Source organism: Cognatilysobacter xinjiangensis, assembly GCF_014651995.1.
Lineage (GTDB): Bacteria > Pseudomonadota > Gammaproteobacteria > Xanthomonadales > Xanthomonadaceae > Cognatilysobacter > Cognatilysobacter xinjiangensis.
This window is the reverse complement of the sequence record NZ_BMXY01000004.1, coordinates 56,384-112,382: the sequence shown is the minus strand read 5'-3', so window position 1 is coordinate 112,382 and position 55,999 is coordinate 56,384. Positions and strand designations below refer to the sequence as shown.

Annotated in this window: 51 protein-coding genes, 1 tRNA gene and 1 pseudogene (2 of these 53 cut by a window edge); 22 read left to right on the top strand and 31 right to left on the bottom strand. The window is 71.4% G+C overall.

Annotated features, from left to right (window positions below):
• Positions 1-695, top strand: partial view of a dimethyl sulfoxide reductase anchor subunit family protein gene (locus IE066_RS12930; RefSeq protein WP_189450591.1) — the 3' portion only. The gene continues 262 nt to the left of window position 1, outside the view; the window shows 695 of its 957 coding nt (coding positions 263-957); the start codon falls outside the window, past its left edge; it ends in the stop codon at positions 693-695.
• A 53-nt stretch (positions 696-748) separates the two neighbouring features.
• On the opposite strand, the gene hemC is transcribed toward IE066_RS12930, so the two are convergent.
• The 11 genes from hemC to IE066_RS12875 all read right to left on the bottom strand — a co-directional run bounded on the left by hemC (position 749) and on the right by IE066_RS12875 (position 11,699).
• Entirely contained in the window at positions 749-1,684 is a 936-nt protein-coding gene (gene hemC / locus IE066_RS12925) for a hydroxymethylbilane synthase (RefSeq protein ID WP_189450887.1), read from the bottom strand.
• 91 nt (positions 1,685-1,775) lie between these two features.
• The gene (locus IE066_RS12920) at positions 1,776-2,069 is read right to left on the bottom strand and encodes a hypothetical protein (RefSeq protein WP_189450589.1); all 294 of its coding nucleotides are present in this window, start codon (positions 2,067-2,069) and stop codon (positions 1,776-1,778) included.
• Positions 2,066-2,788 (bottom strand): LytR/AlgR family response regulator transcription factor, encoded by a 723-nt coding sequence (locus IE066_RS12915; protein ID WP_189450884.1) that lies wholly within the window; start codon positions 2,786-2,788, stop codon positions 2,066-2,068. The genes IE066_RS12920 and IE066_RS12915 overlap by 4 nt, the downstream gene beginning before the upstream one ends.
• A gap of 74 nt (positions 2,789-2,862) precedes the next feature.
• Positions 2,863-3,549: an alpha/beta hydrolase gene (locus IE066_RS12910; protein WP_189450882.1), complete on the bottom strand. Its 687-nt coding sequence runs from the start codon at positions 3,547-3,549 to the stop codon at positions 2,863-2,865.
• A 46-nt stretch (positions 3,550-3,595) separates the two neighbouring features.
• Complete coding sequence (locus IE066_RS12905; RefSeq protein WP_189450587.1) at positions 3,596-3,949, bottom strand: four-helix bundle copper-binding protein; 354 nt, start codon at positions 3,947-3,949, stop codon at positions 3,596-3,598.
• Positions 3,950-4,041: 92 nt separating this feature from the next.
• Positions 4,042-5,481, bottom strand: a complete 1,440-nt coding sequence (locus IE066_RS12900; protein ID WP_229790812.1) for an efflux transporter outer membrane subunit — start codon at positions 5,479-5,481, stop codon at positions 4,042-4,044.
• On the bottom strand, positions 5,478-6,212 hold the full coding sequence (locus tag IE066_RS12895) for an SDR family oxidoreductase (RefSeq protein ID WP_189450583.1): 735 nt from the start codon (positions 6,210-6,212) through the stop codon (positions 5,478-5,480). Before IE066_RS12895 ends, IE066_RS12900 begins: the two co-directional genes overlap by 4 nt.
• 18 nt (positions 6,213-6,230) lie before the next feature.
• The gene (locus IE066_RS12890; RefSeq protein ID WP_189450581.1) at positions 6,231-9,395 is read right to left on the bottom strand and encodes an efflux RND transporter permease subunit; all 3,165 of its coding nucleotides are present in this window, start codon (positions 9,393-9,395) and stop codon (positions 6,231-6,233) included.
• A 92-nt stretch (positions 9,396-9,487) separates the two neighbouring features.
• A complete protein-coding gene (locus IE066_RS12885; RefSeq protein ID WP_189450579.1) occupies positions 9,488-10,660 on the bottom strand; it encodes an efflux RND transporter periplasmic adaptor subunit in 1,173 nt (390 codons plus the stop codon).
• Complete coding sequence (locus IE066_RS12880; protein ID WP_189450577.1) at positions 10,657-11,445, bottom strand: SDR family NAD(P)-dependent oxidoreductase; 789 nt, start codon at positions 11,443-11,445, stop codon at positions 10,657-10,659. The genes IE066_RS12885 and IE066_RS12880 overlap by 4 nt, the downstream gene beginning before the upstream one ends.
• Positions 11,442-11,699 (bottom strand): hypothetical protein, encoded by a 258-nt coding sequence (locus IE066_RS12875; RefSeq protein ID WP_189450575.1) that lies wholly within the window; start codon positions 11,697-11,699, stop codon positions 11,442-11,444. The genes IE066_RS12880 and IE066_RS12875 overlap by 4 nt, the downstream gene beginning before the upstream one ends.
• Positions 11,700-11,849: 150 nt before the next feature.
• On the opposite strand from IE066_RS12875, the gene IE066_RS12870 reads away from it, so the two are divergent.
• Complete coding sequence (locus tag IE066_RS12870) at positions 11,850-12,875, top strand: LysR family transcriptional regulator (protein ID WP_189450573.1); 1,026 nt, start codon at positions 11,850-11,852, stop codon at positions 12,873-12,875.
• Positions 12,876-12,891: 16 nt separating this feature from the next.
• On the opposite strand, the gene IE066_RS12865 is transcribed toward IE066_RS12870, so the two are convergent.
• The 3 genes from IE066_RS12865 to dtd all read right to left on the bottom strand — a co-directional run bounded on the left by IE066_RS12865 (position 12,892) and on the right by dtd (position 15,435).
• A tRNA-Ile gene (locus IE066_RS12865) sits at positions 12,892-12,964 on the bottom strand.
• 82 nt (positions 12,965-13,046) lie between these two features.
• Complete coding sequence (gene rpoD / locus IE066_RS12860; RefSeq protein WP_189450571.1) at positions 13,047-14,900, bottom strand: RNA polymerase sigma factor RpoD; 1,854 nt, start codon at positions 14,898-14,900, stop codon at positions 13,047-13,049.
• Between the two features lie 97 nt (positions 14,901-14,997).
• Complete coding sequence (gene dtd / locus IE066_RS12855; RefSeq protein WP_189450568.1) at positions 14,998-15,435, bottom strand: D-aminoacyl-tRNA deacylase; 438 nt, start codon at positions 15,433-15,435, stop codon at positions 14,998-15,000.
• Positions 15,436-15,517: 82 nt separating this feature from the next.
• Between dtd and IE066_RS12850 the strand changes: the two genes are divergently transcribed.
• A complete protein-coding gene (locus tag IE066_RS12850; protein ID WP_189450566.1) occupies positions 15,518-16,438 on the top strand; it encodes a lauroyl acyltransferase in 921 nt (306 codons plus the stop codon).
• On the opposite strand, the gene IE066_RS12845 is transcribed toward IE066_RS12850, so the two are convergent.
• A complete protein-coding gene (locus tag IE066_RS12845; RefSeq protein WP_189450564.1) occupies positions 16,432-17,556 on the bottom strand; it encodes a glycosyltransferase in 1,125 nt (374 codons plus the stop codon). The two genes, IE066_RS12850 and IE066_RS12845, sit on opposite strands and share 7 nt — an antisense overlap.
• 82 nt (positions 17,557-17,638) lie before the next feature.
• Between IE066_RS12845 and IE066_RS12840 the strand changes: the two genes are divergently transcribed.
• Complete coding sequence (locus IE066_RS12840) at positions 17,639-18,403, top strand: glycosyltransferase family 2 protein (protein WP_229790823.1); 765 nt, start codon at positions 17,639-17,641, stop codon at positions 18,401-18,403.
• On the opposite strand, the gene IE066_RS12835 is transcribed toward IE066_RS12840, so the two are convergent.
• From IE066_RS12835 to def, 4 genes are all read right to left on the bottom strand, one after another.
• Entirely contained in the window at positions 18,363-20,072 is a 1,710-nt protein-coding gene (locus tag IE066_RS12835; protein ID WP_189450560.1) for an ArnT family glycosyltransferase, read from the bottom strand. The genes IE066_RS12840 and IE066_RS12835 overlap by 41 nt on opposite strands.
• 186 nt (positions 20,073-20,258) lie before the next feature.
• The gene (gene rsmB, locus IE066_RS12830) at positions 20,259-21,575 is read right to left on the bottom strand and encodes a 16S rRNA (cytosine(967)-C(5))-methyltransferase RsmB (protein WP_189450558.1); all 1,317 of its coding nucleotides are present in this window, start codon (positions 21,573-21,575) and stop codon (positions 20,259-20,261) included.
• A 3-nt stretch (positions 21,576-21,578) separates the two neighbouring features.
• On the bottom strand, positions 21,579-22,499 hold the full coding sequence (gene fmt, locus IE066_RS12825) for a methionyl-tRNA formyltransferase (RefSeq protein WP_189450556.1): 921 nt from the start codon (positions 22,497-22,499) through the stop codon (positions 21,579-21,581).
• Positions 22,500-22,603: 104 nt separating this feature from the next.
• Positions 22,604-23,110: a peptide deformylase gene (def, locus tag IE066_RS12820; RefSeq protein WP_189450554.1), complete on the bottom strand. Its 507-nt coding sequence runs from the start codon at positions 23,108-23,110 to the stop codon at positions 22,604-22,606.
• A 210-nt stretch (positions 23,111-23,320) separates the two neighbouring features.
• On the opposite strand from def, the gene IE066_RS12815 reads away from it, so the two are divergent.
• From IE066_RS12815 to IE066_RS12770, 10 genes are all read left to right on the top strand, one after another.
• Entirely contained in the window at positions 23,321-24,460 is a 1,140-nt protein-coding gene (locus IE066_RS12815) for a LysM peptidoglycan-binding domain-containing protein (RefSeq protein WP_189450880.1), read from the top strand.
• A gap of 75 nt (positions 24,461-24,535) precedes the next feature.
• Complete coding sequence (gene dprA / locus IE066_RS12810; protein WP_189450551.1) at positions 24,536-25,657, top strand: DNA-processing protein DprA; 1,122 nt, start codon at positions 24,536-24,538, stop codon at positions 25,655-25,657.
• Between the two features lie 70 nt (positions 25,658-25,727).
• Positions 25,728-26,216 carry a Smg family protein gene (locus tag IE066_RS12805; RefSeq protein WP_189450549.1) on the top strand — a complete coding sequence of 163 codons (489 nt, stop codon included), beginning with the start codon at positions 25,728-25,730 and terminating at the stop codon, positions 26,214-26,216.
• A 42-nt stretch (positions 26,217-26,258) separates the two neighbouring features.
• Positions 26,259-26,987 (top strand): GYF domain-containing protein, encoded by a 729-nt coding sequence (locus tag IE066_RS14965; RefSeq protein ID WP_189450547.1) that lies wholly within the window; start codon positions 26,259-26,261, stop codon positions 26,985-26,987.
• A gap of 4 nt (positions 26,988-26,991) precedes the next feature.
• A complete protein-coding gene (locus tag IE066_RS12795; RefSeq protein ID WP_189450545.1) occupies positions 26,992-27,930 on the top strand; it encodes an RDD family protein in 939 nt (312 codons plus the stop codon).
• A gap of 182 nt (positions 27,931-28,112) precedes the next feature.
• Positions 28,113-30,623: a DNA topoisomerase I gene (locus IE066_RS12790; protein ID WP_189450543.1), complete on the top strand. Its 2,511-nt coding sequence runs from the start codon at positions 28,113-28,115 to the stop codon at positions 30,621-30,623.
• A 10-nt stretch (positions 30,624-30,633) separates the two neighbouring features.
• Positions 30,634-31,239, top strand: a complete 606-nt coding sequence (locus tag IE066_RS12785; protein WP_189450540.1) for a DUF1294 domain-containing protein — start codon at positions 30,634-30,636, stop codon at positions 31,237-31,239.
• Positions 31,239-31,799, top strand: coding sequence for an L-threonylcarbamoyladenylate synthase type 1 TsaC (gene tsaC, locus IE066_RS12780; RefSeq protein WP_189450878.1), 561 nt, complete (start codon positions 31,239-31,241; stop codon positions 31,797-31,799). Before IE066_RS12785 ends, tsaC begins: the two co-directional genes overlap by 1 nt.
• Before the next feature lie 64 nt (positions 31,800-31,863).
• The gene (locus IE066_RS12775; RefSeq protein ID WP_189450538.1) at positions 31,864-32,577 is read left to right on the top strand and encodes a DUF4124 domain-containing protein; all 714 of its coding nucleotides are present in this window, start codon (positions 31,864-31,866) and stop codon (positions 32,575-32,577) included.
• Positions 32,574-33,212: a DUF4124 domain-containing protein gene (locus IE066_RS12770; protein WP_189450536.1), complete on the top strand. Its 639-nt coding sequence runs from the start codon at positions 32,574-32,576 to the stop codon at positions 33,210-33,212. Before IE066_RS12775 ends, IE066_RS12770 begins: the two co-directional genes overlap by 4 nt.
• A gap of 118 nt (positions 33,213-33,330) precedes the next feature.
• On the opposite strand, the gene IE066_RS12765 is transcribed toward IE066_RS12770, so the two are convergent.
• A complete protein-coding gene (locus IE066_RS12765) occupies positions 33,331-35,445 on the bottom strand; it encodes a transglycosylase domain-containing protein (protein WP_189450535.1) in 2,115 nt (704 codons plus the stop codon).
• A 257-nt stretch (positions 35,446-35,702) separates the two neighbouring features.
• On the opposite strand from IE066_RS12765, the gene IE066_RS12760 reads away from it, so the two are divergent.
• Entirely contained in the window at positions 35,703-35,990 is a 288-nt protein-coding gene (locus IE066_RS12760; protein ID WP_189450534.1) for a KGG domain-containing protein, read from the top strand.
• Positions 35,991-36,067: 77 nt separating this feature from the next.
• On the opposite strand, the gene IE066_RS12755 is transcribed toward IE066_RS12760, so the two are convergent.
• Entirely contained in the window at positions 36,068-36,847 is a 780-nt protein-coding gene (locus tag IE066_RS12755) for an SDR family oxidoreductase (RefSeq protein ID WP_189450532.1), read from the bottom strand.
• 66 nt (positions 36,848-36,913) lie between these two features.
• Between IE066_RS12755 and IE066_RS12750 the strand changes: the two genes are divergently transcribed.
• Positions 36,914-37,141 (top strand): hypothetical protein, encoded by a 228-nt coding sequence (locus tag IE066_RS12750; RefSeq protein WP_189450530.1) that lies wholly within the window; start codon positions 36,914-36,916, stop codon positions 37,139-37,141.
• A gap of 3 nt (positions 37,142-37,144) precedes the next feature.
• On the opposite strand, the gene IE066_RS12745 is transcribed toward IE066_RS12750, so the two are convergent.
• The 4 genes from IE066_RS12745 to IE066_RS12730 form a co-directional block, all read right to left on the bottom strand.
• On the bottom strand, positions 37,145-37,555 hold the full coding sequence (locus IE066_RS12745) for a response regulator (protein WP_189450528.1): 411 nt from the start codon (positions 37,553-37,555) through the stop codon (positions 37,145-37,147).
• Positions 37,556-37,678: 123 nt separating this feature from the next.
• Entirely contained in the window at positions 37,679-40,687 is a 3,009-nt protein-coding gene (locus tag IE066_RS12740; RefSeq protein WP_189450526.1) for an ATP-binding protein, read from the bottom strand.
• Between the two features lie 118 nt (positions 40,688-40,805).
• On the bottom strand, positions 40,806-42,695 hold the full coding sequence (sppA, locus tag IE066_RS12735; RefSeq protein WP_189450524.1) for a signal peptide peptidase SppA: 1,890 nt from the start codon (positions 42,693-42,695) through the stop codon (positions 40,806-40,808).
• 81 nt (positions 42,696-42,776) lie between these two features.
• Positions 42,777-44,195 (bottom strand): MATE family efflux transporter, encoded by a 1,419-nt coding sequence (locus IE066_RS12730; RefSeq protein ID WP_189450522.1) that lies wholly within the window; start codon positions 44,193-44,195, stop codon positions 42,777-42,779.
• Positions 44,196-44,283: 88 nt separating this feature from the next.
• Between IE066_RS12730 and IE066_RS15010 the strand changes: the two are divergent.
• Both IE066_RS15010 and IE066_RS12720 read left to right on the top strand, forming a co-directional pair.
• Positions 44,284-44,578: pseudogene (locus IE066_RS15010) on the top strand (DUF3667 domain-containing protein); the annotation flags it as partial.
• A gap of 1,066 nt (positions 44,579-45,644) precedes the next feature.
• Positions 45,645-45,953 carry a DUF4286 family protein gene (locus IE066_RS12720; protein ID WP_189450518.1) on the top strand — a complete coding sequence of 103 codons (309 nt, stop codon included), beginning with the start codon at positions 45,645-45,647 and terminating at the stop codon, positions 45,951-45,953.
• 1 nt (position 45,954) lies between these two features.
• On the opposite strand, the gene IE066_RS12715 is transcribed toward IE066_RS12720, so the two are convergent.
• Both IE066_RS12715 and IE066_RS12710 read right to left on the bottom strand, forming a co-directional pair.
• Entirely contained in the window at positions 45,955-46,587 is a 633-nt protein-coding gene (locus tag IE066_RS12715; protein ID WP_189450516.1) for a DUF3106 domain-containing protein, read from the bottom strand.
• On the bottom strand, positions 46,577-47,482 hold the full coding sequence (locus tag IE066_RS12710; protein WP_189450514.1) for a hypothetical protein: 906 nt from the start codon (positions 47,480-47,482) through the stop codon (positions 46,577-46,579). The genes IE066_RS12715 and IE066_RS12710 overlap by 11 nt, the downstream gene beginning before the upstream one ends.
• Before the next feature lie 442 nt (positions 47,483-47,924).
• Here IE066_RS12710 and IE066_RS12705 point away from each other — a divergent pair, with 442 nt between their 5' ends.
• From IE066_RS12705 to tal, 4 genes are all read left to right on the top strand, one after another.
• Positions 47,925-50,135, top strand: a complete 2,211-nt coding sequence (locus tag IE066_RS12705; protein ID WP_189450512.1) for a primosomal protein N' — start codon at positions 47,925-47,927, stop codon at positions 50,133-50,135.
• A gap of 370 nt (positions 50,136-50,505) precedes the next feature.
• Positions 50,506-51,339, top strand: coding sequence for a hypothetical protein (locus IE066_RS12700; RefSeq protein ID WP_189450510.1), 834 nt, complete (start codon positions 50,506-50,508; stop codon positions 51,337-51,339).
• Positions 51,340-51,371: 32 nt separating this feature from the next.
• Entirely contained in the window at positions 51,372-53,378 is a 2,007-nt protein-coding gene (locus tag IE066_RS12695) for an XVIPCD domain-containing protein (protein WP_229790811.1), read from the top strand.
• A gap of 56 nt (positions 53,379-53,434) precedes the next feature.
• Positions 53,435-54,385 (top strand): transaldolase, encoded by a 951-nt coding sequence (tal, locus tag IE066_RS12690; RefSeq protein ID WP_189450508.1) that lies wholly within the window; start codon positions 53,435-53,437, stop codon positions 54,383-54,385.
• Positions 54,386-54,427: 42 nt separating this feature from the next.
• Here the strand turns inward: tal and IE066_RS12685 are convergent, their stop codons facing one another.
• From IE066_RS12685 to rpoH, 4 genes are all read right to left on the bottom strand, one after another.
• Positions 54,428-54,886 carry a metallophosphoesterase family protein gene (locus IE066_RS12685; protein WP_189450505.1) on the bottom strand — a complete coding sequence of 153 codons (459 nt, stop codon included), beginning with the start codon at positions 54,884-54,886 and terminating at the stop codon, positions 54,428-54,430.
• On the bottom strand, positions 54,886-55,479 hold the full coding sequence (locus IE066_RS12680) for an RNA 2'-phosphotransferase (RefSeq protein WP_189450503.1): 594 nt from the start codon (positions 55,477-55,479) through the stop codon (positions 54,886-54,888). The genes IE066_RS12685 and IE066_RS12680 overlap by 1 nt, the downstream gene beginning before the upstream one ends.
• Positions 55,479-55,802 (bottom strand): hypothetical protein, encoded by a 324-nt coding sequence (locus IE066_RS12675; RefSeq protein WP_189450501.1) that lies wholly within the window; start codon positions 55,800-55,802, stop codon positions 55,479-55,481. Before IE066_RS12675 ends, IE066_RS12680 begins: the two co-directional genes overlap by 1 nt.
• Before the next feature lie 143 nt (positions 55,803-55,945).
• Positions 55,946-55,999, bottom strand: the 3' end of a protein-coding gene (gene rpoH, locus IE066_RS12670) for an RNA polymerase sigma factor RpoH (protein WP_189450499.1). Its footprint extends 834 nt past the window's final position; the window shows 54 of its 888 coding nt (coding positions 835-888); its start codon lies beyond the right edge, outside the window — the gene reads right to left on this strand; the stop codon is at positions 55,946-55,948.

The following is a 55,999-nucleotide window of genomic DNA, read 5'->3' as shown; positions in this document are numbered from 1 at the left end:
TCGTGCCGGCGGCCCTGCTCGCGCTCGTGCTGCTACCGCGCTTCGTCGCGCTGGACGTTGGGCCGCTGGCCTCGCCGGGCACGGCGCTGCCGATTGCCATCGGCGCATCGGTGCTCCTGACGCTCGGCGCGCTGGCCACGGTGTACTGCACGGCGATGATCTACGCGTCGCTGAAGCCGATTCCGGCGTGGACGCATCGCAGCGTGCCCGCGGTGTACCTGCTGTTCTCGCTCGCCTCCGGCGGCGTCGCCTTCCTCGCGCTGCGCGCGCTGTTCGGTGCGACGCCGTCGCGCATGACGCTGCTGTTCGCGATCGTCGGCCTCGGCGCGCTCGCGCTGCTCAAGGCGCGCTACTGGTCGTCGATCGATACGACGCCGCTGCCGGTCACCCGCGGCGACGCGGTCGGCCTTTCGGCGCGGGAGGTCCGGGTGTTCGAGCGCCCGCACACCGAAGGCAATTTCGTGACCCGCGAGATGGTGTTCGTGCTCGCGCGCAAGCACGGCGCTCGACTGCGCGCGATCGCGCTCAGCGCGTTCGCGACACTGCCCGCGCTGGTGCTGGCGGCGACGGCATTCTTTCCATCCGCAGCCGCCCCCCTGCTGGGCGTCGCCACGCTGTCGGTGCTGCTGGGCGCGTTCGTGGAGCGCTGGCTGTTCTTCGCCGAAGCGCGCCACCTGGTGTCGCAGTACTACTGAGCGGCGACGCTACGGAACGCCCTCGGCGGCGGAGCGCCGCGCGGCCGCGCAGCTCAGGAAACGAACGGCCCGGTGTCGGGATCGGCGGAACCGGCGATGAGCTCGCCCGCGCCCAGTTCGAGCAGTTCGCGGGCGACGCCCTCGCCCAGCGTGCCGGGTCGATCGATCGGGCCTTCGGCGTCGGCACGCACCAGGCGACCGTCACGCGCGGAACCGACCAGTCCCTGAAGCCGCAGGCGTGCGCCGTCGAGCGTCGCGAACGCGGCCACCGGCACGTGGCAGCTGCCGTGCAGCGCACGGTTCATCGCTCGCTCGGCCTCCACGCGGGTGCGCGTTGCGCCGTCGTCGAGCGCGGCGAACAGCGCCTGCGTGGCCGCATCGTCGCTGCGGCATTCCACGGCGATCGCGCCCTGCGCCGGTGCGGGCAGCCAGTCGGGCGCGTCGAGACGCGCGCGGATGCGCGCGTCGAAGCCCAGGCGCTGCAGGCCGGCGCAGGCCAGCACGATGGCGTCGTAGTCGCCGGCGTCGAGCCGCGCCAGACGCGTGTTGACGTTGCCGCGCAGGTCGCGCAGCACGAGGTCGGGCCGGCGCGCGCGCAGTTGCGCCTGCCGGCGCAGCGAGGAGGTGCCGACGACGGCGCCCTGCGGCAGGTCGTCGATGCCGTCGAAGCGGTTGCTGACGAAGGCATCGGCATGATCGGCGCGCGCGAGGATGGCCGGCAGCGCGAAGCCCGGCTCCAGTTCCATCGGCACGTCCTTGAGCGAATGCACCGCGCAGTCGGCCTCGCCGCGCAGCATCGCGAGCTCGAGTTCCTTGAGGAACAGGCCCTTGCCGCCGATCGCCGCCAGCGAGCGGTCGAGCACCTCGTCGCCGCGCGTGCTCATCGGCACCAGTTCGACGACGAGGCCGGGATGCGCCGCGCGCAGGCGGTCGGCGACGTGTTCGGTCTGCCACAGCGCGAGCGGGCTCTTGCGGGTGGCGATGCGCAGGACGCCGGGCGTCGCGGAGAGATGGATATTGGTCACCCGCGCATTGTCGCGGATCGCGGCGCGCGGCCCAACCGGCCCTATGGAGGCGGCGTCAGAGCGCCCGTTGCCGGATGGCCGCGAGCACGGCGCCGAGCGCGCCCAGCAGGAGCGCACCGCCGAGCACGTGGCCCCGCACGGCGCCCATGAGCGCACCGAGCGCCATGCCTGCAAGGCCGGCGATACCCACCATCAGCCACGTCGACGCGGTGCGGTCGCCACGGGCGCGACCGGTCTCGATGTCCTGCCGTGCGAGGTGCATCGCCATCACCGTTGCCGCGGCCGCTTCGGCGGAGGTGGCGTCCAGCCGGGGACGGTAGGCGGGCGCCTCCGGTCCGACCTCGGTCACAGGTGCGCGAGGCGCTCGCGCAGGCTGGAGACGCAGCGACGGCTGACTTCCAGCGGTTGGCGGCCGTGGCGCAGCACCGCCTGCACATGGCCGTCGGGGCAGCGCTTGAGTTCGACCAGCTCGTGGCGCGCCACCAGGCAGTTGCGGTGGATGCGCACGAAGCGGTCGCCGAATTCGATTTCCAGCGAGCGCAGCGACTCCTCGATGAGGTCCTCGCCGCGCGCGTGGTGCACGACGACGTACTTCTCCTCGGCCTGCAGGTAGTGGATGTCGTCGATGGGGATCAGCCGCAGCGAGCCGCGCAGGCGTGCGCACAGGTGCGTGCGCTTGCGGCCGTCGCCATTGGACGCGGCGCGCGCGGCGGCGAGCCGGCGCACGCGCTCGAGCGCGGACGCGAGCCGCTCGGGCCGCACCGGCTTGACCAGGTAATCCAGCGCCTCGGCCTCGAACGCGGACACCGCGTGCGCGTCGTAGGCGGTGCAGAAGATGACGGCCGGGCGCGGCTCGCCGGCGGCGAGATGGCGCGCCGTCTCGAGCCCGTCCATGCCCGGCATCGAGATGTCGAGCAGGACGAGGTCCGGATGGTGCTCGGCGCAGGCCTGCAGCGCCTGGGCGCCATCGGACGCCGTCGCGACCACGCGCACGCCGGGCTGCTCCTCGAGCAGCGCGCGCAGGCGGTCGCGAGCCAGCGGCTCGTCGTCGGCGACCACTACATTCAGCGTATCCACGTTCCCCTCCGCCGATACCCCCCCGAACCGATATTAGCGTTCCCGGAGGCCCGTGGAAGGGGGCGTCAGCGTTTTTCGGGATCGGCCTGCAGGCGGGCCTCGAACCAGGCCCGCAGCGCGTCGATTTCCTCCAGGCAGACCTGGTGCTGCATCGGGTAGGCGTGGAAATCGACCGTGAAGCCCAGTTCGCGCAGCCGCCGCGCGGCGTCCTCGCCCGCGGCGTACGGCACGACAGGGTCCTGGCGGCCGTGGGCGACGAATACCGGCTGGCGTCGTGCGGCCTCGGGCGTGTCGCCCAGGCGCGCCAGCGCGTCGGTGCCCAGCGGCAGGTAGGTCGACAGCGCGACGAGGCCCGCGAGTGGCTCGCGGCGGCGCAGGCCGGCGGCCAGCGTGACCGCGCCGCCCTGCGAGAAGCCGGCGAGGATGATCCGCGACGCCGGCACGCCGCGCTCGATCTCGCGCGCGATCAGCGCTTCCACGCGCGCCACCGACTCGTCGACGCCCTTCGAATCCGCGCGCCCGGCGAGGTCGAAGCTGACGATGTCGTACCAGGAGCGCATGCGCATGCCACCGTTGATGGTCACCGGCTGCACGGGCGCGTGCGGAAACACGAAGCGGATCGCCGGCCAGTGCGGGCGCACCAGCTCGGGCACGAGCGGGGCGAAGTCGTTACCGTCGGCGCCGAGGCCGTGCAGCCAGACGACCGCCCAGCGCGGCGACGGGCCGGTCTCCGTTTCGATGCATTCGGGCAGGTTCAAGGCGCGGTCCGCTGACGAAGGGACGCGGACTATAGCCGCCTCATGCAGCCATGCGCGCGCAGCTCTCGGCGCAGCGCCGGCAGGCGTCGGCGCAGCGCTGCATCTGCGCGTCGTCGCCCATGGACGCGCAGTCCTCGGCGCAGCGGCGGCAGATCTCCATGCAGGCGCGGCAGGTGTGCACGTGCACGTCCGCGCCGCGCAGCATCGCGTCGGCGCTGGTGCGGCAGATGTCGGCGCAGGTCTCCATCAGAGTGATGTGCGCCGGGTCGGCGTGGCGGCCGCCCTGCTCCAGGCAGTAGCGGATCGTCGCCACGCAGATTGCGTGGCAGTCGCTGCAGTTGCGGATGCATTCGTCCATGGACGCATCGCGCTGCGGGGAATCGTGATGTGCCATCGCTCGGTCTCCACGCGGGCCGCCCAGCCTGCAGGCACATGCGTGGCGGTGACGTCGATGCGGCCGTGGCGCGTTCCATCGCGCCGCGGCGCTCAGCGGCCACGCGCGAGCACCGGGCTGCGCACCGCGCGTTCGGGCCAACCGCCGGCCAGCGCCCGGTACACGCCGACGCCGCTGGCGGCCGCACGCGTGCGCGCATCGGCCAGCGCGTCCTCGGCCTGCAGGCGCACGCGGTCGGCATCGAGCACTTCGAGCAGGTCGGCCGCGCCGGCGCGATAGCGCAGCCGCGCGAGCTCCGCCGCACGTGCGCTGTCGGCCGCAGCCTGCGCGAGACGCGCGGCTTCGTCCTCCGTGCGCCGATGGCGCAGCAGCGCGGTCTCGGTGTCCTCCAGCGCGAGCAGTACCGCCTGCTGGTACTGCGAGAGCGCGGCATCGGCGCCGGCATCGGCGGCGCGGATGCGCGCGCGGACGCGGCCGATGTCGAGGAACGACCAGTCGATGCCCAGCGCCACCAGCCGCGTGCCGCTACCCGATTCGAACAGTGCCCCCGCATCGACCGCCTGCGAACCGATCAGCCCGCCCAGTGTGAGCCGCGGGAACAGGTCGGCGGTGGCGATGCCGATGCGCGCGGTGGCCGCGTGCAGGCGGTGCTCGGCGGCGGCGATGTCGGGCCGGCGCCGCACCACCGACGCCGGCGTTTCGCCGTCGAGCGTCGCCCGCACCGCCGGGATCGGTGCGACCTCCGCCAACGTGGCCACCAGTGCGTCCGGCGTGCGGCCGGTCAGCACGCCGAGGCGGTGCATGGCCGCGCCCTCCACCGCCTCCAGCGCCGGGATGCGTGCGCGCGTGGCCTCGAGCAGTGAACGCGAACGCACGAGGTCGAAGTCGTTGTCGCGGCCCGCGTCCACGCGCACCTGCACGATCCGCAGCGATTCCTGCTGGTTCGCCGCGTTCTCGCGCGCCACGCGCAGGCGCTCCTGCGTGCCGCGCAACTCGACGTAGGTGCGCACGGCCTCGCCCACCAGGCTCACCTGCAGTGCATCGAGGTCGGCAGCCGCGGCCCAGGCCTCGGAGCGCTGCGCCTCGACGCCGCGGCGCACGCGGCCGAACACGTCGATCTCCCAGCTCGCGACGGCCTGCGCCGAGTAGCTGCGGACCTCGCTGCCGTCGCCGCCTTCGTCGCGGCTGAACCGCTGCCGCGAGGCATCGGCCTGCGCGGTGATGGTGGGCAGCAGGTCGTAACGCGCACCGCGCAGCAACGCGTTGGCGCGATCGAAGTTGGCGAGCGCGGCCTGCAGGTCGCGATTGGACGCGAGCACGTCGTCGACGATGCGGTCGAGCACGGGATCGCCGAGCCGTCGCCAGAACTCGCGCGTGTCCGCGACGCCCGGTGCATCGGACGCTGCTGCGGCCGCGTCCGGCGCGCGCACGAATTGCCCGGGCAACGGCATGTCCGGCCGTACGTAATCGGGTCCCACGCTGCAGGCGGCAAGCAGCGCGGTCGAAAGCGCGAGGGCGAGCGTGCGGGTCACCACGGCAGCACCTCGCCGAGGTGGTGGAAGCCGCCGCTGGGGCCGTCGGCGCCCAGCAGCGCCATCTCCACACTGGTGCGCGCGCCGGTGCGCACGTCGAGTTCGCCGCGCGCGTTCATGTCGGTCTTCACCGAGCCCGGATGCACCGCGTTGACCTTGATCGGCGTGTCGCGCAGCTCGTGCGCGAGATGCACGGTCCAGGCGTTAAGCGCGCTCTTGGACGCACCGTAGGCCGGCATCTTGATGTCGAACACCTCGGACGAAGGATCGGTGTGCGCCGCCAGCGAGCCGAGCACGCTGGACAGGTTGACGATGCGCGCGGCAGGTGCCGCGCGCAGCAGCGGCAGGAAGGCCTGCGTGGTGGCGATCACGCCGAACAGGTTGGTTTCGAAGGTCTCGCGCCAGGTGCGCAGCGACTGCTGCGACGGCGACAGGCCGAAGTCGTCGAGGAAAACACCGGCGTTGTTCACCAGCACGTCGAGACGGCCGAACTTGTCGGCCACGTCCTGCGCGGCCTTGCGGATGCTCACGGGGCTGGTCACATCGAGCGCGATCGCCTCGACGGAGAGGCCCTCGGCCTGGAACGGCACCGCGGCGGCGACGGCGCGGGTATGGTCGCGGCCGGCGAGCAGCACGTGCAGGCCCTCGGCGGCGAGCTGGCGCACGGTCTCGAGGCCGAGGCCACGGGTGGCGCCGGTGACGAGGGCGATGCGGCGGGTGTCGGTGGTCATGTCGATGTCCTTTCTTGATCAGGCGTGCAGGGGTTCGGCGTCGAGGACGTCGGCGGCGCGCGCGCGGCGGCGCGTCACCAGCGTTCGCAGGGCGACGTAGAACACGGGGGTGAGGAACAGGCCGAACAGGGTCACGCCGAGCATTCCGGCGAATACGGTGATGCCGGTGGCGCCGCGCACCTCGGCGCCCGCGCCGTGCGAGAGCACCAGCGGCACGGTGCCGGCGATGAAGGCGATCGAGGTCATCACGACCGGCCGCAGGCGCAGGCGGCAGGCCTCGAGCGCGGCGTCGACGATCGAGCGTCCCTGCATCTCCAGTTCGCGGGCGAACTCGACGATCAGGATCGCGTTCTTGCACGCCAGGCCCATCAGCACGACCAGGCCGACCTGCACGAACACGTTGTTGTCGCCGTGGGCGAGCCAGACGCCGACCAGCGCCGACAGCAGCGTCATCGGTACGATCAGGATCACCGCGAGCGGTAGCGTCCAGCTCTCGTAGAGCGCGGCGAGCACGAGGAAGGCCAGCAGCACCGCGAGCGGGAAGACGACGAGCGCGGCGCGGCCCTGGCTGGCCTGCTGGTAGCTCAGGTCGGTCCATTCGATGGCCATGCCGGGCGGCAGCACCTTGCCCGCGATCGCCGTCATCGCGTCCATCGCCTCGGCCGAGGACATCGCGCGCGGGTCGGCCTCGCCGGCGAGGTCCGCCGCCGGATAGCCGTTGTAGCGCAGCACCGGGTCCGGGCCGTAGGTCTGCCTGACGGTGACCATCGAGCCGATCGGCACCATCTCGCCGCGCACGTTCCGCGTGCGCAGCCCGGCGATGTCCTCGACGCTGTCGCGGAACGGCGCGTCCGCCTGCGCGATCACCTGCCAGGTGCGGCCGAACTGGTTGAAGTCGTTGACGTAGGCGCTGCCGAGGTAGGTCTGCAGCGTGTCGAACAGCTCCGTGAGCGGCACGCCCTGCGCCTTGGCCTTGACGCGATCGACCTCGGCGTCGAGCTGCGGCACGTTGGCCTGGTAGCTGGTGATCGGGAAGCTCATGCCCGGCGTCTGCGCGACGGTGCCCTGCATGGCCTGCACGGCGTTCTGCAGCGCGCCGAAGCCCGCACCGGAACGATCCTCGACGAACAGCTGGTAGCCGTTGCCGTTGCCCAGGCCGAGGATCGGCGGCGGCATCATCGAGAAGCTGAAGCCCTCCTGCAGGCCCGCGATCTTCTGGTTGATCTCCGCATTGATCTCGGCGGCCGAGCGACGCTCGCCGAAGGGCTTGAGCGAAAGGAAGGCGACGCCGGTGTTGGGCGTATTGGTGAACTGCAGCGCGTTGAGGCCGGGGAAGCTGATCGTGTGCTCGACGCCTTCGGTCTTCATCGCGATGTCGGTGACCTGGCGCAGCAGCGCGTCGGTGCGCGCGATCGATGCGCCCTCCGGCAGCTTCACGCCGGCGATGAGGTAGCCCTTGTCCTGCGTCGGTATGAAGCCCGGCGGCACCGCCTTGAACATCAGGCCGGTGGCGACCAGCAGCACGGCGTAGACCACGAACACTGCGCCGCGACGGCCGAGCGCCTTCGACACCGCGCCCTGGTAGCGGTGCGAGCCGGTCTGGAACAGGCGGTTGAACGGGCGGAACAGCCAGCCGAACAGGCGGTCGATCAGGCGCGTCGGGGCGTCCTTGGCGGCGCCGTGCGGCTTGAGCAGGCGCGCGGCGAGCGCGGGCGACAGCGTGAGCGAGTTGATCGCCGAAATCACCGTGGAGATCGCGATCGTCACCGCGAACTGCTTGTAGAACTGCCCGGTGACGCCCGACAGGAAGGCCATCGGCACGAACACCGCGCACAGCACGAGCGCGATCGCGATGATCGGGCCGGAGACTTCCTTCATCGCCTGGTGCGCCGCCGCGAGCGGCGTCAGGCCCTCCTCGATGTTTCGCTCGACGTTCTCCACGACCACGATCGCGTCGTCCACGACGATGCCGATCGCCAGCACCAGGCCGAACAGCGTCAGCGTATTGATCGAGAAACCGAGCAGGTGCAGCGCGGCGAACGTGCCGACCACCGACACCGGCACGGCGATCAACGGGATGATCGACGCACGCCAGGTCTGCAGGAACAGGATGACGACAAGCACCACCAGCGCGATCGCTTCGAGCAGCGTCGACACCACGGCCTTGATCGAGTCGCGCACGAACACCGTGGTGTCGTAGACCGAGCGGTACTCGATGCCGGCCGGGAAGGTCTTGGCGAGGCCGTCCATCTTCGCGATCACCTGGTCGCGGATGTCCAGCGCATTCGCGCCGGGCGCCTGGAAGATGCCGATCGCGACCGCGTTCTTGCCGTCGAGCTGCGAGCGCAGCGTGTAGTCGCCCGCGCCGAGTTCGATTCGCGCGACGTCCGACAGCCGCACCACCTCGCCGCCTTCGCCGCTCTCGAGCACGATGTCGCGGAAGGCCTCGGGCGTGGCGAGCCGGCCCTGCGCGTTGATCAGCGTCAGGAAGTCGCTGTTCGGCATCGGCTCGGCGCCGAGCTGCCCGGCCGAGACCTGCACGTTCTGCTCGCGCATCGCGCGCACGGCGTCCCCGGCGGTGAGGCCGCGCGCGGCGAGCTTGTCGGGGTCCAGCCAGACGCGCATCGCGTAATCGCCGCCGCCGAAGATCTGCGCGTCGCCGACGCCGCGGATCTTGGCGAGCTCGTCCTTGACGTGCAGGCGCGCGTAGTTGCGCAGGTAGAGCGTGTCGTACTTGGCGTCGGGCGAAACCAGGTGCACCACCATCAGGAACGTCGGCGACTGCTTCTGCGTGGTCACGCCCTGCCGGCGCACGTCCTCGGGCAGCCGCGCCAGCGCCTGGCTCACGCGGTTCTGCACCTTGACCGCGGCGTCGTCGGGATCGGTGCCGGGGCGGAACGTCACCGTCATCTGCAGCACGCCGTCGGAGCCGGCGACCGACTTCATGTACATCATGTTCTCGACGCCGTTGATCGCCTCCTCGAGCGGCGTGGCGACGGTCTCGGCGATCACCTTCGGGTTCGCGCCCGGATACACGGTGCGCACCACCACCGAAGGCGGCACCACCTCGGGGTATTCGCCGATCGGCAGCAGCGGGATCGCGATCAGGCCGGCGGCGAAGATCACGATCGACAGCACGGCCGCGAAGATCGGGCGGTCGATGAAGAAGCGGGAAAAGTCCATTGCGGGGGTTCCTTGGCGGAAATCCGGGCCGAGGGGGCCCGCGCCTCCGCGCATCGCGGAAGCGGGGCATCGACGTCAGGGGGTGGCGCGGTCTACTTCGCGGCGAGCGCCGACGCGGCGGGCGGCGCGCCCATCGCGATCGGCTTCGGCGCGACCGGCATGCCGGGCATGAACACCTTCTGCACGCCGTGCACGATCACGCGGTCCTTCGGCGACAGGCCGGCGGTCACCACGCGCAGGCCGTCGACCTGCCGGCCGAGCGTTACGTCCTTGCGCTGCGCGGTGTTGTGCGGGCCCAGCACATAGACGTACTTGCGGTCCTGGTCGGTCAGCACCGCCTTGTCGTCCACCAGCATCGCCGGCGCGGCGGTGCCGCCCTGCAGCTGCACGCGCGCGAACAGGCCGGGCGTGAAGCGGCGATCGGGATCGGCGACGACGGCGCGCGCGCGGATGGTGCCGGTGCGCGGATCGACCTGGTTGTCGACGAAATCGAGCCGGCCTTCGTGCGGGTGGCCGTCCTCGTCGGCGAGGCCGATGCGTACGATGCTCTGCGCGCCGCCGCGCCCGTCGCGCTCGAGCTGCTTGTAGTGCAGGTAGGCCTGCTCGTCGGTCTCGAAATAGACATGCACGGGGTCGACCGACACCAGCGTGGCGAGCAACGTGCTGTCGGCCTGCGCGAGATTGCCGCGGGTGACCAGCGCGCGCCCCACGCGCCCGCTGATCGGCGCGCGCACCTGCGTGTACTGCAGCTCCAGGCGCGCGGCTTCCACCGCCGCTTCGGCCGCGCGCACCGCGGCATTGCCCTGTGCGCTGGACGCGCGGCGGCTCTCGAACTCCTCGCGCGAGATCGCCTTGGCGTCGATCAGCGTCTGCGCGCGGCGGTCCTGGGCCTGCGCCAGGCGTGCCTCGCTGCGCGCGCGGTCGAGCTCGGCCAGCGCGCGGTCGAGGTTGGCCCGGTAGCGACGCGGGTCGATGGTGAAGAGCAGGTCGCCCTTGCGCACTTCCTGGCCTTCGGTGAACGCCACGCGCTCGATGTAGCCGGACACGCGCGGGCGCAGCTCGACGGTGTCGACGGCGGCCACGCGGCCGGTGAAGTCGTCCCACTGCCCGACCGGCTCCGTCAGCACCGGCGCGACGCTGACCTCCGGCGGCGGCGGCATCGCGGGGCCGGTCTCGGCCTGGCTGGTGCAGCCCGCGGCGGCGAGCGCGGCGGCGGTCGCCAGTGCGAGGGCGAGGCTGCGGATCGGAAACGTCGTTCGGTTCATGGTGCGTCCTGCGAAGGGGTCGGAACGGAAAGGGATTTCAGGAGCGCGCGCGCATCGGCGATATCCGGATCGCGCGCGTCGGCATCGCGCGGCGGCGGGCGCGGCTCGAAATCGACGACGGGCGCGATGCGCATACGGCGCGGGGCGGTCGCGAGTGCGACGGCCTCTTCTCCGATCCGCCGCACGCACGGCCACTGCGGGCAGGCATGCGCGGCATTGGCGTCGCTGCGCGCGGGCGCGGCGACATCGAGCAGCTGCACGCGCACGCCCTCGGCCTGCGCCTCGTCGGCCAGCACGCGCACCAGCATGCGCAGCGAGGCGGCGGCGACGGAGCGATGGCCGTAGCCGGACCAGGGCGTGGCGCTGCCGGGGCCACCGACCACCACGTAACGCGCGCCCCCGGGCGTAGACGACAGCCAGGGCAGCAGGTGTCGCGCGGCAACGAGGTGCGGGACGAGATCCTCGTAGAGGCGCCGACGCAGGACGTCGGGCGACTGTTCGAGCACGCGGCCGCCGTCGTTGCCGCCCTTCATCGCGACGATGACGGCATCGACCGGCCGCCCCAGCCGGCGCAGCTGCGCCACCAGCCGGGCGCCGCCGCGATCGTTCGACAGCGAGGCCCGCAGCAGCGTCAGGTCGGCCTGAGGATGCGCGGCCTCCAGCGCCTTGAGACCGCTGCAGCCGCGCGCCACGGCGATCACGGCGCGACCGGCATCGATCGCCGCCGCGACCACCGCGCGGCCGATCGTGCCGGTCGCGCCGAGCACGAGAACGGCGGCGCTCATTGTCCCGTTCCCGGGATTGTCCCGCCCGCATTCGGGATGAAGGCACGGCGCCAGCCACCCGGCAGCAGCGCAGCGGCCGTCAGCAGCAGCGGCAGAAGCACTGCAGAACCGGCCGACCAGGCGAACAGCCAGAGCCCGGCGCGCCCGCCGCCGGCCACGTGCCCGACCAGCGCTGCGCCAAGCGCGACCGCGCCTGCGGCACCGGCGAGCAGGGCCGCGGTGGCGAGGGGTCGGAGGACAGAAGCGGCAGTCATGGTGGATGCCTCGATGGGGAGGCTGCGCAGGCTAGTCCTGCGCCCGGGTTTTGATTAGCCACAACTTTGGGGAATGATTATCCCGACGAAGGGATAGTCCGGTGGTCCCGGCCATGCCATCCTGCGCTCCCGGACCCGAGGAACCCGCCCATGTCCCGCGACCTCAACGACACGCTCGTCTTCGTCAAAGTCGTCGAGCACGGCAGCTTCATATCCGCCGCGCGTGCGCTGCGGCTGCCCAAGACGACGGTCAGCCGCAAGGTGCAGGACCTGGAGACGCGCCTGGGTGCGCAGCTTCTCCATCGCACCACGCGCAAGCTCGGCCTCACCGAGGCCGGCAATGTCTACTTCGAGCACTGCCAGCGCATCGCGCGCGAGCTCGACGAGGCCGAAAGCGCGGTCAGCCAGCTGCAGGGCGGTCCGCGCGGCTGGCTGCGCGTCACCGCGTCCTACTCGATCGGCATCAACTGGATCGCGCCACTGCTGGGCGAGTTCCACGCGCTGCACCCGGAGGTGCGCGTGGAGATGGTGCTCACCAACGAATCGCTCGACCTGATCGACAAGGAGATCGACGTCGCGCTGCGCGTGGGCAACCTGCCCGACTCGAACCTCGTCGCACGCCGGCTCGCGTCGTTCCGCTCGCAGGTCTACGCGAGCCCGACGTACATCGAGCGCTACGGCGAGCCGCTGCATCCGGACGACCTGCAGCACCATCGCGCGCTGACGTTCTCGAAGTTCCGCCGCAACGGCACCTACATCTGGCCGTTGTCGGACGGCGAACGCAGCGTGGAATACCGCGTCGATCCCGTGCTCGTCGCCAACGACCCGGGCTTCCTCACCGGTGCGCTGCTCTGCGGCGAGGGCCTGATGCTGTGCAGCGACGTGCTGATCAAGGGCATCGTCGAACAGGGGCTGGTGCGCCACGCCCTTGCCGGCTGGACAGGCCCCGAGTACGACTGCAGCGCGGTATTCCCGAAGGGCCGCGTGCAATCGCCGAAGGTGCGTGCGTTCGTCGACTTCCTCGTCGAGCGCCTCACCTTCGACGCCGACTACGTGCAGACGGTCTGCCCGGCCAAGCGCGCGCTCGCGGCCGAGCAGGCCGAGGTGGCGAAGGCGCTGGCGAAGACGGTGGTCGCCGAAGCCGAGGCGCGGATCGCGGCACTCGCGTCGGCGTGAGCCGCGCGGCATCGAATGGGCCCACCAGGATTCGAACCTGGAACCAAGGGATTATGAGTCCCCTGCTCTAACCGTTGAGCTATAGGCCCGCAGCGACGCGATTGTACCGGGTGCACAAACGACGAGCCCGCCAGAAGGCGGGCTCGTTGCGTTACCGCGTGACGCGTTCGATCACTCGATGTCGAGGAACGAGCGCAGCTGCTCGCTGCGCGAGGGATGACGCAGCTTGCGCAGCGCCTTGGCCTCGATCTGACGGATGCGCTCGCGGGTGACGTCGAACTGCTTGCCGACTTCTTCCAACGTGTGGTCCGTGTTCATGTCGATGCCGAAGCGCATGCGCAGCACCTTGGCCTCGCGCGGCGTCAGGCTGGCGAGCACGTCGCGCACCGTTTCCGAGAGGTTGATGTCGGTGGTCGCGTCGATCGGGGACATGACGTTCGTGTCCTCGATGAAGTCGCCGAGGTGCGAATCCTCGTCGTCGCCGATCGGAGTCTCCATCGAGATGGGCTCCTTCGCGATCTTCATGACCTTCCGGATCTTGTCCTCCGGCATGTCCATTTCCTTGGCCAGCTCCTCCGGCGTCGGCTCGCGGCCGTACTGCTGGAGCATCTGGCGGGAAATGCGGTTGAGCTTGTTGATCGTCTCGATCATGTGCACCGGGATACGGATGGTGCGCGCCTGGTCGGCGATCGAGCGCGTGATGGCCTGGCGGATCCACCACGTGGCGTAGGTCGAGAACTTGTAGCCACGGCGGTATTCGAACTTGTCGACCGCCTTCATCAGGCCGATGTTGCCTTCCTGGATGAGGTCGAGGAACTGCAGGCCGCGGTTGGTGTACTTCTTGGCGATCGAAATGACGAGGCGCAGGTTCGCCTCGACCATCTCCTTCTTGGCCTTGCGCGCCTTCGCCTCGCCGTAGGCCATCGCGCGCGAGATCTCGCGCAGCTCGGCCAGCGTGACCTTCATGCGCTGCTCTTCGTCGATCGTCGCCTGCTGCTCGAAGACGATGCGGTCCTTGACGTCGCGCAGGGCACTCGCCCACTTCTGCTTGCGCTTGAGCAGCTCGTCGACCCACTCGAGGTTCGTCTGGTTGCCGTCCCACGCACGGATGAAGTCCTTGCGCGGCATCTTGGCGACGCGCACGGAGAGATCGAGGATGCGACGCTCGTGCTCCTTCACCTTGGCGACGGACTCGCGCAGATTGCGCACCAGCGCGTCGGTGAGGTTCAGCGGGAGCTTGAGCGTGACGAAGATCTCCGCCATCTCCTCGCGGATCTTCTTGGTCGTCTTGTGGTCCGGGCCGTTCTTGGCGTGCGACTTCTCGAACTTGGCGTAGAGGTCGGCGAGCGCGCCCATGCGGTTGGCGACTTCGGCCGGATCCGGACCGGTCGGGCCCGCTTCCTCGGCGGCGTCGTCGGCATCGTCGGCGTCGTCCTCCTCGACCTCGGCATCGACGTCGGCCTCGGGGACCGCCGGCGGCTCCGGCACTTCGTCGATCTGGTCGAGGAAGCCGACCACGACTTCCGCGAGGCGCTTCTTGCCGCCCTTGTGCAGTTCGTAGTCGTTGAGGATCCAGGCGATGGTGCCCGGGAACGAGGCGAGCGAGGCCTGGACCTGGGTCAGGCCCTCTTCGATGCGCTTGGCGATGGCGATCTCGCCCTCGCGGGTCAGCAGCTCGACCGTGCCCATCTCGCGCATGTACATGCGCACGGGGTCGGTGGTGCGGCCACCCTCGGTGTCGAGCGAGGTCAGCGCGGCTGCGGCTTCCTCCGCGGCGGTCTCGTCGACCTCGCGGTTGCCGCTCGCCTCGCCGGCGAGCAGCAGGGTCTCGGCATCCGGTGCGATCTCGTGCACCTGGATGCCCATGCCGTTGATCATGCCGATGATGTCTTCGATCTGTTCGGGATCGACGACGTCGTCGGGCAGGTGGTCGTTCACCTCGGCATAGGTGAGGTAGCCCTGCTCCAGACCCTTGCTGATGAGTTGCTTGATGTCCGACACCTGGGTCTGACGTTCGTTGGCCATGGGCTGCGCCACCTACGGATAAGGGGTCAAGGGAACCTTCTATTATACCAGCGCCGGTTGCCGGGCCGGTCCGGCCAGCGGCCGGAAGCTGAGCGGGTCAGGCCCGCAGCAGGAAGGTGACCGGGCCGTCGTTGACCAGGCTGACCACCATATGGGCCCCGAAACGCCCCGTTTCCACCACCGGATGGGTGGCGCGGCAGGTTTCCACGAGGCGATTGAAGAGGGGTTCAGCGACCTCGGGCGGGGCCGCGGTCTGGAAGCCCGGGCGCATGCCGGAGGACGTATCGGCCGCCAGCGTGAACTGGCTGACCAGCAGCAGCCCGCCGCCGGTCTGGCCCAGCCCGAGGTTCATGCGACCCGCCTCGTCCGCGAATACCCGGTAGCCCAGCAGCCGCTGCGCCATCCGCGCGACCTGCGCCTCGCCGTCGCCCGGCTCGACGCCCACCAGCGCCAGCAGGCCGGGGCCGATCGCCCCCACGGTGGCGCCGTCGACGGTCACGTCGGCGCGGGCGACGCGCTGGATCAGGGCGAGCATGCGGGCCTCCGAGGATGCGGCCGACAAGGCTAGCAGCCGGCGGCGCGCGGCCGTCGACCGCCCGATCCGTAGACTTGGCCGGATGACGCGCCTGCTCGCCGCCCTGCTCCACGCCTTCGCCTACGCGCTCGCCCGGCTGCCGTGGCGGCTGCTCGCCGCCCTGGGCGACGCCCTCGCCGAACGCACGCTGCGCCGGGACCGCCGCGAGGCGCGCGTGGCCGCCCGCAACCTCGAGCTCGCCTACCCCGACCTGCTGCCCAGCGAACGCGAGGCGCTGCGCCGCGGGATCCTGCGCACCACCGCGCGGCAGACGCTGGAGACGCTGCGGCTGTGGACCACGCCGCCGGCGCGCAATCTTTCCCGCATCGACGAGCACATCGGCAGCGCGCACCTCGACGCCGCGATCGCCGCCGGCCGCGGCGTGATCGTCATCGCGCCGCACTACGGCAACTGGGAGCTGCTGAACCAGTGGCTGGCCTCGCGCACGCCGCTGGCGATCCTGTACGCGCCGCCGGAATCGCCGGTGATGGACGCCTTCCTCAACCGCGTGCGTGCCGCGCACGGCGATGCCTCGCGCGTCACCCAGATCCGCGCCGAGGCGGCGGGCGCGCGCCAGCTGTTCAAGTGGCTGCAGGGCGGCGGCGTGGTCGGCATCCTGCCCGACCAGCAGCCCAAGCAGGGCGACGGCGAGTTCGCGCCGTTCTTCGATCGCCCCGCGCTCACCATGAGCCTGCCCGGTCGGCTCGCCGCGCGCACCGGCGCGACGGTGCTGATGGCCTGGTGCGAGCGCATCGGCGAGGACGACGACGGCCCGCGCTTCGCGCTGCACGTCGAACCCGCGCCGGCGCAGGTCGCCGACCGCGACGTCGCGACTTCGGTGGCCGCGCTCAACCGCGCGGTCGAGCAGGTCGCGCGGCGCGATCCCGCGCAGTACCAGTGGACCTACAAGCGCTTCTCGATCCAGCCCGACGGCACGAATCCGTACTGGCCGGACTGCTACTGAGCCGGAGCGCCGGCCTCGCGCGCGACGTCCAGCAGCATCGCCTCGTAGGCCGCGTTCATGCGCTCGCGGCTGTAGCGCGTGAGCGCGGTCTCGCGCGCAGCGGCGGCGAGTCGCGTGGCGTACGCGTCGTCGCGAAGCAAACGTTCGAGCACGTCGGCGAGCGCGACCGGATCGTTCTCGGGCACCAGTCGCCCGTCGACGTCGTCGCGCAAAGTCTCGCGCACGCCCGGCACCGCGCTGCCGACCACCGCGCAGCCCGCGGCCATGCCCTCGATCAGCGCCAGCGGCATGCCTTCGTAGTGCGTGGACAGCACGCAGATGCGGTGGCGCATCAGCAGACCCGGCACGTCGCGATGCAGGCCGAGCAGCTGCACCTGGCCGTCGAGCCCCAGCTCGCGCACGAGCCGTTCGACCGGGCCGCGGTGCGCGGGCTTCCCGGCGCCGGCGAACAACACCGGGGGCGAAAGCCCGCGCTCGCGCAGCAGCGCGACGGCGCGCACCAGCGTCGCGTGGTCCTTCTGCTTGGAATAGCGCGCGACCATCAGGATGCCGGGCTCGCGCGCGGCGAGCGGATGCGCGTCGGCCTGCGCGAACGGCTCGACGCGCACGCCGTTGGGAATCGCGATCGTGCGTGCGTCCGGCATGCCCATGCCCAGCAGCACCTGACGCACGCCTTCGGAGCAGCCGACGATGCGCGCCGTGCGCCGCGCCAGCCAGCGCGTCTGCGCGAGGCGCCAGCGCGTGTAGCGCTCGCGCGTGTTGTGCTCGACGTGCACCAGCGCCGGCACCTTCGCCAGCAGCCCGGCGTAGCGGCCCCACAGGTGCTCGGAGAAACCGTGCGCGACCAGCACGTCGGGCTTCCAGCGCCGGCACAGGCGCGCGAGCGCGAGAACGGTGGACAGATGCGTCGCGCCGCTCACGACCTCAAGCGGCACGCCGGCATCGCGAAGCTCGGCGATGCGCGCGGGATCGCCGCGCCGCTTGCGCCGCAGCACCAGCAGCGGCGCGATCGCGTCGCCCGCGCGCTGCGCGTTGACCAGCGCGATCGCCACCTGCGTGGCGCCGCCGGAAAAGCCGCCGGTGACGAAATGGATCACGCGCACGGGACGGTCGGGCATCGCGGCTCCTTGCTCGGGCCGACAGCGTAAGCCGCGCCGGCACTCACGCCTATACTCGCCGCCGGTTAACCGCGTGGCCCTCATGACCGACACCCTGCCGCTGTCCGGCGCCGTCATCACCTTCAACGAGGCCGACCGCATCGCGCGCTGCATCGCGTCGATGCGCGCGGTCTGCGACGACGTGGTGGTGCTCGATTCCGGCTCGACGGACGGCACGGTGGAGATCGCGCGCGGCCTCGGCGCGCGCGTCGAGCACCGCGACTGGGACGGCTTCGCGCGGCAGAAGAACGCGGCGATCGAACGCACGCGCCAGCCCTGGGTGCTGCTGCTCGACGCCGACGAATGGCTGGAGCCGCAGGCACAGGTCGCGCTGCGCCGCCTGTTCGCCGGCGACGTCGAGCACGCCGACTGCTGGCTGCTGCGCCGGCGCACGCACTTCCTCGGCCATGCGATGCGCGCCGGCAGCTTCGCGCGCGAGCCGGTGCATCGCCTGTTCCGCCGCGAGCTGCGCCATGCCGACGTGCCGGTGCACGAATACCTCGACGTCACCGGCCGGCGCGTGCGCATGTCCGACGTCGAACTCGAACACGACACCGCGCGCAGCGAGGCCGAGTACTGGGCCAAGCTGCAGCGCTACGCGCGGCTGTGGGCGGAGGAACGCGCGGCGCGCGGCAAGCGCGTGGGCCCGGGCCGCGCGCTCGCGGCGGGCATCGCCTACCTGCTCAAGAACCTCGTGCTGCGCGGCGGGCTGGTCGACGGCGCCGCGGGCTGGCGCTTCCACCTGCTGCACGCGCGCTATGCGGTGCTCAAGTACCGTCTTCTTCGGGCGCTGACGCGGGGGGCGTGAGCGCCTCGCCCGGGGCGCAACGCACCGCGCGCGCCGGCACCAGCCACCAGTCGCGACGGTTGCTGATGCCGAGGTCCACGGAAACGGAGCGATCGATGCAGGGCGCCAGCGCGTTCGCTTCCACCATCAGCCAGCGCGTCGCTGGTGCCGCGCGCTGCCAGTCGAGCGCATCGCGCAGTTGCAGCGCGGCATCGCGCTTGAAGCCGAACGTGCGAACGGCGCGGTCGGCCATCAGCAGGTTCTGCTCCTTCCATGCCACGAAGCCCAGCTCGGCGTCGTCGCCGATCGTCGCGCCCGCGCGCCGCATCAGCCCGCGGGCGGAACTCGCGTCGTTGAGCAGGGGCTGCATGGCGAGGCCGGCAATCAACCACAGCCCGGCGAAGGTGCCGAGCAGCGCGGCGACGCCGCGGCGCAGGCCGAAGAACAGCAGCATCGCCCCGCCCCAGGCACCGATCGCGAGCAGCGCCCAACCCAGCGCATCGCCGCTGCCGGCGAACCCACGGATGTCGTCGAGACGCTGCTCGAACGAAGGATGCCCGAACGCGACCATCGCCCCGGCGATGCCCAGCACGGCCGACAGCAGGGCTGCGAGCGCGAACGCGAGGCGCCGCGCAGCGACGCGCTCGACCACCTGCGGCAGCCACGGCCCCAGCGCGAGGCAGAACAGCGGCAGCGCGGGAAGGATGTAAACCTCGCGCTTGCCGGCGCTGAGGCTGAAGAACAGCAGGATCGCGACGACGCCGCCGAGCAGCACGAGAAGCCGCGCGTCCTTCGCACGCAGCGCATCGCGCCAGTCGCGCCACAGGAACGGCACTGCGAGCCACGCCGGGATCCACTGCGTCAGCATGACCTCGACGAAGTACCAGGCCGGCTGGCGGTGATGCCACGGGTCGGCATAACGCTTCGCCGTCTGTCGCAGCAGGATGTCGTCGGCATACGCGTGCAGAGCCGGGTCCTGGCTGTGCGCGACGGTCCACAGCATCGGGCCCACCCAGAGCGCGACGGGCAGCAGCAGCACGAGCGGCCCGAGCCAGGTCGCCGGCCGGCGCCAGCCCATCGGCCCGATGCCCTGCCAGCCGCGTGCGATCGCGAATGCCGCGGGAATCAGCACCAGCAGCGCGACCACGCCCACGCCCTTGGTGATGACGCCCATGCCCGCGGCGAACCAGCCCAGCCACCACATCGGCAGGTCGGGCCCGCGCAGCAGGTGCCGCAGAAGCCCGTAGGCCGACAGCGTGGTCCAGAAGACCAGCAGCGGATCGATCTGCGCGCGCCGCGCCTGGAAGGTGAAGGCGACGGTGAACAGCAGCGCCCAGCCCGCATGCGTGCCCGCGCGACGCTCGTACAGGCGCGCACCGAGGTCGCGCACCAGCCACAGCGTGCCGAGCGAGGCCAGCAGCGACGGCAGCAGGAAGGCGATGCGCAGGTTGCCGACCAGCGCCAGCGCCGCGGCCTGCAGCCACATGAAGAGCGGCGGCTTGTCGGCATAGAGCTCGTCGCCGCGCATGGGAAACAGCCACTGCCCGCTCTCGACCATCTGCCGCGCGACCAGCGCGAAGCGCGGCTCGTCGGCCGGCCAAGGGTCGCGCAGGCCGAGCCCCGCGCCGAGCACCAGCACGGCGAGCAACCAGAACAGCCAGCGTTCGCGGGATTCGGCGGTCTTGAGCATGCGCGGATGATACGGAGCGCAGTGCGGCGCCGCCTTCATCGCGTCACACGGTTCCGCCGTCGATCAGGAAGGTCCGTGTAGGCGCACAACGCACGTCAGTGGCGAACGCCGCGACTGACGGAGCCCTGCTCCCCTGCGCTTCGATGACCCTGCGTGCGATGCCGCCGACGCCGCACCGCCGCGTGTTCAACCCGCCTTGCGCAGCCGTGCGTAGAAGAAGCCGTCGCGCCCGCGCTCGCCGGGCAGCACCTGGCGGCCGACGCCGCTTTCGCGGCCGAAACGGGCATCCAGCGGCTCCGCGCGCGCATCCGGCCTGCGCCCGAGGAAGGCCTCGACCTGTCGCGCGTTCTCGTCCTGCAGGATCGAACAGGTCGCATAGACGAACGTGCCGCCCGGCACGAGCGTGGCCCACAGCGCGTCGAGCAGGCGCGCCTGCAGTGCGAGCAGCGCGGCGAGGTCGCTCTCGCGACGGTGCAACACCACGTCGGGCTGGCGGCGCACGATTCCGGTCGCCGAGCACGGCGCGTCGAGCAGTACCGCGTCGAACGGCGTGCCGTCCCACCACGTGTCGATATCGGCGGCGTCGCCGGCGACCAGCCGCGCCTGCAGGCCGAGGCGCTGCAGCGTGCCGTCGACCTGCTGCAGGCGCGCGGGTTCGACGTCGATCGCGGTCATCGACAGGGTCGGATCGCGTTCGAGCAGGTGCGCGGTCTTGCCACCGGGCGCGGCGCAGGCATCGAGCACGCGCGCGCGGGGGCGCGGCATCAACACGTCGGCCACCGCCTGCGCGGAGGCGTCCTGCACCGACACGTCGCCCTCCGCGAAGCCCGGCAGCGTCGCCACCGGCACGGCCTGCGCGAGGCGCAGCGCGTCGGGCAGATCGTCGTCCAGCGTGAATTCGACGCCGGCTTCGGTGAGCCGCGTGGCATACGCATCCCGAGTGCCGCGTCGACGATTCGCACGCAGCCACATCGGCGGTGGTGCGGCGCTGGCAGCGTAGATCATGTCCGCGTCGATGGGCCAGTCGGCCTCGATGTGACTGCGCAGCCAGCCCGGCCAGTGCGCGCGCGGATCGCCCGCCGGCACGCCTTCGCGCACGGCGCGGCGCAGCAGCGCATTGGTGAGTCCGGCGCGGTGCGCCTGCCCGATGGCACGCATCGATTCGACCGTCGCGGCCACCGCCGCATGCGCGGGCAGGCCGAGCGGATCGAGCTGCGCGAGGCCGGCGATCAGCAGCGCCCGTGCGAGGCCGTCGCGCTGCGGCAGCGGCTTGGCCATCCAGGCGTCCAGCGTGGCCGCGTAACGCTGCGGCGCGCGCAGCACCGCGAGGCAGATCGCTTCCGCGAGCGCGCGGTCGCGCGGATCGGGCAGCGTCGACAGCGCCGGCCCGAGCTCGGCGCGCAGCGAGCGATGCCGGTGCAGCACCGCGTCCAGCACACGCGCGGCGGCGATGCGTGTGGCGACGCCGGGCGCAGCCGTGGACGCGGGCCGGCGCTCAGTCATGCGTCACGCGACGCGCAGGTCCTGCCGCGCGTTGAGGAAGTCCGCGGCGGTGATCGCGCGGCCGCCCTCGCGCTGCAGCACGCGCACCCGAAGTACCCCGTCGCCGCAGGCGATGTCGATACCTTCGCGGCCCGCGCGCAGCAGCGTGCCCGGCGCGGCGCCGTGCGCGGCGTCGACGGCGATCGCCCCGTGCACGCGCACGCGCTCGCCGGCGATCTGCGCCTCGGCCATCGGCCACGGATTGAATGCACGCACCTTGTTGGCGAGCGCGCGCGCCGGCTGCGTCCAGTCCAGCCGCGCCTCGGCCTTGTCGAGCTTGTGCGCGTAGGTGACGCCTTCTTCCGGCTGCGGCTGCGGCACCGGGCGGATACCCGCGCGCAGCAGGCCGAGGCCGTCGGCCAGCACCTGCGCGCCGAGTTCGGCGAGGCGGTCGTGCAGCTGCCCGCCGGTCTCGTCGGCGCCGATCGTGATCGACTGCGACAGCAGCACCGGGCCGGTATCCAGGCCCTTCTCCATCTGCATCAGGCAGACGCCGGTCTCGGTGTCGCCCGCCTCGATGGCGCGCTGGATCGGCGCCGCGCCGCGCCAGCGCGGCAGCAGCGAGGCATGTACGTTCCAGCAGCCGAACGCGGGGATGTCGAGCACCGACTGCGGCAGGATCAGGCCGTAGGCGACCACCACCATCACGTCGGCCTCCAGCGCGCGCAGCGCGTCCTTCGACACCTTCGCCTTGAAGTTCTCAGGCTGCAGCACCGGAATGCCGCGCAGCAGCGCTTCCTTCTTCACCGGCGACGGCGTGAGCCCGCGGCCGCGGCCGGCCGGCCGGTCGGGCTGCGTGTAGACGGCGACCACCTCGCCGCGCTGCGCCGCGGCGCGCAGGCAGGGGACGGCGAACTCGGGCGTGCCGGCGAAGACGATTCTCATGCGGACTCGGCGTGGAAAAACGACGGCGGAGGATAGCGGCGCGCACGCGACGGCATCGCGCACGTCACGCGGGTTCGTCGCGGGCCGCGCGGCGGCCCGCCGCGTCAGGCGCGCTTACGCTTGGCCAGCTTCTTGCGCACCATCTCGCGCTTGAGCGGCGAGAGGTAGTCGACGAACAGCTTGCCGGCGAGGTGGTCCATCTCGTGCTGGATGCAGACCGCGAGCAGGCCGTCGGCGGCCATCTCGAACGGCTGGCCGTCGCGTCCGATCGCGCGCACCTTGATCGAATTGGCGCGGGTGACGTCGGCGAAGATCTCCGGCACCGACAGGCAGCCTTCCTGGTAGACCTGTTCCCCCTCGCGCTCGAGGATCTCCGGGTTCACGAAGACCAGCGGCTGGCTGCGGTCCTCGGAAATGTCGATGACCATGAAGCGCTCATGCACGTCGACCTGGCTCGCGGCCAGGCCGATGCCGGGCGCCTCGTACATGGTCTCGAACATGTCGTCGAGGCGGGCCTGGAAGGCCGGCGTGGTGACCGCCGCCGGGTCCACGGGCTTGGCGACCGTGCGCAGTCGGGTGTCGGGGAATTCGAGGATTTCGAGAATGGCCATGGCGGGATCCGGGGCGCCGCCGGCGGTTCGGGCGGCGGCACGCGCAGCAGCGGGTCGCTGCGCGAAAGAAATGGGGGTCACCGTCACAACCGCAAGACGGGGCGCCATTCTACCGCCTGGCGGGCATTGCGCCGGCCGCTGCGGGCTGGGCTATAGTGCCGAAGCCCTTCAAGGAAGGGGCTAGCCTGCTGGGGAATCAGGTCCATGGCCATGATGAAATCGTTCCGCGCGGTGGCTGCCGCCGCGCTGCTGACCGTCGCCGCGTACGCCGTTTCGGCGGATTTCCGCGACGGACATCCGGACACCTACACCGTCAAGCGCGGTGACACGCTCTGGGACATCTCCGCGCGCTTCCTCAAGAAGCCGTGGCTGTGGCCGGAGATCTGGCAGGCCAATCCGCAGATCCGCAACCCGCACCTGATCTATCCGGGCGACGTGATCTCGCTGGCCTATCTCGACCGTGTCGCCGTCCAGCCGGGCGCCCGCACCGAGGCGCCGCTTACCGGCGTTCCGCTGTCGGAAGTCGAGCCCTTCCTGAAGAACCTGCGCGTGGTCGACGACATCGAGGGCCTGCCCTACGTCGTCGGCATCGAGGAGGACCGCCTGCGCAGCACCGGCGGGCAGGTCGTCTACGTCAAGGGCGTCGACGCGCAGCCCGGCCAGCGCTGGGCGGTGGTCCGCCCGACGGTGCGCTATTCGCACCTCGACCGCACCCAGTGCTGCGACCTCTTCCACACCGACGACCTCGATTTCCGCGGCCGTCGCACGTTGGACGGCGCGAACTTCTGGACGAACGCAGTCACTCCGGACAAGGGCAGCGAGATCCTCGGCTACGAGCTGATGCAGCAGGCCACCGGCACGGTGAGCCGCGCGGCCGGCGGCTACGAGGCCGCCACGCTGGTGCTGGACGGCAACGGCCGCGAGGTCCGCGTCGGCGATCGCCTGATTCCGGTCGAGCCGCAGCCCTACGACCTGCAGTTCTTCCCGCATCCGCCCAAGGCGCAGTTCGAATACGGCCGCGCGCAGGTGCTGGCCGTCGCCGACCAGCTCGCCAACGGCGGCCGCCACGACGTGATCGCGCTGTCGGTGGGTGCCCGCGACGGTGTCGACAACGGCACCGTGTTCTCGACCTGGCGCGTGGGCAGCACCGTGCCCGACCGCGTCGCCAAGGGTGCCGACCGCGATGCCGACACCATCGCCCGCGCCGACCGCGTGCGCCTGCCCGACGAGTTCGCCAGCCACGTGATGGTGTTCCGCACCTTCGACAAGGTCAGCTACGCGCTGGTGATGGACGGCATCCGCCAGACCCGCGTCGGCCAGGAACTGAAGCATCCGGACGCCGCGAACTGACGTTCGGAGTTTTCCTACAGCGATACGCGACGGCGCCCGAGGGCGCCGTCGTCGTTTCGGGGCGAGGCTGGGCGCATGTCCGACGCCCTCGCCCTCGCCACCCTGATCGCCGCCGGCGGCCCGCTGGCCCCGCGGCGGGCGCTGCTGGAAGCCGCCGGCAATGCGCGGGCCGCGCTGCGCGACCCGTCGCTGTGGTCGGCCAGTGGCGTAAGCGGCGCGCAGGCCGCCGCGCTGCGGCGCCCGGACGCGACGATGCTCGACGCGGTTTCGCGCTGGCTGGCGGCGCCCGGCCATCGCCTGCTTGCCTTCAACGATCCCGACTACCCGCCGGCGCTGCGTCATGCCGCCAGCCCGCCGCTGGCGCTCTGCGTCGCCGGCGACCCCGCGCTGCTGTGGCGACCGGCGATCGCGGTGGTCGGCAGCCGCGGCCCGACGCCGGCCGGGCGCGAACACGCCGCCGAGTTCGCACGCGCCTTCGCCCGCGCCGGCTTCGTGGTCGGCAGTGGGCTGGCCGCGGGCATCGACGCCGCCGCGCATGCCGCCACGCTCGCCGTGGATGGCGGCACCGTGGCGGTGCTCGGCACCGGGCCGGACGTCGTCTACCCGCGCTCGAACACCGAGCTGCACCGCCGCATCGCCGAGGCGGGCGCGCTGGTCACCGAGCACCTGCCCGGTACCGGCCCGCGCCGCGAGCACTTTCCCAGCCGCAACCGCCTGCTGGCCGCGCTGTGCCTCGGGACAGTCGTCGTCGAGGCGGCCGAGCGCTCGGGCGCGATGATCACCGCGCGCCTGGCCGCCGATGCGGGCCGCGAGGTGTTCGCCCTGCCCGGCTCGATCCGCAATCCGCTGGCGCGAGGCTGCCACCGGCTGATCCGCGACGGCGCCACGCTGGTGCAGTCGCCCGAAGACGTCATCGAGCAACTGGGCGCGGCCGCCGCCGAGGAAGCCGCCGCGCACCGCCGCGAGCTCGATCGTCCGGCGCCGGCCGCGGATGAATGGACGGCCAGCAACGATGCCGCGATGCCGGGGTCCGACCACGAGGTTTTGTGGAAAGTGCTCGGCTTCGACCCCACGGATATGGACCAGCTCATCGAGCGCACCGGATTGACGCCCTCCAGGCTGTCCTCCATGCTGCTGGTGATGGAGCTGGAGGGTCGCGTGGCCCAGCAGCACGGACGGTTCTTCCGCGTGGCGTGAAGTCCCGGCTGCTCCCTCGCGAAACGGGGTCCGGACCCACCGCGCCGCCCGGCGGCGCAGGCCGAGGGAAATGAAAGAAAGCATCCTCGACGTACTGCTCTATCTCTTCGAACACGTCCTCGACGACGACACCGACCTGCCTGCCGACGCAGAGGCGCGGCAGGGCTCGACGCTGCTCGCCGAACTGACCGAGGCCGGGTTCTCGGCCGACGAGATCCACAAGGCCTTCGACTGGCTGGACGCGCTGGCGCAGTCGCGCGCTGCGCCGCAGCCCGCGCGGGCCGGCGGCCCCGTGCGCGTGTTCGCCGCCGCCGAGGTCGAGAAACTCGACACCGACGCGCGCGGCTTCCTGATGTTCCTCGAGCAGCACGGCGTGCTCGACGCCGGCCAGCGCGAGCTGGTGCTCGACCGCGCGCTGGCGCTGGAGCAGGAGCGCATCGACCTCGACGACCTCAAGTGGGTCGTGCTGATGGTGCTGTTCAACCAGCCCGGCAGCGAGGCCGCGTACGCCTGGATGCAGACGCAGATGTTCGACGACGAGGCTGAGCCGGTACATTAGGCGGCAGGCCTCTGGGGAGAGGCCCTCGTCCGGGGGATCGATTTGGACTGGTACTACCACGACCCGGCACAGGGTCGCGTCGGGCCGTTGTCGGCCGAAGAACTGCGCAACCGTTACCGCGACCGCCGCATCCAGCTGGACACGCTGGTGTGGCGCGACGGCCTGCGCGAATGGCAGCCGCTGGATCGCGTGGGCGAGGAGCTCGACCTGCTGTCGGTGACGCCCGATACCCGCCTGCCGCCCCCGTTGCCGCCCGGCGCGCCGGTGTCGACGACGCCCGCCTACGCCGCGTCGCCCGCCCGCGGCCCGGCCGGCTACGCGCGTCCGGCGCCGCCGCCGAAGCGCGGCATGTCGGGCTGCCTGATCGCGCTGATCGTCGTGGGGGCGCTGGCCGTGCCGACGCTCGGCATCCTCGCCGCGATCGCGCTGCCGGCCTATCAGGAGTACACGATCCGCGCCAAGGTCGCGGCCGCGGCGGACGTGCGCGCCGCCGCGATCGCGCCGCACGTCGAGGCCGCGCAGGCGCGCCTCGGCCGCTGCCCGGACGACGCGGACGAGGCCGGCATCGAAGCCGCCGACGGCATCGACTTCGGCGAAGTCGACGGCGCCCGCTGCGCCTTCCGCATCACCCTGCAGGGCGTGCATCCGAAGGTCGACGGCAAAACCCTCGTGTACGCAGCACCCGCCACCACGGGCCAGCCCTGGGACTGCACCGGCGGCGACCTGCCCGACCGCTATCGACGCATGCAATGCCGTTCCGGAGACGAATGACGCCATGACCGCCTGGTACTACAGCGATACGCAGCGCAACCGCCTCGGCCCGGTCGCCGCCAGCGACCTCGAGCTGCTCCACAACAACGGCCAGCTCGCGCCGGAGATCCTGGTCTGGCGCGAAGGCATGCCGGACTGGAAGCCCTGGCGCGAGGTGATGGCCGAGGTGCTCGGCGGCCCCGTCGCCACGCCCGCCCGTGCCAGTTTCGCCATCGCCCGCGATGACACGCCGGGCGGTGGCAATCCCTACGAAGTCGTCGAGCGCGTGCAGCCGGCCTCGCCCTATTCCGCACCGTCGGCGGCCCTGGGTCACGGCTACGCATCGGCGGTGACCGACGGCGAGGTGGTATATGCCGGCTTCTGGAAGCGCTTCGCGGCGTACACGATCGACAGCTTCATCGTCGGCATCGCGGGATTCGCCGTGCAGATGGTCGTCGCGGGCGTGGTTTTCGGCGGCATGGCGGCCGTGAGCAGCAATCCTTCGGAGATGTTCGCGACCGGCGCCGGCATCCTGGGCGTTCTGGTGATGTACCTGTCGCCGCTGGTGCTGGCGGCCGTCTACTACGGCTTCTTCCATGCCTCGGCCAACCAGGCGTCGCTGGGCAAGATGGCGGTCGGTATCAAGGTCACCGACGAGCACGGCGGACACATCTCGTTCTGGCGCGGCTTCGGCCGGTACTTCGGCCTGATCCTGTCCAGCATCCCGCTCGGCATCGGCCTGATGATGGCCGGCTTCACCGACCGCAAGCGCGCCCTGCACGACATGCTCTGCAGCACGCTGGTGGTGGACAAATGGGCCTTCACAGCGCATCCGGAGCGTCAGCGACACGAACTGGGCACGGTGACCATCGTCATCCTCTGCATCTCGGCTCTGTTCGTCGTGGGCTACATCCTCCTGATCGGCTTCTTCATCACCGCACTGGGCGCCGGCATGGGCCGATAGCCTGCCCCGCGCAGCGGCCCCGGCTTGACAGCCCCGACCGCCGCGTGATGACACTAGATATAGTGCACGCCACGCCCGCGGACCCTTCCGCGGGCGTCGCCGCTTTTCCACGTCCCTTTTTCACGCTAGCGCGGACCCTTCGCGCGACCGGATTCCGGGCCACCCGCCCCTTTGGTGCCCCCATGGCCAAGAACCTCCTCATCGTCGAGTCGCCCGCCAAGGCCAAGACGATCAACAAGTACCTCGGCAAGGACTTCACCGTCCTCGCCTCCTATGGCCATGTGCGCGACCTTGTCCCCAAGGAGGGCGCGGTCGATCCCGAGCGCGGCTTCGCCATGCGCTACGAGCTCATCGACAAGAACGAGAAGCACGTCGACGCGATCGCCAAGGCTGCCAAGGGCGCCGAGCACCTCTACCTGGCGACCGACCCGGACCGCGAGGGCGAGGCGATCAGCTGGCATATCGCGGAGATCCTGAAGGAGCGCGGGCTGCTCAAGGACCGCTCGCTCGAGCGCGTGGTGTTCACCGAGATCACCCCGCGCGCGATCAAGGAGGCGATGACCCGCCCGCGCGCGATCGCCGAGCCGCTGGTCGACGCGCAGCAGGCGCGCCGCGCGCTGGACTACCTGGTGGGCTTCAACCTCTCGCCCGTGCTGTGGCGCAAGGTCCAGCGCGGGCTGTCCGCGGGCCGCGTGCAGTCGCCGGCGCTACGCATGATCGTCGAGCGCGAGGAGGAGATCGAAGCCTTCGTCGCCCGCGAGTACTGGACGATCGAGGGCGAGGTCGCGCATCCGTCGCAGCAGTTCAACGCCAAGCTGACGAAGCTCGACGGGAAGAAGGTCGAGCAGTTCACCCTGACCAACGAAACCGACGCGCATGCCGCGCGCGACCGCATCGTTCGCGACGCCGCCGGCATGCTGCAGGTCACCGACGTGACCAGCAAGGAGCGCAAGCGTCGCCCGTCGCCGCCGTTCATCACCTCGACGCTGCAGCAGGAGGCCGCGCGCAAGCTCGGCTTCACCACGCGCCGCACGATGCAGGTCGCGCAGAAGCTGTATGAAGGCCTGCCCATCGGCGCCGAAGGCACCGTCGGCCTGATCACCTACATGCGTACCGACTCGGTGAACCTGTCGCAGGACGCGATCGTCGAGATCCGCGACGTGATCGCACGCGACTTCGGCACGCGCGCCGTCCCGGACAAGCCGAACACCTACACGACCAAATCGAAGAACGCGCAGGAAGCCCACGAGGCGATCCGCCCCAGCTCCGCGCTGCGCACGCCGGCGTCGGTGGCGAAGTACCTGCCCGACGACGAACGCCGCCTGTACGAACTGATCTGGAAGCGCGCGGTGGCCTCGCAGATGGTGCCGGCGACGATGAACACCGTGAGCGTCGACCTGGCCGCGGGCAGCGAGCATTCATTCCGCGTCTCCGGCACGACGATCGTCGATCCCGGTTTCCTCGCCGTCTACGAGGAAGGCAAGGACACGAAGAGCGCGGAGGACGACGAGGAAGGCCGCAAGCTGCCGGCGATGAAGACGGGCGATCGCCTGCCGCTCAACCGCGTCGTCGCCGACCAGCACTTCACCGAGCCGCCGCCGCGCTTCTCCGAAGCCTCGCTGGTGAAGGCGCTCGAGGAATACGGCATCGGCCGCCCGTCGACGTACGCGTCGATCATCGGCACGCTGCAGGCGCGCAAGTACGTCGAGCTCGAGAACCGCCGTTTCCGGCCGACCGACGTCGGGCGCGCGGTGAGCAAGTTCCTGTCCGCGCACTTCACCCAGTACGTCGACTACGACTTCACCGCCAAGCTCGAGGACGAGCTCGACGCGGTAAGCCGCGGCGAGGAGGACTGGGTGCCGCTGATGGAGCGTTTCTGGAAGTCCTTCAAGACGCTCGTCGACGACAAGAAGGACAACATCGACCGCACCGACGCGGGTAGCGTGCGCGTGCTCGGCGACGATCCGAAGTCGGGCCGCCCGGTGAGCGCGCGCATCGGCAAGTTCGGCCCGCTGGTGCAGATCGGCACCAGCGAGGATGAGGAGAAGCCGCAGTTCGCCTCGCTGCGCCCGGGCCAGAGCATCTATTCGATCTCGCTGGAGGACGCGCTGGAGCTGTTCAAGCTGCCGCGCGACCTGGGCGAGAGCAACGGCGAGAAGGTCACCGTCGGCATCGGCCGCTTCGGCGCGTTCGCCAAGCGCGGCAGCACGTATGCCTCGCTGGCGAAGGAAGACGATCCGTATGCGATCGGCTTCGAGCGCGCGGTCGAGCTGATCGAGCAGAAGGAAGAGATCGCGCGCAACCGCATCATCAAGCAGTGGGACGGAATCGACCTGCAGGTGCTCAACGGGCGCTTCGGGCCGTACCTGTCCGATGGCCGCATGAACGGGCGCATCCCGAAGGACCGCGATCCGGCATCGCTGACGCTCGAGGAAGCGCAGGCGATGATGGAAGCGACCGGCAAGCCGATGCGCGCGAAGTTCATGAAGAAGGCGGCCAAGAAGGTCGCGGCGAAGAAGACGGCGGACAAGCCGGCGAAGAAGGCCGCGACGAAGAAGGTCGCCAAGAAGGCGGTGAAGAAAGCCGCGAAGAAGGTGACGGGCAAGAAGGCGGCATCGAAGACGGTGGCGAAGAAGGCCGTAGCGAAGAAGGCTTCGACGCGCGCCGTCGAGGCGGACGACGCGCCGTTCTGACGGAGCCGGCATGCGCTGGAGTGGACGCCTGCACGACTGGAACGACGCGCGCGGGTTCGGCTTCGTCACGCCGAACGGCGGCGGCGAGCGCGCCTTCGTGCACATCCGCGCATTCGCCCGCGCGCACCGGCGCCCGGTCGATGGCGACCTGCTGAACTACGTGGTGGAGGTCGACGGCCGCGGCCGCCGCAATGCGGTCGCGGTGCGCTTCGCCGATGCGCCCGCGCCCGTCGCGCCGCCGCCGCGCCGCACGAAGCCGTTCCGGGCAACCGGTTTCGCCGCGCTGTTCGCGCTCGCATTGCCCGCCGCCTGTGCGATCGGCCTGCTGCCGTGGAAGGTGGCCGGCGTGTACGCCGCGGCCAGCGCGGTGCTGTATTTCGTCTACCTCGGCGACAAGGCGGCCGCGCAGCGCGGTGGCCGGCGCACGCCGGAGAGCACGCTGCACGGGCTCGCGCTGGTCGGCGGCTGGCCGGGCGCAGCGTTCGCGCAGCAGCATTTCCAGCACAAGCGCAGCAAGGACGAGTTCGTCGGCACGTACGTCGCGACCATCGTGCTCAATCTCGCCGGGCTCGTCGCATTCGCGGTGATGCGCCACAAGGGCGCGTGGCCGGGCTGATGGAGGCGCTGAACGTGCCGACGTCCGTCGCGCTGCTGATCCGAGGCGGCGTGCTCGCCTACCCGACCGAAGGCGTGTGGGGCTTGGGCTGCATACCGTTCGACGGCGAAGCGGTGCATCGCCTGCTGGCGATCAAGCGTCGCCCCGTGGAAAAGGGGCTGATCCTGGTTGGCGCGGATGCCGCGCAGTTCGACGCGGTGGCGGACTGGTCGGCACTCGACGACGCAGCCCGCAAACGCGTGTTCGCCAGCTGGCCCGGCCCGAATACCTGGGTGGTACCGGCCTCGCGCGCGGCGCCCGCGTGGGTCACCGGCGGGCAGGCGGGCATCGCGCTGCGGGTGAGTGCGCATCCCGTGGTCGCGGCGCTGTGCGCGCGGCTGGGCGGACCGATCGTGTCCACCAGCGCGAACCTGTCCGGCGAGCCTGCGGCGCGTCGTCGCGAGGACCTCTCGCCCGCGCTGCTGGCGCTGGTTGATGGCGTCTGCGAGGGCGAGACGGGCGGCCGCGAAACGCCCTCGACCATCCGCGACGCCGTCACCGGCGCGGTGCTGCGCGGCTGAACCGGTGCGAACGCCGGTCGACGGGCGGCTTCCGCCGTCACGGGCAGCGGCGCAAGATCCGCCCATGTCGCGCCTCCTGCCCGTCCTGCTCATCGCCGGCACCGTGGCCCTGCCCGCACCTGCGGCCACGCCGACGGCGCCCGCGCAGGTGACCATCTACCGCTGCACCGATGCGCGCGGCCAGCTGGCGCTGCGCGATTCGCCCTGCCGGGCCGGCGAGCGCCAGGAAGTACGCTCGATGCTGCGGCCGACGGATCCACCGGCGCGGCGTGTCGTCGCCGCGCCCGCGGCGCCTGCAAAGCGCGGTAATGCCGCTGCCGTGCTGCCGCCAACCCGCGTGGTCTACCGCACCGCGCCGCGCCCGCTCTACGAATGCACCACGCCCGACGGCGACCGCTATACGAGCGAAACGGCGGAGGGCAATCCGCGCTGGGTGCCGCTGTGGACGCTGGGCTATCCCGCCGTGGTCGGCGCGCCGGTGGTCGAGGGCGGCTACGGCGCGCGCGTCGAGCATCGCGCGGGCGGCACGCTGATCCGCGCCGACGCCGGGCGCCGCTGGCGCGGGCCGGGCTACCGAACGCCGGTCGCGCTGGGCGGCGCCGGCACCTGGGTGCGCGATACCTGCCAGCCGTTGCCGGCCGCCGAGGTCTGCAACCTGCTGCGCGACCGGCGCGAGGCGCTGGATCGTCGCTGGTTCAGCGCGCTGCAGGGCGATCGCGACGAGATCCAGCGCGAGCAGCGCCGCATCGACGCGCGCCTCGGCGAGGACTGCGCATGAGGCGGTCGGCGCGCGTGCTGCTGGCGGCGCTCGCGCTGGCGCCGCTGGCATCGACCGCGCAGACGGTGATCTACCGCTGCGTCGCCGCCGATGGCGCAGTGACGCTGCAGAACGACGCGAAGTGTCCAAAAGGCACGAAGCAGCAGAAGCGCGTGCTGCCCGTGCCCACGCCGGCACCCGCGCCGCCGATAACAGCGGCGGCGCCCGCGCGGCCGATGCCGGTAGTCGAAATTCCGCAGGCCACGACGGCCAGTCCGGGGCCGGCCGGTACGCCGGCCTCCGCTCGCCCCGAGCCCGATGCCACGACGCTGGCCACGCCACCCCGCCCCGCGCCGCCGCTCTACGTCTGCCTGACTTCGAGCGCCGAGCGTTACTACAGCGCGTCCGCCGAAAGCTCGCGCTGCGCGCCGGTGGCCACGCGCGGCCTCGACGGCGGGCCCGGCGCGGCGGAGGCCTGCGAGATGGTGCAGGACCGCTGCGAGCCGGTCCCCGAGGCCGAGCGCTGCACGGCGTGGGCCGACTGGCGACGCACCTCCGAGCAGGCCTCGATCTTCGATCCCGAACGTGCCGACGCGGCCCGCGCCGATCTTGCCCGGGTGGATGCAGCCGTCGCCGGGAGCGTCTGCGCGCGCTGAACGCGAGGCGCCCACCTGCAGGCCGGCGAGTCATGTCGCGATCGAACACGGGCCAGCGCGTGTCGAACGATGCGAGGACCTCGCCCGACAAACCGACGGGCGAAGTCGCCGCGCGTCGCTAGCCCTCGATCACCTCGACCGGCTCCGGCACCTCCACGGGCACCGGCTCGGCCGGTATCGGCACCGGCGGCGCGGCCGGCGGTGCGGCAACGGGAGGCGCGGCGACCGGCGGCGCGGGCACCGGCTGCACCGGCACGGGCTGCACGTCGATGGGCTCCTCCGACAGCGGGGGCTCCTCCACGGGCACGGCATCCTCGGGCAGCTCGTCGACCACCTCGGGCAGTTCGCCCTCGCCACCGTAGAGCGAATCGTCGGGCAGCACCATCGGCGCCGGCGCGGGCGCGCGCTCCACGCGCAGCACGGCGCCGCCCGGCGGGGCGATGCGCACGGCGCTGGAGGCGAAGTCGCGCCACATGCGCGCCGGCAGCGAGCCGCCGGTGACGCCGCGCATCGGCGTGCCGTCGTCGTTGCCGACCCACACGCCGATCACCAGGTCACCGGTCATGCCGACGAACAGCGCGTCGCGATGCTCCTGCGTGGTGCCGGTCTTGCCGAACGTGGGCTCGCCGCCCAGGCGCGCGGCGCGGCCGGTGCCTCGCTCGACCACCTGCCACAGCATGTCCAGCATCATCGCGCGCAGGCCCGGGTCCAGCGGCGTGGCGGGCGCGACCTTCGCACCGGGCAGGCCGTGCGGGGTGACCGGCGTGGTGCCCTGCGCGAACGCGGCGTACGCCGCGGTCAGCTCCATCAGCGTGACCTCGTAGGTGCCCAGCGCGATCGACGGATCGCGGCCGAGCTCGCTGCGGATGCCGAGGTCCTGCGCGGCGCGCACCACCGCATCCGGCCCGACCTGCTGCACCAGCCGCACCGCGGCGACGTTGCTGGAACGCGCGAACGCGTCGCGCAGCGGGATGCGGCCCTGGTAGCGCCCGTCGTAGTTGGACGGCTTCCAGTCGCCCTCCTCGATCGGCGAGTCGTCGACCAGCGTGTCCGGCGTGGCGCCGGCACGTAGCGCGGCCATGTACGTGAAGAGCTTGAAGGCCGAGCCCGGCTGGCGATGGGCCTGGGTGACGCGGTCGAACTGGCTCTGCGCGTAGTTGCGGCCGCCAACCAGCGCCAGCACCTCGCCGTTCGGGCGCATGGCCACCAGCGCGGCCTGCGTGGCGTTGAGCCGGCGCCCTTCCGTCGCCAGCCAGCGCTTGACCACGCGCTGCGCGAGCTTCTGCATGCGCGCGTCCAGCGTGGTGGTGACACGCACCTCGCCGTAGTCGGCGTCGAAGGCCTCGCGCGCCTGCGGGGCGACCCAGTCGGCGAACCAGGTACCGCCGGTGAGGCGGTCGCCGGGCTTGAGCACCTTGGGATCGCGCACCTTCTTCGCCTCGGCCGCGGTGATCACGCCGGCGTCGACCATCGCCTTGATCACCACGCGCATGCGCGCCAGCGCGGCCTTTCGGTCGTTCGTGGGCGCCAGCTTGCTCGGCGCCTTGACCAGCCCGGCGAGCATCGCCGCCTCGCCGATCGAGAGCTTCTCCGGCTCCTTGCCGAAGTAGTGCCTGGCCGCGGCGCGCAGACCGTAGACGCCGTCGCCGTAATAGATGGAGCTGAGGTAGCGCGACAGGATCTCGTCCTTGTCCAGCCGCGTCTCCAGGTAGAGCGCGATCAGCGCCTCGCGCACCTTGCGGCGGATCGTGCGGTCGGGCTCGAGGAACGCGGTCTTGGCGAGCTGCTGGGTGATGGTCGAGCCGCCCTGGCGCACGCCGCCGGCGCGCCAGTTGCGCATCAGTGCGCGCGCCACGCCGCGCGGGTCGACGCCGAGGTGCTTGTAGAAACGCCGGTCCTCGATCGCGACGATCGCGCCGGTGACGTGCGCGGGCAGCGTCGTCACGTCGACCGGCGCCTCCTTCACCGCGCCGCGCCGCGCGAACGCCTCGCCGTTGCGGTCGACGAGCACGAGCATGGGATCGGGCAGCGGCTCGAGCGCGCGGTCCAGCGGAAGCCGCCATGCGAACCAGGCGAACAGGAGCAACAAGACGCCCAGCACCGCCAGGGCGATGCGCACGGCGCGGCGCTGCAGCAGGGGCGATGGTGGCGTGCCAGGGGTGGACGGGATCGACGCGGGCGTGGACGGCGGGGGCGGCGCGGCGCCGTCCTCGTCATGGGGCAGTTTCGGCATGGCGACGGTGTACCACCCCGCGCGTGATCGCGACAGTCGCGACCGCATCGTCGCGCGTGTAGATGCCGACACGATCACGCTGAAACAGCTGAATCGCGTTAGCCGGGCTTTCACCACATCCAAGCCGGCGGCTAACAGCCGGCTGCCTAGGATCGAACACGGATCGGAGCGATGGACCGTCATCGCCCGGACCGAAAGCGGAACCCGACCTCTTTTCCCCCATTGGCGACCGCGCGTCGCAGACAAGGAGCTTGGACATGGCGAACAACGACGGCAACAACGGCGGACGCAGCAACCGCGGCTTCGCGGCGATGGATCCGCGCGAGCAACGCGAGATCGCCCGCAAGGGCGGCGCCGCGGTCAGCCAGGACCGCGAGCACATGGCCGCGATCGGCCGCAAGGGCGGCGAGGCCTCGGGTGGCGGCAACCGCCGCAACCAGAACAACGCGGCCGCGGGCAACGAGAACCGTGGCGGGATGAACGCCGGCGGCTCGTCGCGCGACCTGTCCGGCGGCATGAACGCCGGTGGCCGCGACATGGGCTGAGGGCACACCGCCCGATTGAACGAAAAGCGCCCCGCGGGGCGCTTTTCACGTTTTGGGCTTCGGGACGCGATCCTGGCTCAGAACCCGTAGCGCAGGAAACCGCCGTCCACGGCGATGCATTCGCCGGTGATGTAGCCCGCCGCCGGCAGGCACAGGAAGGCGACCGCCGCCGCGACTTCCTCCGGCTCGCCCACGCGCCCGAGCGGGGTGCGCAGCAGCACGTCGTCGAGGTACTCGGCGTCGGCCAGCTTTCCCGCCGTGCGCCGCGTGCGGATGTACCAGGGCGCGACCGCGTTCACGCGCACGCCGTCGTCGGCCCATTCGCAGGCCAGGTTCTTCGTCATCTGGTGCAGCGCCGCCTTGGCCATGCCGTAGGGTGCACCGGTGCGCACGTGGGTCAGCCCGGACACGCTGCCCACGTTGACGATGCAGGACTGCGGATGCCGCGTCAGCAGCGGATGCGCGTAGCGCGACAGCTCGAACGCGGAGAACAGGTTGACCTCGAAGATCTGCCGCCACTCGTCGTCGGCGTAGTCGGTCGAGGGCTTGCTGAGGTTGCCGCCGGCGTTGTTGATGAGGATGTCGAGCTCGCCCTCGCCCTGGTCCTCGACCCAGTCCAGCAGCTCGCGGCGCTGCTCGTCGATGCCCACGTCCGCGGTGAACGCCATGACCAGGCGGTCGGGGTATTCGTCGGCGAGGTCGGCGCGCGCGGCGTCGAGCGCATCGCCGTCGCGCGCGGCGAGCATGACGTCGGCGCCGAAGCCCAGCAGTTCGCTCGCGATCGCGCGGCCGATGCCGGCGCTGCCGCCGGTCACCAGCGCGAGGCGGCCATCGAGTCTCCAGCGTGTGTCGTCCATGCGGCCTCCGGCGGGTGGCGCGTAGGATAGCCGGGCACGTACCGCCCCCGTCCGCCGGAGACCGCCATGCCCCGCGTACCCGCCGTCGCGCTACTCGCCCTTCTCGCCGCCTGTTCGAAACCCGAGGTGCCCGAGCGCGACACGCCGGTGGAGCCGCAGGCGAGCGCGCGGCACGACGACCTGAAGCGCGCGATAGATGCCCCGCTGCGGAAGGCGCGCGGCGCGCAGGACGCGGTGGATGCCGCCGCGAAGGCGCAGGACGCGGCGATCGAGCAGGCCGAAGCCGGCTCCTGAGCCTCAGCCCGTCGCGTCGGCCGCGTCGGGGTCGCGGCAGCTGCGCGCGATGCCCAGCAACGCGTCGATCGACGCCGGCTTGCGCAGCACGCGGCAGCCGTAGCGCGCCTTGAGGTCGCGGGAGACGGTGGCGTCGACGTTCGCGCTCAGCACCGTCACCGGGATGTGGCCACCGTCCTCGCGCGAGCGCAGCACGTCGAGGAACTGCCAGCCGTCCATCACCGGCATGGCGAGGTCGAGCAGGATCAGGCAGGGCGCCGCGGGCTCGTCGTCGAGGCGATGCAGTGCGTCCTCGCCGTTGGCGGCGAGGCGCACGTCGAAGCCCTCGAGCTCGAACAGCGTGCGGAAGGTATCGCGGATGTCGGCATTGTCCTCGACGATGAGGATCGCCTTGCCGGGCGTGTCGGTATTCATCGGAATGGCGGCGCGGGCCGCGCGTGACCTCTATGCGGCGACTTTCCCGTGCAGCGGCCATAGCGCGCGTGAAACACGGCCGCGCCGCGACGGCGCGTTCAGCGCGCGAACAGCCTCGGCCGCTCAGCCGGCGATGAGGCGCAGCAGCACGGGCGGATCGACCGGCTTGGTGAGGTGGGCGTCGAAGCCCACCGCATGCGCGCGGGCACGATCCTCATCGCGGCCCCAGCCGGTGAGCGCGATCAGCCGCGCGCGCGCGGTGCGCGGGTCGGCGCGCAGCCGCGCGGCGAGCTCGTAGCCGCTCATGCCGGGCAGTCCGATGTCGAGCAGCGCGATGTCGGGCACGAACTCGTCGATGAGCGCGAGCGCGGATTCGCCGTCGCCGGCGCCGCGCACCTCGTAGCCCTCCAGCCCCAGCAGCGCCTCCAGCATCAGCAGCGCGTCGGCATTGTCGTCGACCGCCAGCACCCGCCTGCCCTGCGCGCGCGCCGCGCCCCCGTCGTCGGATGCGGGCGCGCTCGCGCTCGGCTCGATCACCACCGGCAACTCGGCAACGAAGCGGCTGCCGCGGCCCGGGCCGTCGCTCTCGGCCCAGAGGCGCCCGCCGTGCAGTTCGACCAGACGCCGCGCCAGGGTCAGGCCGATGCCCAATCCGCCATGCGCATCCGAGCCGCGTCCGCGCACGAACATCTCGAAGATGCGCTCGACCTGCGCAGGCGCGAGGCCGAGGCCGTCGTCGCTGACCTCCAGCCGCAGGCGGTCGCCCGCGGTGCGCACGCGCAGCGCGACGTGCCCGCCCGTGGGCGTGAACTTGGCCGCGTTGTTGAGCAGGTTGGTGAGCACCTGCGACAGCCGCGTGTCGTCGACATCGAGCAGGCGGCCGGGCTCGGGCACGTCGATCGCGAAGTCGAGGCCGGCGGCGTCGAGCAGCGGGCGGCTCGCCTCCACCGCGCCGGCCACCAGCGTGCCGACGTCGACCGGATGGCGCTTGAGTTCGATGGTGCCGCGGGTCACGCGCGCCAGGTCGAGCAGGTCGTCGATCAGCCGCACCATGTGGCCGAGCTGGCGCGACATCACGGCGCGCGTGCGCGCGGCGAGCGCCGCGTCGTCGGTGGATTCCAGCAGCGCGAGGCCGGTGCGGATCGGCGCGAGCGGATTGCGCAGCTCATGCGCGAGCGTGGCGAGGAACTCGTCCTTGCGGCGGTGCTCGTGCTGCAGCTGGTGGTAGAGCGTGGCGTTGTCGATCGCCGCGGCCGCGCGGCGCGCAAGGTCGAGCGCGATCGCGACGTCGCCTTCGGCGTAGTGCCGCCCGCTGTCGGAATGCACCAGCGTGAGCACGCCGATCACCGTGCCGCGCGCGAGGAGCGGCACGAGGATGCAGGAGCGCAGGTCCAGGCGCAGCAGCAGGCTGGCATGGTCGGCGTTCCGGGCGCTGCCGCGCAGCATCGCCGGCGTGATGTCGGGCACCCATACCGGCTCGCGCGTCTCGATCGCGCGCCATTCGCCGCCGTCGCCGCGCCGCGGCGGGTAGCGCTCGAAGAGTTCGCGGCCCATGGCCTGGTGCGCGGGATCGGGGTGGTACACCGCCACGCGCTGCAGCTCGCCGCGATCGTCGATCAGGTCGACCGCGAACCAGTCGGCCAGGCGCGGCACCACCACGCGCGCCAGGCCTTCGAGCGTGGTGGCGTAATCGAGCGAGGCGCCGAGGATCTCGCCGGCATCGGCGAACACGCGCGTGACCTCCTCGGCGAGGCGGCGTGCGGTGGTGTCGACCGTGACGCCGAGCATTCGCACGGGCTTGCCGTCGGCGCCGTATTCGACGGTGCCGCTGGTCTGCACCCAGCGCTCGCCGCCGCCCGGTGGGCGCAGGCGGTACTCGATCGGCCCGAACATGCCATCGCCTTCGAGCGCGCGCGCGGTGGCCTCGTGCATCAGTGCCACGTCGTCGGGATGCAACGCCTGCAGGAACACCTCGCGCGGGCCGATGTCGGTGCCGAAGACCTCGCAGGCACTGACCGAACACTCGACGTGGCCGGTGGCGAGGTCCCAGTCCCAGACCACCATGCCGCCGACGGCGAGCGCGCGACTCAGGCGGTCCTCGCTCTCGCGCAGGCGGCGCTCGGCACGACGCGCCTCGGTGACGTCGTCGTGCACCAGCACCACCTCGCGGATCGCGCCCTCGTCGTCGCGCACCGGATACGCGAACGCGCTGACCCAGCGCACCGGATCCGGATCGTCGGCGTCGCCCGCGCCGGGCACGCTGATGCGGCGGTCGTAGGCGATCGCGGGCAGGTACGTGGGCGTGCCGTCGAAGGCGCGGCGCATCAGCGGCGCCAGGCCCGTCTCGGCCAGCTGCGGATCCTGCAACACGTTGTAGCCGTCAAGCTCAGCCAGCCCCAGCCCCCACAGCGCTTCGAACGCGCGGTTGACGCCGAGGGTGCTGCCGTCCGGCGCGAGGCGCTGCGTCGACAGCGGCGACTGCTCCATGATCGCGCGGAAGCGCTGCTCGGACAGTCGCAGCTCCGCCTCCGCGCGACGACGCTGCTCGATCTCGTGCTGCGCGCTGCGGTACAGCCGCGCGTTCTCGATGGCCAGCGCGGCGCGGCGCGCGAGTTCCTCGGCGAGCAGCTGGTCGTCGCGATCGTAGCGGCGCGTCGATTCGGTGATGCCAAGGCTCAGCACGCCGACCACGTCGCCGTGCGCGATCATCGGCGCGGCGATGTAGGAGCGCAGCCCGATCGCCGCCACCAGCCGCGCATGTTCGGCGTCGCGGGTGAGCGCGTCGACCAGGTCTGGCGGGAAGTCCTCGAACAGCTGCGTGCGCCGCGAGGCGAGCGCATGCCCGGCCGGCGCGGGCGATTCGGGCAGCGGGTTGCGCAGCGCGACTTCCTCGAGCAGCGCGCGCTTGGCCGGCAGCACGTGCGCGGTGGCCACGCGGCGCAGCACGCCGTCGTCGACGATGTCCACCACGCAGAGGTCGGCCAGCTCCGGCACCGCCAGCTGGGCGACGTGCTGCAGCGTGCTTTCGTAATCCAGCGACGAGGCCAGCACTTCGCCGGCACGGGCGAGGAAATCGAGTCGATGCAGGGCCTGGGCGGCGGCGGGCGTTGCGTCGGGGGAATCGGAAGGCATGGAGGCCGCGGGCCGGGCGAGGCACCGACTATAGCCAAGCCCGGCGTGTGCATCGTGGTGACGTCGCGACACCAAGGAAAAAGGCGGCCGAAGCCGCCTCGTTCCTCGCTTGCCGGGCTCAGAGCCCGCAGAAGCAGTAGGCCACCGCCATGACCGGCGCCCCGCGGCGCTCGGCCGCGGAGGCCTCGAGGAAACGCAGGTCGCGTGCGGCCTGCGGCGCGGCCTTCGCCAGCAGCGCGCGCGCCATGTCGGACTCGGCGAGCAGGCCGGCACCCATGCGGCTCTGCGCGAAGCCCGTGAAGAACTTCTCGAACGGCGTCGGCGTCTTCTCGATGTAGCGCACGCGGTAGTCGCCGCGCTTGCCGAGCCTGGCGCGCTGCGCCGCGTCGTCCAGCGCCACCTGCAGGCCGCCCATCGCGTCGACGATGCCGCGCTCGCGCGCCTGCGCGCCGCTCCACACGCGGCCCTGGGCGATGGCATCGATCTGCTCGACGCTGCGGCCGCGCGCCTTGGCCACGCGGCCGGTGAAGTCGCGGTAGCCCTTCTCGATCACGCCCTGGATCACCTGGCCGACGCGCGGGTCGAGCTCGCGGGTGAGGTCGAACGCGCCGGCGTAGGGCGTGGTGCCGACGCCGTCGGTGTGCACGCCGATCTTCTCCAGCGCGCGCGGGATGGTGGGGATCACGCCGAAGATGCCGATCGAACCGGTGATCGTCGACGGGTCGGCATAGATGCGGTCGGCATTCATGCTGATCCAGTAGCCGCCGGAGGCGGCGACGTCGCCCATCGACACCACCACCGGCTTGCCGGCGGCCTTCAGGCGGTCGACCTCGCGACGGATCTGTTCGGAGGCGAATACTTCGCCGCCCGGCGAGTTCACCCGCAGCACCACCGCGGCGACGTTGTCGTCGTCATGCGCGTCGCGCAGCAGCGCGCTGGTGGAATCGCCGCCGATCGTGCCCGGGGGCGCGTCGCCGCCGGTGATCTCGCCCTCGGCCACCACCACCGCGACGTGCTTCTCGGGCACCACCTGTTGCAGGCGGTTGTCGAGGTGCGCGAGGTAGTCGTCGAGCTCGATGCGGCGGAAGCCACCCTCGGCGTTGTCGTCGGCCGCGCCGCGCTCGCGCAGCAGGTCCCAGACCTGCTGGCGGGTCTTCAGGCCGTCGACCAGCTTCTGCCGCAGCGCGAGCTGGGCGAGGTCGCCCTGCGCGGCGGCGACGCCGGCCGGCAGGTCGTTGACCGACGCGGTGAGCTGCGCGACGTCGAGCTTGCGCGCCCGGGCGACGTCGCCGAGGTAGCGCTGCCACACGTCGTTCATCCAGAACAGGTCCGCTTCCTTCGAGGCGGGCGAGGCGGCGTCGAGCACGTAGGGCTCGGCGGCGGACTTGAACGTGCCGACCTTGAACAGGTGCACGTCGACGCCGAGCTTGTCCTGCAGGCCCTCGCGGAAGTACTGGCGATAGCGCGACAGGCCTTCGAGCACCACGCCGCCCATCGGATCGAGGTAGACCTCGTCGGCCTGCGCGGCCAACAGGTACTGCTTCTGGTCGAGCTGCTCGGAGAACGCGACCACCTGCTTGCCGTCGGCGCGCAGACGCGCGATCGCGTCGGCGACCTCGCGCAGAGAGGCCATGCCGCCGGCCTGCAGGTCGTCGACGTGCAGGTAGACGCGCTCGATGTTCTTGTCGCGGCGCGCGGCTTCCAGCGCGCGCAGCACGTCGCGCAGCTGCAGCTCGCCGCTGCGGCCGCCCATGCTCTTGGCGAACGCACGGCTGACCGGGTCGCTGGTGTACTGCTCGACCAGGTTGCCCTCCGGCGCGATGACCAGCGTGGTGCGCGGCAGCATCGGGCGGCCGCTGCCGGCCGCCAGCGAGGCCAGCACCATCATCAGCACCAGCAGCAGCAGGCCGAAGAAGAGGATGTTGAGGATCAGCCGGCGCGTGAAGTTCATCACGTCCCAGAGGCCGACGAAGAAGCTCGCGACGGGGCCGCGGCGTACGGAATTCATGGGGAAGATGTCTCGGAAATATGCAGGTACAGGTTACCGGCCCGGGGCGGGTTCTTCATGTCCCGGACGTCACCGGGCCGTTCAGCCCGTGGCCGCGCGGGCCCGGGCGACGCGCTCGGGCCGGCTCGCACGGGCGAAGCGCAGCCCAAGCAGCAGGGCGGCGACGGTGAGCCCGGCGATCAGGCCCGTCCACATCCCGCGCGGCCCCCACACCGGCGCCCCGAAAAGGCCGAGGCCCAGCGTGGCGCCCAGCGGCATGCCGATGCCCCAGTAGGCGAACGCCGCCAGCAGCATCGGCACACGGGTATCGCGCAGCCCGCGCAGCGCGCCGGCCGACAGCACCTGGATGCCGTCGGGGAACTGGAACGCGGCGGCGAAGAGCAGCAGCGAGGCCGCCAGCGCGGCGACCGCCGCGTCGTGCGTGTACAGCGAGACGATCGCGTCGTTGCCGACGAGCATCGCGAGCGCGGCCAGCGCCTGCGTGCCCAGCACGATCGCGTAGCCGGCGAGCGCGGCACGGCGCAGCGCGGCGGGGTCGCGCCGGCCCAGCGCATGGCCGACGCGCACCGTGGTCGCCTCGGCCACCGCGAGCGGCACCATGAAGGCGAGGCTGGCCACGTTGATGGCGATCTGGTGCGCGGCGGCCGGCACCGGGCCGAGCCGGCCGATCAGCAGCGCGGTCACGATGAACAGGCTGCCCTCCATCAGCACGGTCACGCCGATCGGCAGGCCGGTGGCGAGCAGGCCGCGGATGACCGGCCAGTCCGGCGGGTCGAAGCGGCCGAACACATGCATGTCGCGCATGCGCCGCGAGCGCGCGTGCACGACGGCGAAGGCCAGCGCCTGCAGCCACATCATCGCCGCCGACGCGATGCCGAGCCCGCCCGCGCCCATCTCCGGCAGCCCGAGCGCACCGAAGGTCAGCACGTAGCCCAGCGGCACGAGCACGAGCAGCCCGCCGCCGCCGAGCAGCATGGTCGGCAGCGTCCAGTGCAGGCCCTCGGCGAGGTAGCGCATGGCGAGGTAACAGGTCAGCGCCGGCACGCCCCAGCGGATGCCGTGCATGAAGGCCGTCGCGCCGGGCACGATGTCGGCGGCGATGCCGAACGGCGCGAGCGCGGCCGGCGCGAAGGTCAGGAAGGCGAACATCGCAAGGCCCAGCGCGAAGGCCAGCCACAGCGACTGCCGGAACAGCGGGCCGATCGCCTCGCGACGGCCGGCGCCGTCCAGCTCCGAGACCTGCGGCGGCATCGACATCAGCGTGCCCATCGGCACCATCATCGGCAGCCAGAACAGCGCGGTGCCCACCGCCACCGCGGCCAGCGTGGCGGTGCCGTGCTGGCCGGCGATCGAGCTGTCGACGAAGCCGATCAGGCCGGTGGACACGTGCCCGGCCACCAGCGGCGCGGCGAGCGTCGCGGTGCGGCGGATCTCGTGGCGGAACGGGCGGGCCGATGGCGCTGGCGCGGACACGGGAACCTCGGACGCGCGGCGCGCCATCGTAGGGCCGTGCGCGTGCAGCCGCCAGCACGGCTGCAGCCGCGGCGTCGACGTGCTGCAATACAGGCCACACGCGATGGGGAGCGCGATGCACGCCGCCGATACACCGACCGCCTGCGAGAACTGCGGCACCGTCCTGCAGGGCACGTACTGCCATGCCTGCGGGCAGAACTCGCACAACCCGCTGCGCAACGTCGCGCATGCGATCGAGGACGTCTTCGAATCGTTCTGGCACCTCGACGGCCGCGTGTTCCGCACCCTGCGCGACCTGCTGGTGCCCGGGCGCGTGGCCTGCAACTACCTCGCCGGCCAGCGCGTGCGCTACATCCCGCCGCTGCGCCTGTTCGTGGTGCTGACCGTGCTGACGTTCTTCGTCGGGCGGCTGGTGTACGGCGCACCGGACGGCGGCGTGGTCCGCATCGGCGGCAACGAGACGCCAACCAAGGAGGAGATCCGCTTCGACAAGGAGCCGGGCACCACGTTCGAGGACGCGAAGACCATCGAGGACGTCGTCCGCCAGCGCGACAAGGCGCTCGAAGGCATCGCCGAAGGCCAGCGTGCCGTCGGCATGCTGCCGATCGCCGCGCAGGGCATGCAGCGCGCCGAGGCGAAGGTCCGTGCCGACGCCGAGATCCGCATCGCGCAGTTGCGCGCGCAAGGCGCCACTGAAGCACCCGCGGCCGTCAACGGGGACGCGGGCAAAGTGTCGACCGATGCGCGCACGTCCACGACAGCCGCGGCCGGTACCGCGCCGACCTCGCCTGCGACGGAGAAGCGCGACGCCGCGTCGACGCCGGAGGCCGCGGCAAGCACCAGGGACGAGGACGAGGACAAGACGCCCGACGTCGAAGGCGGCATCGACAAATTCGTGCGCGGCATGAGCACGGCGACGCTCCGCGATCCGACGAAGCGCTGGCATCCCGAAACCAATCCCGCCGACGTGAACTGGCTGCCGGCGTTCGGCGACCGCCTGTTCAACCACAAGCTCGAGACCATCGCCAACAACTTCAAGCGCTACACGAGCGAAGAAGGCAATTTCCTCAAGGCGTTCGTCGCCGCGCTGCCCACCGCGCTGTTCCTGATGATGCCGGTGTTCGCGCTGCTGCTGCGGCTGTTCTACATCCGCCGCCGCCATGGCGTGCTCGAGCATCTGGTCGTCGCGCTCTACAGCCATGCCTTCCTGCTGATGGCGATGATGGCCATCTTCCTGCTGTGGGGCATCGGAAGCAGTGTGGTGCAGCCGCTCGGCGCGCTGTTCTACCTGCTGATGACCTTCGTGATCATCTACATCCCGGTCTATCTGCTGATCATGCAGAAGCGCGTCTACGGCCAGGGCTGGCCGAAGACGATCGTGAAGTACCTGCTGATCGGAGGCGCCTACCAGTTCCTGCTCGGCTTCGCGGCCACGTTCGCCGCGCTGCTGCCGTTCCTGGGGGGCGAATGAACGCGGTGGTCTACGAAGTCAGTGCCGACGTCGATGCGGCCATACGCGAGGACTACCTGCGCTGGCTCGGTCCGCACGTGGCGGAGATCCTCGCGCTGCCCGGATTCGCCCGCGCGGACGTGTTCGAGGTCGTCGATCCGGCGTCGCCGGACACGCTGCGCGTGTGCATGCACTACCACCTGGTCGACGAGGCCGCGCTGCAGGCGTATCTGCGCGAGCACGCGCCGCGGCTGCGCGCCGACGGCATCGCGCGCTTCGGCGGGCGCATGCGCGCGCAGCGTCGTGTGATGCGCGCGCTCGACCTCGCTCGCTGAGTCAGCGCTCCAGCCGCAGCGCGAGCCAGCCGGCGCGGTTGGCGTCGGAGGTCGACACCAGCTCGCGCCGCAGCGCCTCGCGCGCCGCCGGCGGCGTGCGCTGCACCAGCACCGCGAGCTTGTCGCGCTCGACCGCATTCATCGCGCGCAGCGTGCGCAGCAGCGGCTCGCGCTCGTCGGCGGGCACCTGTGCGAGCAGCGGCTGCAGGCGCGGGTAGTCGACGCCCAGCACGGGGCCGAGTCGCCAGCCGTGGCGCGCACTCGCGTCGAGTTCGTCGAATTGCGCGCGCAGCGACCGCTGCGTGGCCGCGTCCAGCGAGGCGAACTGCACGGCAGCATCGCGCAGCTGACGGCGTTCGACGTCCGGCAGCGCGCCGAAAGCCTGCCAGGCGGCCCGCCGCTCGCCACGCTCGGCCAGTGGCCGTCGATCCCACTCGTCGGCACGCGCGGCGAACGCATCGCGCTGGGCCTGCGTCCACGTCGCCCACAGCCGGGCACGCGCCTGCAGCGTCGCGCGCTGCGCCGGCTGCAACAGCGCGATCACCGGACGCAGGTCGCGCGGCACGTCCTGCGCGATCGCGGCGCCGGTGGCCAGCACGACCAGTACCGCGGCCAGCGCGGGCTTACGGCGCATCCGAGCTGGACTCCGATTCGGGGACGTCCACCGTCGCTGCCGGCACCGGGACCACCTCGGCCACCGGCACGTGACCGATCGTCCAGGCGAGGAAGGCGGCGTCGCGGGACAGCCGCTCCGCGGCCGGATCGGCCAGCAGGTCGAAATCCGGATGCGCGATCAGTCCGCTGGTGCGCGAATAGGTGCTGGCGGGCTGGCCGGCCGGCGGCAGCGCGACGATGCGCACATCCGGGCCGGGCGGCGCGTCGGCCCAGAACGAGGCAGCGAGCGCGACGAGCGTGACCGCAGCGACGGCGGCGGCCGCGATGCGATGGCCGGTCCAGAACGCATGCCGCGGGAAGAAACGTTCGGTGCGACCGGCCAGAGCACCCTCGCGCATGCGCGCCAGCCGCAGCGAGCGTTCGGTCGGCAGGCCGCGGATGCGGGCCTGGACGTCGGCCTGCAGCCGCATCCAGGCCGCCGCGTCGGGCGCGCCATCCGGCAGTACCGGGAGGGCACGCAGCACGGCGCGGCGCAGGCTGCCGGGGGCGACGTCGAGCACCGCGGCCGCCTGCGCCTCGTCGAGCCCGGCCGCGAGGCGCAGCAGCAGCGCCGCGCGCACGGCCGGCGAGCAGGCCGGCACGAACGCGGGCGGGCGGGCGCGGGTGGCGCGCCGCAGCGCCGGCTGCGCGAGCAGTGCGCACCAGAAGCGTCGCGGCCAGTCGGCCATCGGCGCGTCCACCGCCTCCTCGCGGAAGGCGGCCATGGCGCGGGTCAGCGCGGCATCACCGATCGTGGGATCGCCGGCCTGCAGCTCCGCGAGCACCGCCGCGCGGCGCTCGATGCCACGCAGGAACGCGGCCAGCGCGGCCGGCCGGGCGAGGTCCGGCGTCGGCGTCGGGACGGTCGGGGACATGTCGAGATGATAGCGGCGACCACCGTCCACCGGCCCGGACCTGCCCCTGCGACGGCTTGACAGGCGGCCGTGTCGGCCTCCCGCCCTTGTGTGACGCGGGTCCGCGGCCGGACACGTTGTGCACAGCCGTCATTTTCCGGTCATTCGCAGCCCGCGCGACGCATCGCGGCTAGCCTGGTCGCCGTGTTTCACGCACAAGCCATTGAAATAATTACGAATATCCGAGGTGGCGATTTTTTCGCCAACCTGTGGCCGCTCCGTGCCGTGACGGGCTCGCGCACATCGACCGACAGTCCATTCACAGACTTATCCACACGGCGTGTGGATAACGGTCGTTCCCCTGTGGGGACGGGCACTTACGTTCGATTCATGATCGCGGCGCGAGCAATGCGATCCAAGCTCGGGGCCGCCGCCGGACCCGTCTCGACCTAGACTGCGACCCATGCCGGTCACCCCGCCCCCGACGCCCTCGAACCCCACCCGCGCGGTGTGGAAGGTCGCGATCGGCGGCCTGCCGCTGCCGCGCCTGTTCGACTACCGCCCCATCGAGGGCGACGACGGCGCCGTGCCGGGCTGCCGCGTCCGGGTGCCCTTCGGCAGCCGCGAGCGCATCGGGGTGATCGCCGCGGTCGGCCCGGCCGATGACGACGGCGCCGACCTCAAGCCTGCTCTCGAGCGCCTGGACGCCACGCCGCTGCTGGCCGGCGAACTCTGGGACTCGTTGCGCTGGCTTGCGCATTACACCCACGAGCCGTTCGGCGAGGTCGTCGCCACCGCGCTGCCCACGCTGCTGCGCCACGGCGAGCCGCTGCCGCACACAGACCGCCTCGGCTGGCGCCTGTCCGCCGCCGGTGTCGACGCGCTGCCGCGTCTGCGACCCGGCCGCCCACGCCGCCTCGCCGAGCGCCTCGCGCAGGGCGAGGTCGCCGAGGACGAGCTCGACAGTCTGTTCGACGACTGGCGCGCCGCGCTGCGCAGCCTCGACGGCCGCGGCCTGGTCGAGCAGGTGGTGATGACGCCGGCCACCGCGCCCGCGCAGCCCGGCCCCGAACCCAACGACGAACAGCGCGCCGCGATCGACGCCCTGCTCGCCTCGCGCGACGCGTTCGGCGCCTTCCTGCTCGACGGCATCACTGGCAGCGGCAAGACCGAGGTCTACCTGCACGCGATCGCCGACTGCCTCGCGCGCGGCAAACAGGCGCTGGTGCTGGTGCCGGAGATCGGCCTGACGCCGCAGACGCTCGCGCGTTTCCGCGCGCGCCTGGGCGTGCCGGTGTACGCGCTGCATTCGGGCCTGTCCGACGGCGAGCGCGCACGCACGTGGGCGGCCTGCCTGCGCGGGCAGGCGCGCGTGGTGGTTGGCACGCGCAGCGCGGTGTTCCTGCCGTTGCCCGATGCCGGCCTGATCGTCGTGGATGAGGAGCACGACGGCAGCTACAAGCAGCTCGACGGCATCCGCTACCACGCGCGCGATTTCGCCATCTACCGCGCATCGCAGTTGAACGTGCCGATCGTGCTGGGCAGCGCGACGCCGTCGATGGAATCGCTGCGTAACGCTCGCACGCAACGCTACACGCACCTGCACCTGCGCAAGCGCGCGGGCGTGGCCAAGCCGCCGGCCGTGCGCGTGATCGACATCCGCAAGCGCGCGCTCGATGCCGGCCTGTCGAACGAGCTGATCGATGCGCTCTCGCGCACGCTCGAAGCCGGCGGCCAGGCGCTGGTGTTCAAGAACCGCCGCGGCTACGCCCCTGTCCTGCTGTGCCACGACTGCGGCTGGAGCGCCGAATGCCCGCGCTGCGACGCGTCGATGACCGTGCACGCGAAGGGCCGCCGGCTGCAGTGCCATCACTGCGGTGCGTCCAAGCGATCGCCCGATGCCTGCCCGGATTGCGGCGGCCTCGCGCTGCAACCGCAGGGCGCCGGCACCGAGAAGCTGGAGGAGACGCTCGCCGCGCGCTTCCCGCAGGTGCCCGTCGTGCGCATCGACAAGGGCACGACGCGCAACCGCGACGCGCTGGTCGGGCATATCGAAGCGCTCGGCCAAGGACCGGGCCTGCTGGTCGGCACGCAGATGCTCGCCAAGGGCCACGATCTTCCCGGGCTCACGTTGGTCGCCGTGGTCGGCATCGACGAAGGCCTGTTCTCCGCCGATTTCCGCGCACCCGAAAAACTCGCGCAGTTGCTGGTGCAGGTATCGGGCCGCGCCGGTCGCGCCGACCGCCCCGGCGAAGTGCTGCTGCAGACGCATCATCCCGAACATCCCTTGCTGCACACGCTGCTCACCGGCGGCTATGCGCAGTTCGCCGACGAGGAACTCGCGCTGCGCGAGGAAGTGCAGTTCCCGCCCTTCGCGCACATGGCGATGTTCCGCGCCGAAGCGCGCGACATGGACGTCGCCAACGCCTTCCTCGTGCAGGTGCGCGCGCATCTCGAAGCCACGTCGCCCGGCGCCGTGCTGACCACGCACGGCCCCCTGCCCGCCCCCATGCCTCGCCGTGCCGGCTACCAGCGCGCGCAGCTCGTCGTGTCCTCGAACGCCCGCCCCGCCCTGCATGCCGCCCTCGACGCCGCACTGCCGTCCATCCGCGAACTGCCCGAGGCCCGGCGCGTGAGGTGGTCGCTGGACGTGGATCCGGTCGACCTGTATTAGGATGCCGGCATACGCCCAAGGACAGGGTCATGCGAAACGATGGAACGACGACGCACCGCCACATCGAACGCCGCGATGGCGATTACTCCAGTGACGGTACGCGCCCGCATTGGCAGACGACGCATTCCCTCGACCGCGCCCCCCATCGAACGGGCGCCTGGAAGCGCGCAGACGCAGCGATTCCGCGCGTTCGGCGGATCGACGACGCGCGCGAACTGCACCTCAAGAACGCAGCCCAGTGACTGCGAGCTTCGTGCCACCGGTGACATCGCGATCGCACGATCTTTCCGCCCGCGCCCGTCGCGACACCACGAGCGGTGGCGGGTCGCGTTCTCTATTCGATCACTCTCAACCTACGGTCACTGCACAGATGAACAGCCTCTTCCAACGTGCGTACCTGGCGTCGGTCGTTGCCCTCGCTCTCGCGGCCTGCGACGGATCAACGGCGCCGACGCAATCGACTCCGCCGGCGACGCCGAACGCCGTGGCGGCGACAGGTGCTCCTTCTGACGCACCCCAGACGACGTCGCTGCCGTCCGAGCGCCTCAATCACCTCGTCGACGATCTGCTCCGCGCGCAATATCCCGAAGGATTCGACGCCGAGCACCAGTGCTGGAAGGCGACCTACGGCGACGGCGAGGCAGCGATGGCCTATTGCATGCGACCTCTGCCCCCCAGCGCGGTCCTAGAAGAAGGTCGCCAGATCATTTACGTCGCGACCGCCAGCGCGGCAGACATCCAGGGAAATGCCGCCTACCGCTACGGCGCGGTCGATCCTGGCATGTTCGACGCGTTTCGCCTGAGCGTCGCGCCCAATGGAAAAGCCACGGTTACCGCATTCCGCAAGGGAATGGATTTCGGCAGCGCCGGCGACTGCGGATGCGTGAACGCCGACCTCGTCGCCTTGGGCACGAACGTCCATGGCTGGGTGTTCAGCAGTGGTGGCACGGCTCAGGGCACCACGACCGCGACCCATTCGCTGGTCGCACCGGTCGGCAAAACCTTCATGGACGTGGGCGGGATCCCGCAGTACGTCGAAGATGATCAGGACGTGGAGTACCGGATCGCGATCGGCAGCGAAAAGGCGGAAAACGGCTGGTATCCCGTCACGGTCACGAAGTACCGAAAGAACGAAAGGCTCGACTCGCGCGTACTGCGATTCGAGGTAGGCGCGAAGCGCTATTCGATGCCCGAATCGTTCTAACAACCCGCTATTGGCAAACGAAGGATCGTTCCATGCCGAATTCAAAGGCCATTGACCGTCATTGGGAACAGAATCGCGAGCTTCTCGCAGAAGCCGCCCGCAATGCCGGCGTCGACCCCGGGATCCTGGTCAAGATCGCGGGCTTCGAGTCAGGGTTCGACACGCACGCACGACCCATCAGCCGCAGCCATCCTGAGCGCAATGTCATCAGGCAGTTCGATGGGACGATGGCTCTGTCCTCGGCCTATGGCCTCGGCCAGTTCACCAAGGACACTTGGCTCGACGTGATCCATCGTCATGGGGAGAAGTACGGTGTCGCCAACGCGGCGCGCATGACCGAGGAGCAGGCCAATGCGCCAGCACTGAGGAATGATCCGAGGCTACAGGCCGCAATGCTCGCCGAATTCACACGCGAGAACATTGCGCGTGGGCGCGCACTCGGCGGGCCGGATCCCGACGCGAATGTCTACGCCCTCCACAACCTCGGCAGCGGCGACGGCCCGAAGTTCCTCGAAGCACTGCGGAACAACCCAAGGGCGCCGGTTACCGCCGTACTGTCGGCGAAGGTCATTCGCGGCAACCCCGCCCTCTATGGCGATGGCAACCGCACGCTGGAGGACGCCTATCGCGTGATGGGGGCCAAGATGGACGACTACGCGAGCTACGCGGCCGCGCTCGGCGCCCTTCCGCCTCGGCAGGAATCCGTACCGCCACCTATGCGGCACGCGGCGCCGGCCGCTTCTGATATGCAGAACCGCGCTGCCATCTACAACGAGGCCCGTCTGCATTTCATCGACGGCCGCGAGCGCTTCGAGTACGGGCGCGGGGACACCGGTCGCAGGCCGAACGAGGGTGGTGATGGCCGCACCGACCAGAGCCGCAACGAGCGCGACCTCGACGGTGATGGGCGCAAGGGCGTCGACTGCTCGTCCTTCGTCTGGCGTGGCCTTCGCAACGCCGGTTACGACGTGCCCGCAGCTGCGTTCACGACACGCGACCTCTTTAACGGCCGCGATGTCACGCCCTATGCCCGGCGACACTTCGACGTGGTCGCAGCGGATCAGGCCCGACGGCCCAACGGCTCACTGCAGCGCGGCGACATCCTCATGTTCAAGGACAAGAGCGGCACCGGGCAGCATGTCGGCATCTTCCAGGGCTATGACGCCAACGGCCACATCCAGTTCATCGGGTCACAGGTGAGCAGCGGACCGGCCCTGGTCACGGTGAGGCCCGGGGCCTACTGGGACGGCCACAACCAAGTGATCGTCGGCGCCCTCCGCGCCAAGCCGGAATTCCACGTGCGGGCGCCGCTGCATGCGCAGGCGTCGGCGACCGCCGGCCGCGAGCACGCGGCGACGGTGCAGGCGGAACGGCCTGCTGCATCGGTGCCGCGGCCGGCAGTCCCGCCCGCTGACGCCGACGGCGTCCTTCGGCACGGCGAAAAAGGCCCTGCGGTATCGACGCTGCAGCAGCGCCTCGCCGATCTGGGCTATCGCGGCAGGGACGGCAAGCCGCTCGAGGTCGACGGCGACTTCGGCGACAACACCCGGTTCGCCGTGCAGGCGTTCCAGCGCGAGCACGGACTCGAGGGCCTTGGCGTCGCCGGGCGGAAAACGGCAACGGCGCTTGCGGGCGCCGAGCTCGCGCTGCTGAGCCATCCGTCCCACCCGCAGCACGCGCTGTACGCGCAGGTGCTGGAGCGCGTGCAGGCGGAGGAGCGCGCGAAGGGCATCGCACCCGGCCCCCACAGCGCGCGCATCGCGGGTGCCCTCGCCGTGGAATGCCTGCGCGAGGGCATCACCCGAGTCGACCGCGTCGAGCTCAATCGCGACATCACGCTGGTGCGCGGCGTGCAGGTCAGTGCGCTGCGCGACGAGCCCGGCCTCAACATCACGACCGACGCGATCAGCACGCGACAGGCCGCGGCGCAGCCGATGCTCGAAAGCACCGAGCAACTGCAGCAGGTGGCGGCGAACCGCGAGGCGCGGCAGCTCGACGCGCAGCAGCGGCAGGCGGCCACGCCCGTACTCGCGCAGTAGCGATAGCGGCGCCGGCCTTCATAGGACGGCGCCGCGGTCTGGGCGACAATCGCGCCATGACCAGTCTTCTCGAATCCCTCCGCCAGCACTCCACGATCGTCGCCGACACCGGCGACATCGAGGCCATCGCCCGTTTCCGTCCGCTCGACGCCACGACCAACCCCTCGCTGCTGCTCAAGGCCGCCGGCCTGCCCGGCTATGCGCCGCTGCTCGAGGCCGCCGTCGCCGACGCGCAGGGCGCGGATCGCGACGCCCGCATCGCCGACGCGTCCGACCGCCTCGCCGTCGCCATCGGTGGCGAGATCCTCAAGCTGATCCCGGGCCGCGTTTCCACCGAGGTCGACGCGCGCCTGAGCTTCGACAGCGAGGCCACGGTCGCCAAGGCGCACCGCCTGGTCGAGCTGTACGAAGCCGCGGGCATCGGCCGCGACCGCCTGCTGATCAAGATCGCCTCGACGTGGGAAGGCATCCGCGCGGCCGAGCGCCTGGAGCGCGAAGGCATCCACTGCAACCTCACGCTGCTGTTCTCGTTCGCGCAGGCCGTGGCCTGCGCCGAGGCCGGCGTATTCCTGATTTCGCCGTTCGTGGGCCGCATCTACGACTGGCACATCGCGGGCGGCGCAGCCAAGCCGGCCACGCCGCAGGACGACCCGGGCGTGCAGTCGGTCACGCGCATCTGGCAGTGGTACAAGCGGCACGGCTACGACACCGTGGTGATGGGCGCGAGCTTCCGCAACACCGGCCAGATCACGGCGCTCGCCGGCTGCGATCGCCTGACCATCTCGCCGGAGCTGCTCGCCGAGCTGCAGGCCGGCGATGCGGCGCTGCAACCGGCGCTGGTCGACGATGGCGCACGCGAGGCCGCGCCCGCGCGCATCGACGAGCCCGCGTTCCGCTGGCAGCACAACGAGGACGCGATGGCGACCGAGAAGCTCGCCGAGGGCATCCGCAAGTTCGCGCAGGACCAGGTGAAGCTGGAACAGCGGCTCGCCGCGCGCCTCGGTTGATCGACAGCGACGGGGCCCGCGGGCCGCCTCGCGTATCGCGCGTCAGACGTCGAGCTCGACGATGGCCGCCTCCACACGGCGGCCATCGATACGCAGCCGCGCCACGGTGATCGGCAGGCGGAAGCGTCGGCGCCCCGCGCTGCCCGGATTGACGATCAACACGCCGTCGCGCGTTTCGACCAGCGGTTTGTGGGAATGTCCTGCGACGATGACGTCGACGGGCGCGCCCGCGGGCCGTGCCGTCAGTTCCTTGAGGTCGTGCATCATGTAGACGGCGACCTCGCCGAGCCGTAATACGCGCGTTTCGGGAAGCTCGCGCGCCCACTCCGCGGTGTCGTTGTTGCCCCGGATGGCGGTGACCGGCGCGATGCGGCCAAGCGCATCGAGGACTGCCGGATCGCCGATGTCGCCCGCGTGCAGGATGCGCTCGCAGCCCTGCAACGCATCGAGCGCTTCGGGGCGCATCAGGCCGTGCGTGTCGGAGATCAGGCCGATGTGCATCACGACGCTTCGTCCGTCGTTTCTGCCGGCACCGATGACCCGGCTCCCGCGAGCGGGTACTCGATGAAGCCACGCGGCACGCGATCGACCAGCCAGACGCCGTTCTCCGCACGCAGGAACACGTGGCCGGCCGCATGCATCGCATGCGCGCGGACGCCGAGCACCGCGGGCATGCCGTGTCGCGAGCCGACGCGTCGCGCCGTGTCCGCGTCGGTAGACAGGTGTACGTGCATGCGGCGGCCACGATGCAGGCCGTCGCGCAGGATCGAGCGCAGGTGCCGCGTCGCGGTGCCGTGGAACAGGCGCGCCGGCGGTTCGACCGGCACGAGTCCGAGATCCACCGCGATCGAATGTCCTTGCCGCGCGCGGATGCGCGTGCCGCTGTCGTCGATGGCGTAGCGCTGCTTGTCATTGGCGGCGACGATCTCGTCGATCGCGACGCGGTCGAGCGCCACGCCATGCGCGTTCGCCTGCGCGATCAAGGCGTCGATGTCGGCCCAACCGGCGTCGTCGAGCGACAGATCGATCGCGTCCGGCGCATGTCGCAGCACGCGGCTGAGGAAGCGGCTCTGCCGGACCCGCTCGGGCCGCATCAGTGCGGGCGTTCGCGGCGCCGGAAGAAACGACCGAGACCGGACGCGCCGCGGCGTGGCTCGCGATCGTCGCGGCCGGCACGCGTCTGCTCCTCGGCGATCGCGAACAGGCGCTGATCGAGTTCGGAGATCAGCTCGTCGAGCACGTCGCCGGTCGAGCGGTCAGGCCAGCGTTCCAGCGCTTCCACGCCCATCTGTACGAACTGCGCGCGCGTCTCGGGCGGAAGCTGCAACTGGTGCTCGGCGAACCAGCGGTCGAAGCGCAGGCTGACCTCGCCGGCCGCGGTCGCGGGATCGAGATGGACGGGCGGCGACGGTTCCATGCATGTGCTCCGGACGGAGTGCATCGGTATAGCCGACGGCGTCGGCATGGCGCGTGAGCGGCGGTGCGTCGTGCCACGCGTGCCCCGCAAATGCGAACGGCCCGGTTTCCCGGGCCGCCCACCAGAACATCGTGCGGGAGCGCTTAGGCCGCGAACAGCGCGCGCATCTTCTTGAGCGCGTTCGCCTCGATCTGGCG

What these genes read in the sequence shown, in the direction of transcription:
- dtd (WP_189450568.1), bottom strand. Translation starts at nt 15,435, where the DNA reads ATGCTCGCCCTGATCCAGCGCGTCGCCCGCGCCGACGTGACCGTCGAC.
- IE066_RS12895 (WP_189450583.1), bottom strand. Translation starts at nt 6,212, where the DNA reads ATGACCACCGACACCCGCCGCATCGCCCTCGTCACCGGCGCCACCCGT.
- IE066_RS12765 (WP_189450535.1), bottom strand. Translation starts at nt 35,445, where the DNA reads ATGCCGAAACTGCCCCATGACGAGGACGGCGCCGCGCCGCCCCCGCCG.
- sppA (WP_189450524.1), bottom strand. Translation starts at nt 42,695, where the DNA reads ATGAATTCCGTACGCCGCGGCCCCGTCGCGAGCTTCTTCGTCGGCCTC.
- IE066_RS12880 (WP_189450577.1), bottom strand. Translation starts at nt 11,445, where the DNA reads ATGAGCGCCGCCGTTCTCGTGCTCGGCGCGACCGGCACGATCGGCCGC.
- IE066_RS12835 (WP_189450560.1), bottom strand. Translation starts at nt 20,072, where the DNA reads ATGCTCAAGACCGCCGAATCCCGCGAACGCTGGCTGTTCTGGTTGCTC.
- IE066_RS12745 (WP_189450528.1), bottom strand. Translation starts at nt 37,555, where the DNA reads ATGAATACCGACACGCCCGGCAAGGCGATCCTCATCGTCGAGGACAAT.
- IE066_RS12740 (WP_189450526.1), bottom strand. Translation starts at nt 40,687, where the DNA reads ATGCCTTCCGATTCCCCCGACGCAACGCCCGCCGCCGCCCAGGCCCTG.
- rpoD (WP_189450571.1), bottom strand. Translation starts at nt 14,900, where the DNA reads ATGGCCAACGAACGTCAGACCCAGGTGTCGGACATCAAGCAACTCATC.
- IE066_RS12840 (WP_229790823.1), top strand. Translation starts at nt 17,639, where the DNA reads ATGACCGACACCCTGCCGCTGTCCGGCGCCGTCATCACCTTCAACGAG.
- IE066_RS12715 (WP_189450516.1), bottom strand. Translation starts at nt 46,587, where the DNA reads ATGCGCCGTAAGCCCGCGCTGGCCGCGGTACTGGTCGTGCTGGCCACC.
- tal (WP_189450508.1), top strand. Translation starts at nt 53,435, where the DNA reads ATGACCAGTCTTCTCGAATCCCTCCGCCAGCACTCCACGATCGTCGCC.
- rsmB (WP_189450558.1), bottom strand. Translation starts at nt 21,575, where the DNA reads ATGACTGAGCGCCGGCCCGCGTCCACGGCTGCGCCCGGCGTCGCCACA.
- IE066_RS12680 (WP_189450503.1), bottom strand. Translation starts at nt 55,479, where the DNA reads ATGCGGCCCGAGCGGGTCCGGCAGAGCCGCTTCCTCAGCCGCGTGCTG.
- IE066_RS12875 (WP_189450575.1), bottom strand. Translation starts at nt 11,699, where the DNA reads ATGACTGCCGCTTCTGTCCTCCGACCCCTCGCCACCGCGGCCCTGCTC.
- IE066_RS12710 (WP_189450514.1), bottom strand. Translation starts at nt 47,482, where the DNA reads ATGTCCCCGACCGTCCCGACGCCGACGCCGGACCTCGCCCGGCCGGCC.
- IE066_RS12700 (WP_189450510.1), top strand. Translation starts at nt 50,506, where the DNA reads ATGAACAGCCTCTTCCAACGTGCGTACCTGGCGTCGGTCGTTGCCCTC.
- IE066_RS12805 (WP_189450549.1), top strand. Translation starts at nt 25,728, where the DNA reads ATGAAAGAAAGCATCCTCGACGTACTGCTCTATCTCTTCGAACACGTC.
- IE066_RS12905 (WP_189450587.1), bottom strand. Translation starts at nt 3,949, where the DNA reads ATGGCACATCACGATTCCCCGCAGCGCGATGCGTCCATGGACGAATGC.
- IE066_RS12730 (WP_189450522.1), bottom strand. Translation starts at nt 44,195, where the DNA reads ATGGCGCGCCGCGCGTCCGAGGTTCCCGTGTCCGCGCCAGCGCCATCG.
- IE066_RS12870 (WP_189450573.1), top strand. Translation starts at nt 11,850, where the DNA reads ATGTCCCGCGACCTCAACGACACGCTCGTCTTCGTCAAAGTCGTCGAG.
- IE066_RS12685 (WP_189450505.1), bottom strand. Translation starts at nt 54,886, where the DNA reads ATGCACATCGGCCTGATCTCCGACACGCACGGCCTGATGCGCCCCGAA.
- dprA (WP_189450551.1), top strand. Translation starts at nt 24,536, where the DNA reads ATGTCCGACGCCCTCGCCCTCGCCACCCTGATCGCCGCCGGCGGCCCG.
- def (WP_189450554.1), bottom strand. Translation starts at nt 23,110, where the DNA reads ATGGCCATTCTCGAAATCCTCGAATTCCCCGACACCCGACTGCGCACG.
- IE066_RS12760 (WP_189450534.1), top strand. Translation starts at nt 35,703, where the DNA reads ATGGCGAACAACGACGGCAACAACGGCGGACGCAGCAACCGCGGCTTC.
- IE066_RS12705 (WP_189450512.1), top strand. Translation starts at nt 47,925, where the DNA reads ATGCCGGTCACCCCGCCCCCGACGCCCTCGAACCCCACCCGCGCGGTG.
- fmt (WP_189450556.1), bottom strand. Translation starts at nt 22,499, where the DNA reads ATGAGAATCGTCTTCGCCGGCACGCCCGAGTTCGCCGTCCCCTGCCTG.
- IE066_RS12675 (WP_189450501.1), bottom strand. Translation starts at nt 55,802, where the DNA reads ATGGAACCGTCGCCGCCCGTCCATCTCGATCCCGCGACCGCGGCCGGC.
- IE066_RS12750 (WP_189450530.1), top strand. Translation starts at nt 36,914, where the DNA reads ATGCCCCGCGTACCCGCCGTCGCGCTACTCGCCCTTCTCGCCGCCTGT.
- IE066_RS12755 (WP_189450532.1), bottom strand. Translation starts at nt 36,847, where the DNA reads ATGGACGACACACGCTGGAGACTCGATGGCCGCCTCGCGCTGGTGACC.
- IE066_RS12785 (WP_189450540.1), top strand. Translation starts at nt 30,634, where the DNA reads ATGCGCTGGAGTGGACGCCTGCACGACTGGAACGACGCGCGCGGGTTC.
- IE066_RS12695 (WP_229790811.1), top strand. Translation starts at nt 51,372, where the DNA reads ATGCCGAATTCAAAGGCCATTGACCGTCATTGGGAACAGAATCGCGAG.
- IE066_RS12790 (WP_189450543.1), top strand. Translation starts at nt 28,113, where the DNA reads ATGGCCAAGAACCTCCTCATCGTCGAGTCGCCCGCCAAGGCCAAGACG.
- IE066_RS12890 (WP_189450581.1), bottom strand. Translation starts at nt 9,395, where the DNA reads ATGGACTTTTCCCGCTTCTTCATCGACCGCCCGATCTTCGCGGCCGTG.
- IE066_RS12815 (WP_189450880.1), top strand. Translation starts at nt 23,321, where the DNA reads ATGATGAAATCGTTCCGCGCGGTGGCTGCCGCCGCGCTGCTGACCGTC.
- IE066_RS12885 (WP_189450579.1), bottom strand. Translation starts at nt 10,660, where the DNA reads ATGAACCGAACGACGTTTCCGATCCGCAGCCTCGCCCTCGCACTGGCG.
- tsaC (WP_189450878.1), top strand. Translation starts at nt 31,239, where the DNA reads ATGGAGGCGCTGAACGTGCCGACGTCCGTCGCGCTGCTGATCCGAGGC.
- IE066_RS12845 (WP_189450564.1), bottom strand. Translation starts at nt 17,556, where the DNA reads ATGCCCGACCGTCCCGTGCGCGTGATCCATTTCGTCACCGGCGGCTTT.
- IE066_RS12770 (WP_189450536.1), top strand. Translation starts at nt 32,574, where the DNA reads ATGAGGCGGTCGGCGCGCGTGCTGCTGGCGGCGCTCGCGCTGGCGCCG.
- IE066_RS12795 (WP_189450545.1), top strand. Translation starts at nt 26,992, where the DNA reads ATGACCGCCTGGTACTACAGCGATACGCAGCGCAACCGCCTCGGCCCG.
- IE066_RS12775 (WP_189450538.1), top strand. Translation starts at nt 31,864, where the DNA reads ATGTCGCGCCTCCTGCCCGTCCTGCTCATCGCCGGCACCGTGGCCCTG.
- IE066_RS12850 (WP_189450566.1), top strand. Translation starts at nt 15,518, where the DNA reads ATGACGCGCCTGCTCGCCGCCCTGCTCCACGCCTTCGCCTACGCGCTC.